General features: G+C 62.2%; 55 protein-coding genes, 1 tRNA gene, 16 pseudogenes and 1 riboswitch (2 of these 73 running past the window's edge). Of the genes and pseudogenes, 26 read left to right on the top strand and 46 right to left on the bottom strand.

All coding sequences use genetic code 11. The features are described from left to right. A protein-coding gene (locus L0A91_RS16220; RefSeq protein ID WP_235245336.1) for a 5-formyltetrahydrofolate cyclo-ligase crosses the window boundary here: on the top strand, positions 1-52 show its 3' end. Its footprint begins 191 nt before the window's first position; 52 of the gene's 243 nt are visible here — the last part of the coding sequence; the start codon falls outside the window, past its left edge; the stop codon is at positions 50-52. A 12-nt stretch (positions 53-64) separates the two neighbouring features. Here the strand turns inward: L0A91_RS16220 and L0A91_RS17800 are convergent, their stop codons facing one another. From L0A91_RS17800 to L0A91_RS16205, 4 genes and pseudogenes are all read right to left on the bottom strand, one after another. Further along, positions 65-865, bottom strand: coding sequence for a penicillin acylase family protein (locus tag L0A91_RS17800; protein WP_260115249.1), 801 nt, complete (start codon positions 863-865; stop codon positions 65-67). A gap of 11 nt (positions 866-876) precedes the next feature. Continuing rightward, a complete protein-coding gene (locus L0A91_RS17795; protein ID WP_260115248.1) occupies positions 877-1887 on the bottom strand; it encodes a penicillin acylase family protein in 1011 nt (336 codons plus the stop codon). After that, a pseudogene (locus L0A91_RS16210) lies at positions 1884-2551 on the bottom strand (penicillin acylase family protein). Before L0A91_RS16210 ends, L0A91_RS17795 begins: the two are co-directional and overlap by 4 nt. 17 nt (positions 2552-2568) lie before the next feature. Continuing rightward, positions 2569-2730 carry a hypothetical protein gene (locus L0A91_RS16205; protein ID WP_235245335.1) on the bottom strand — a complete coding sequence of 54 codons (162 nt, stop codon included), beginning with the start codon at positions 2728-2730 and terminating at the stop codon, positions 2569-2571. Positions 2731-2806: 76 nt separating this feature from the next. Here L0A91_RS16205 and L0A91_RS16200 point away from each other — a divergent pair, with 76 nt between their 5' ends. The 4 genes from L0A91_RS16200 (at position 2807) to mscL (ending at position 4490) form a co-directional block, all read left to right on the top strand. Then, positions 2807-3139 carry an FmdB family zinc ribbon protein gene (locus L0A91_RS16200; protein ID WP_235245334.1) on the top strand — a complete coding sequence of 111 codons (333 nt, stop codon included), beginning with the start codon at positions 2807-2809 and terminating at the stop codon, positions 3137-3139. Between the two features lie 103 nt (positions 3140-3242). Next, positions 3243-3566, top strand: coding sequence for an SAF domain-containing protein (locus L0A91_RS16195; RefSeq protein WP_235245333.1), 324 nt, complete (start codon positions 3243-3245; stop codon positions 3564-3566). Positions 3567-3622: 56 nt separating this feature from the next. Next, positions 3623-3871, top strand: a complete 249-nt coding sequence (locus tag L0A91_RS16190; protein ID WP_235245332.1) for a hypothetical protein — start codon at positions 3623-3625, stop codon at positions 3869-3871. A 217-nt stretch (positions 3872-4088) separates the two neighbouring features. Next, positions 4089-4490: a large conductance mechanosensitive channel protein MscL gene (mscL, locus tag L0A91_RS16185; protein WP_235245331.1), complete on the top strand. Its 402-nt coding sequence runs from the start codon at positions 4089-4091 to the stop codon at positions 4488-4490. Here mscL and L0A91_RS16180 read toward each other — a convergent pair. The 6 genes from L0A91_RS16180 to L0A91_RS16155 form a co-directional block, all read right to left on the bottom strand. After that, positions 4481-4723, bottom strand: a complete 243-nt coding sequence (locus tag L0A91_RS16180) for a hypothetical protein (protein ID WP_235245329.1) — start codon at positions 4721-4723, stop codon at positions 4481-4483. The two genes, mscL and L0A91_RS16180, sit on opposite strands and share 10 nt — an antisense overlap. A 162-nt stretch (positions 4724-4885) precedes the next feature. After that, positions 4886-7348, bottom strand: coding sequence for a hypothetical protein (locus L0A91_RS16175; RefSeq protein WP_235245328.1), 2463 nt, complete (start codon positions 7346-7348; stop codon positions 4886-4888). 86 nt (positions 7349-7434) lie between these two features. Then, positions 7435-8301, bottom strand: coding sequence for a DUF4011 domain-containing protein (locus L0A91_RS16170; RefSeq protein WP_235245327.1), 867 nt, complete (start codon positions 8299-8301; stop codon positions 7435-7437). Between the two features lie 118 nt (positions 8302-8419). Continuing rightward, positions 8420-8947, bottom strand: a complete 528-nt coding sequence (locus L0A91_RS16165) for an MFS transporter (protein WP_235246661.1) — start codon at positions 8945-8947, stop codon at positions 8420-8422. Next, on the bottom strand, positions 8947-9708 hold the full coding sequence (locus L0A91_RS16160) for an MFS transporter (protein ID WP_235245326.1): 762 nt from the start codon (positions 9706-9708) through the stop codon (positions 8947-8949). The genes L0A91_RS16165 and L0A91_RS16160 overlap by 1 nt, the downstream gene beginning before the upstream one ends. Next, positions 9705-10646: a LysR substrate-binding domain-containing protein gene (locus L0A91_RS16155; protein ID WP_235245325.1), complete on the bottom strand. Its 942-nt coding sequence runs from the start codon at positions 10644-10646 to the stop codon at positions 9705-9707. The genes L0A91_RS16160 and L0A91_RS16155 overlap by 4 nt, the downstream gene beginning before the upstream one ends. Before the next feature lie 140 nt (positions 10647-10786). On the opposite strand from L0A91_RS16155, the gene L0A91_RS16150 reads away from it, so the two are divergent. From L0A91_RS16150 to L0A91_RS16140, 3 genes are all read left to right on the top strand, one after another. Continuing rightward, a complete protein-coding gene (locus L0A91_RS16150; RefSeq protein WP_235245322.1) occupies positions 10787-10951 on the top strand; it encodes a hypothetical protein in 165 nt (54 codons plus the stop codon). A 134-nt stretch (positions 10952-11085) separates the two neighbouring features. Beyond that, a tRNA-Arg gene (locus L0A91_RS16145) sits at positions 11086-11161 on the top strand. Positions 11162-11269: 108 nt separating this feature from the next. Continuing rightward, positions 11270-11734 carry an SRPBCC family protein gene (locus tag L0A91_RS16140; protein ID WP_235245320.1) on the top strand — a complete coding sequence of 155 codons (465 nt, stop codon included), beginning with the start codon at positions 11270-11272 and terminating at the stop codon, positions 11732-11734. Positions 11735-11865: 131 nt separating this feature from the next. On the opposite strand, the pseudogene L0A91_RS20165 reads toward L0A91_RS16140, so the two are convergent. Further along, positions 11866-13216: pseudogene (locus L0A91_RS20165) on the bottom strand (rhodanese-like domain-containing protein). Between the two features lie 31 nt (positions 13217-13247). On the opposite strand from L0A91_RS20165, the pseudogene L0A91_RS16130 reads away from it, so the two are divergent. The 6 genes and pseudogenes from L0A91_RS16130 to arfB form a co-directional block, all read left to right on the top strand. Next, positions 13248-13571: pseudogene (locus L0A91_RS16130) on the top strand (rhodanese-like domain-containing protein); the annotation flags it as partial. 27 nt (positions 13572-13598) lie between these two features. Then, a pseudogene (locus L0A91_RS16125) lies at positions 13599-14752 on the top strand (TSUP family transporter). A gap of 129 nt (positions 14753-14881) precedes the next feature. Next, positions 14882-14926: pseudogene (locus L0A91_RS16120) on the top strand (hypothetical protein); the annotation flags it as partial. Between the two features lie 12 nt (positions 14927-14938). Continuing rightward, a complete protein-coding gene (locus L0A91_RS16115; RefSeq protein ID WP_235246658.1) occupies positions 14939-15529 on the top strand; it encodes a GntR family transcriptional regulator in 591 nt (196 codons plus the stop codon). Positions 15530-15648: 119 nt separating this feature from the next. Next, positions 15649-15804, top strand: a complete 156-nt coding sequence (locus tag L0A91_RS16110; protein ID WP_235245319.1) for an SHOCT domain-containing protein — start codon at positions 15649-15651, stop codon at positions 15802-15804. 4 nt (positions 15805-15808) lie between these two features. Continuing rightward, positions 15809-16249 (top strand): alternative ribosome rescue aminoacyl-tRNA hydrolase ArfB, encoded by a 441-nt coding sequence (gene arfB / locus L0A91_RS16105; RefSeq protein ID WP_235245318.1) that lies wholly within the window; start codon positions 15809-15811, stop codon positions 16247-16249. Between the two features lie 29 nt (positions 16250-16278). Here arfB and L0A91_RS16100 read toward each other — a convergent pair whose 3' ends face one another. The 3 genes from L0A91_RS16100 to L0A91_RS16090 all read right to left on the bottom strand — a co-directional run bounded on the left by L0A91_RS16100 (position 16279) and on the right by L0A91_RS16090 (position 17590). Then, positions 16279-16464 (bottom strand): hypothetical protein, encoded by a 186-nt coding sequence (locus L0A91_RS16100; RefSeq protein WP_235245316.1) that lies wholly within the window; start codon positions 16462-16464, stop codon positions 16279-16281. Positions 16465-16526: 62 nt separating this feature from the next. After that, entirely contained in the window at positions 16527-17270 is a 744-nt protein-coding gene (locus L0A91_RS16095; protein ID WP_235245314.1) for an aminotransferase class V-fold PLP-dependent enzyme, read from the bottom strand. Continuing rightward, positions 17153-17590 (bottom strand): hypothetical protein, encoded by a 438-nt coding sequence (locus L0A91_RS16090; RefSeq protein ID WP_235245313.1) that lies wholly within the window; start codon positions 17588-17590, stop codon positions 17153-17155. The genes L0A91_RS16095 and L0A91_RS16090 overlap by 118 nt, the downstream gene beginning before the upstream one ends. Positions 17591-17996: 406 nt before the next feature. On the opposite strand from L0A91_RS16090, the gene L0A91_RS16085 reads away from it, so the two are divergent. Further along, positions 17997-18140, top strand: a complete 144-nt coding sequence (locus L0A91_RS16085) for a GPGG-motif small membrane protein (RefSeq protein ID WP_235245311.1) — start codon at positions 17997-17999, stop codon at positions 18138-18140. A gap of 204 nt (positions 18141-18344) precedes the next feature. On the opposite strand, the gene L0A91_RS16080 is transcribed toward L0A91_RS16085, so the two are convergent. From L0A91_RS16080 to L0A91_RS16025, 13 genes and pseudogenes are all read right to left on the bottom strand, one after another. After that, the gene (locus L0A91_RS16080; RefSeq protein ID WP_235245309.1) at positions 18345-18752 is read right to left on the bottom strand and encodes a hypothetical protein; all 408 of its coding nucleotides are present in this window, start codon (positions 18750-18752) and stop codon (positions 18345-18347) included. A 90-nt stretch (positions 18753-18842) separates the two neighbouring features. Further along, positions 18843-19229: a hypothetical protein gene (locus L0A91_RS16075; RefSeq protein WP_235245306.1), complete on the bottom strand. Its 387-nt coding sequence runs from the start codon at positions 19227-19229 to the stop codon at positions 18843-18845. Positions 19230-19257: 28 nt separating this feature from the next. Further along, positions 19258-19452: a helix-turn-helix transcriptional regulator gene (locus L0A91_RS16070; protein WP_235245305.1), complete on the bottom strand. Its 195-nt coding sequence runs from the start codon at positions 19450-19452 to the stop codon at positions 19258-19260. A 254-nt stretch (positions 19453-19706) separates the two neighbouring features. Then, positions 19707-21402, bottom strand: a pseudogene (locus L0A91_RS16065) (AMP-binding protein). An 83-nt stretch (positions 21403-21485) separates the two neighbouring features. Next, positions 21486-21728: a hypothetical protein gene (locus tag L0A91_RS16060; RefSeq protein WP_235245304.1), complete on the bottom strand. Its 243-nt coding sequence runs from the start codon at positions 21726-21728 to the stop codon at positions 21486-21488. Next, complete coding sequence (locus L0A91_RS16055) at positions 21713-22687, bottom strand: serine/threonine-protein kinase (protein ID WP_235245302.1); 975 nt, start codon at positions 22685-22687, stop codon at positions 21713-21715. Before L0A91_RS16055 ends, L0A91_RS16060 begins: the two co-directional genes overlap by 16 nt. A 42-nt stretch (positions 22688-22729) precedes the next feature. Continuing rightward, entirely contained in the window at positions 22730-23380 is a 651-nt protein-coding gene (locus L0A91_RS16050) for an ATP-binding protein (RefSeq protein WP_235245301.1), read from the bottom strand. Between the two features lie 23 nt (positions 23381-23403). Continuing rightward, positions 23404-23904: a hypothetical protein gene (locus L0A91_RS16045; RefSeq protein ID WP_235245300.1), complete on the bottom strand. Its 501-nt coding sequence runs from the start codon at positions 23902-23904 to the stop codon at positions 23404-23406. After that, the gene (locus L0A91_RS16040; RefSeq protein WP_235245298.1) at positions 23901-25172 is read right to left on the bottom strand and encodes a hypothetical protein; all 1272 of its coding nucleotides are present in this window, start codon (positions 25170-25172) and stop codon (positions 23901-23903) included. The genes L0A91_RS16045 and L0A91_RS16040 overlap by 4 nt, the downstream gene beginning before the upstream one ends. Further along, entirely contained in the window at positions 25124-25360 is a 237-nt protein-coding gene (locus L0A91_RS20160; RefSeq protein ID WP_397333756.1) for an AAA family ATPase, read from the bottom strand. The genes L0A91_RS16040 and L0A91_RS20160 overlap by 49 nt, the downstream gene beginning before the upstream one ends. Further along, on the bottom strand, positions 25302-26573 hold the full coding sequence (locus L0A91_RS16035) for a metallophosphoesterase (protein WP_235245297.1): 1272 nt from the start codon (positions 26571-26573) through the stop codon (positions 25302-25304). Before L0A91_RS16035 ends, L0A91_RS20160 begins: the two co-directional genes overlap by 59 nt. 137 nt (positions 26574-26710) lie before the next feature. After that, the gene (locus L0A91_RS16030; protein WP_235245295.1) at positions 26711-27067 is read right to left on the bottom strand and encodes a CrcB family protein; all 357 of its coding nucleotides are present in this window, start codon (positions 27065-27067) and stop codon (positions 26711-26713) included. 1 nt (position 27068) lies between these two features. Next, positions 27069-27479 (bottom strand): CrcB family protein, encoded by a 411-nt coding sequence (locus L0A91_RS16025; RefSeq protein WP_235245293.1) that lies wholly within the window; start codon positions 27477-27479, stop codon positions 27069-27071. A gap of 115 nt (positions 27480-27594) precedes the next feature. Between L0A91_RS16025 and L0A91_RS16020 the strand changes: the two genes are divergently transcribed. Together L0A91_RS16020 and L0A91_RS16015 are read left to right on the top strand one after the other, a co-directional pair. Beyond that, complete coding sequence (locus tag L0A91_RS16020) at positions 27595-28968, top strand: hemolysin family protein (protein WP_235245292.1); 1374 nt, start codon at positions 27595-27597, stop codon at positions 28966-28968. A 45-nt stretch (positions 28969-29013) separates the two neighbouring features. After that, positions 29014-30069 (top strand): hemolysin family protein, encoded by a 1056-nt coding sequence (locus tag L0A91_RS16015; RefSeq protein ID WP_235245291.1) that lies wholly within the window; start codon positions 29014-29016, stop codon positions 30067-30069. 397 nt (positions 30070-30466) lie between these two features. Here the strand turns inward: L0A91_RS16015 and L0A91_RS16010 are convergent, their stop codons facing one another. Together L0A91_RS16010 and L0A91_RS16005 are read right to left on the bottom strand one after the other, a co-directional pair. Further along, entirely contained in the window at positions 30467-31450 is a 984-nt protein-coding gene (locus tag L0A91_RS16010) for a C40 family peptidase (RefSeq protein ID WP_235245288.1), read from the bottom strand. Between the two features lie 3 nt (positions 31451-31453). Continuing rightward, positions 31454-31641: riboswitch (cyclic di-AMP (ydaO/yuaA leader) on the bottom strand. Positions 31642-31869: 228 nt separating this feature from the next. Then, on the bottom strand, positions 31870-32553 hold the full coding sequence (locus L0A91_RS16005) for a metal-dependent transcriptional regulator (RefSeq protein ID WP_235245287.1): 684 nt from the start codon (positions 32551-32553) through the stop codon (positions 31870-31872). 100 nt (positions 32554-32653) lie between these two features. On the opposite strand from L0A91_RS16005, the gene L0A91_RS16000 reads away from it, so the two are divergent. Both L0A91_RS16000 and L0A91_RS15995 read left to right on the top strand, forming a co-directional pair. After that, positions 32654-33265 carry a DUF3105 domain-containing protein gene (locus L0A91_RS16000; RefSeq protein WP_235245285.1) on the top strand — a complete coding sequence of 204 codons (612 nt, stop codon included), beginning with the start codon at positions 32654-32656 and terminating at the stop codon, positions 33263-33265. 152 nt (positions 33266-33417) lie between these two features. Next, a pseudogene (locus L0A91_RS15995) lies at positions 33418-33888 on the top strand (DUF305 domain-containing protein); the annotation flags it as partial. 133 nt (positions 33889-34021) lie between these two features. Here L0A91_RS15995 and pdxH read toward each other — a convergent pair. Then, positions 34022-34702: a pyridoxamine 5'-phosphate oxidase gene (gene pdxH / locus L0A91_RS15990; RefSeq protein WP_235245283.1), complete on the bottom strand. Its 681-nt coding sequence runs from the start codon at positions 34700-34702 to the stop codon at positions 34022-34024. Positions 34703-34765: 63 nt separating this feature from the next. Between pdxH and L0A91_RS15985 the strand changes: the two genes are divergently transcribed. Then, complete coding sequence (locus tag L0A91_RS15985; protein WP_235245281.1) at positions 34766-35251, top strand: hypothetical protein; 486 nt, start codon at positions 34766-34768, stop codon at positions 35249-35251. Here the strand turns inward: L0A91_RS15985 and L0A91_RS15980 are convergent. Then, positions 35248-36988, bottom strand: a pseudogene (locus L0A91_RS15980) (gamma-glutamyltransferase family protein). The gene L0A91_RS15985 and the pseudogene L0A91_RS15980 overlap by 4 nt on opposite strands. A gap of 241 nt (positions 36989-37229) precedes the next feature. Here L0A91_RS15980 and L0A91_RS15975 point away from each other — a divergent pair. Continuing rightward, a pseudogene (locus L0A91_RS15975) lies at positions 37230-38595 on the top strand (DHA2 family efflux MFS transporter permease subunit). A gap of 234 nt (positions 38596-38829) precedes the next feature. Here the strand turns inward: L0A91_RS15975 and L0A91_RS15960 are convergent. From L0A91_RS15960 to L0A91_RS15940, 5 genes and pseudogenes are all read right to left on the bottom strand, one after another. Next, positions 38830-39951 carry an MFS transporter gene (locus L0A91_RS15960; protein ID WP_311198179.1) on the bottom strand — a complete coding sequence of 374 codons (1122 nt, stop codon included), beginning with the start codon at positions 39949-39951 and terminating at the stop codon, positions 38830-38832. A 5-nt stretch (positions 39952-39956) separates the two neighbouring features. Beyond that, a complete protein-coding gene (locus L0A91_RS15955; protein WP_235245275.1) occupies positions 39957-40298 on the bottom strand; it encodes a MarR family winged helix-turn-helix transcriptional regulator in 342 nt (113 codons plus the stop codon). 418 nt (positions 40299-40716) lie between these two features. After that, positions 40717-40920, bottom strand: coding sequence for a hypothetical protein (locus tag L0A91_RS15950; RefSeq protein WP_235245274.1), 204 nt, complete (start codon positions 40918-40920; stop codon positions 40717-40719). A gap of 252 nt (positions 40921-41172) precedes the next feature. Continuing rightward, positions 41173-42637 (bottom strand): annotated as a pseudogene (locus L0A91_RS15945) (NCS2 family permease). A gap of 129 nt (positions 42638-42766) precedes the next feature. Beyond that, positions 42767-43299, bottom strand: a pseudogene (locus L0A91_RS15940) (DUF3027 domain-containing protein). Between the two features lie 98 nt (positions 43300-43397). Between L0A91_RS15940 and L0A91_RS15935 the strand changes: the two are divergent. Continuing rightward, a complete protein-coding gene (locus L0A91_RS15935; RefSeq protein ID WP_235246694.1) occupies positions 43398-43577 on the top strand; it encodes a hypothetical protein in 180 nt (59 codons plus the stop codon). On the opposite strand, the pseudogene L0A91_RS15930 reads toward L0A91_RS15935, so the two are convergent. The 3 genes and pseudogenes from L0A91_RS15930 to L0A91_RS15920 all read right to left on the bottom strand — a co-directional run bounded on the left by L0A91_RS15930 (position 43499) and on the right by L0A91_RS15920 (position 46502). Continuing rightward, positions 43499-43898 (bottom strand): annotated as a pseudogene (locus L0A91_RS15930) (cold-shock protein). The gene L0A91_RS15935 and the pseudogene L0A91_RS15930 sit on opposite strands and share 79 nt — an antisense overlap. 152 nt (positions 43899-44050) lie before the next feature. Then, a complete protein-coding gene (locus L0A91_RS15925; protein ID WP_235245273.1) occupies positions 44051-45319 on the bottom strand; it encodes an ammonium transporter in 1269 nt (422 codons plus the stop codon). A 152-nt stretch (positions 45320-45471) separates the two neighbouring features. Beyond that, positions 45472-46502: pseudogene (locus L0A91_RS15920) on the bottom strand (o-succinylbenzoate synthase). An 18-nt stretch (positions 46503-46520) separates the two neighbouring features. Between L0A91_RS15920 and L0A91_RS15915 the strand changes: the two are divergent. The 4 genes and pseudogenes from L0A91_RS15915 to L0A91_RS15900 all read left to right on the top strand — a co-directional run bounded on the left by L0A91_RS15915 (position 46521) and on the right by L0A91_RS15900 (position 50567). Further along, positions 46521-47455 (top strand): annotated as a pseudogene (locus L0A91_RS15915) (1,4-dihydroxy-2-naphthoyl-CoA synthase). 115 nt (positions 47456-47570) lie between these two features. Next, the gene (locus L0A91_RS15910; protein WP_235245271.1) at positions 47571-48200 is read left to right on the top strand and encodes a hypothetical protein; all 630 of its coding nucleotides are present in this window, start codon (positions 47571-47573) and stop codon (positions 48198-48200) included. Positions 48201-48408: 208 nt separating this feature from the next. Continuing rightward, positions 48409-49410 carry an AMP-binding protein gene (locus L0A91_RS15905; RefSeq protein ID WP_235245270.1) on the top strand — a complete coding sequence of 334 codons (1002 nt, stop codon included), beginning with the start codon at positions 48409-48411 and terminating at the stop codon, positions 49408-49410. Between the two features lie 288 nt (positions 49411-49698). Then, positions 49699-50567, top strand: a pseudogene (locus tag L0A91_RS15900) (1,4-dihydroxy-2-naphthoate polyprenyltransferase). A gap of 71 nt (positions 50568-50638) precedes the next feature. On the opposite strand, the gene ccsA reads toward L0A91_RS15900, so the two are convergent. The 7 genes and pseudogenes from ccsA to L0A91_RS15860 form a co-directional block, all read right to left on the bottom strand. Continuing rightward, positions 50639-51856, bottom strand: coding sequence for a cytochrome c biogenesis protein CcsA (ccsA, locus tag L0A91_RS15890; protein ID WP_311197886.1), 1218 nt, complete (start codon positions 51854-51856; stop codon positions 50639-50641). Then, positions 51856-52089: a cytochrome c biogenesis protein ResB gene (locus L0A91_RS15885; RefSeq protein WP_235245267.1), complete on the bottom strand. Its 234-nt coding sequence runs from the start codon at positions 52087-52089 to the stop codon at positions 51856-51858. Before L0A91_RS15885 ends, ccsA begins: the two co-directional genes overlap by 1 nt. Beyond that, positions 52053-52244 carry a hypothetical protein gene (locus L0A91_RS15880; protein ID WP_235245265.1) on the bottom strand — a complete coding sequence of 64 codons (192 nt, stop codon included), beginning with the start codon at positions 52242-52244 and terminating at the stop codon, positions 52053-52055. Before L0A91_RS15880 ends, L0A91_RS15885 begins: the two co-directional genes overlap by 37 nt. 85 nt (positions 52245-52329) lie before the next feature. Next, positions 52330-53463 (bottom strand): cytochrome c biogenesis protein ResB, encoded by a 1134-nt coding sequence (locus L0A91_RS15875; RefSeq protein ID WP_235245264.1) that lies wholly within the window; start codon positions 53461-53463, stop codon positions 52330-52332. 30 nt (positions 53464-53493) lie between these two features. After that, complete coding sequence (locus L0A91_RS15870; protein ID WP_311197885.1) at positions 53494-54201, bottom strand: cytochrome c biogenesis protein CcdA; 708 nt, start codon at positions 54199-54201, stop codon at positions 53494-53496. Positions 54202-54219: 18 nt separating this feature from the next. Next, on the bottom strand, positions 54220-54786 hold the full coding sequence (locus L0A91_RS15865) for a TlpA disulfide reductase family protein (RefSeq protein WP_235245262.1): 567 nt from the start codon (positions 54784-54786) through the stop codon (positions 54220-54222). After that, a pseudogene (locus L0A91_RS15860) lies at positions 54783-55365 on the bottom strand (histidine phosphatase family protein); it runs 64 nt beyond the window's last position. The gene L0A91_RS15865 and the pseudogene L0A91_RS15860 overlap by 4 nt, the downstream one beginning before the upstream one ends.

The raw sequence follows: 55365 nt of genomic DNA, 5'->3' as shown, positions 1-55365 counted from the left end.
CATCGCCGTCGACTGGTTGATCGACCGCGAAGGCGTGATCCCAGCACACTGAGGCGGCAAGGCACTACGGCGTCAGGGTGAGCGTCTGCTCCCGGCTGTCCTCAACACTTTCGCGGCTAAACGACCACGGATACGTATCCCCGTCGATCCAGGCCTGGGTCTGGTCGTCGTAGTTGTCGTTGAAAACGTGACCGGAGTTGCCGGTTTGGTTGACCCACGTGGAGGCGTCGAGATCGCCCAGGTCGACGACCATGCGCATCGACGGCCCTGAGGTCACGTCGTACTCGTCGGTCCCCGCATCCCAGTTGTTGGCATTGACCAACGCCGAGCCGCCGGGCACGGCATAGGTGCCGCCATTGAAGATCGACTGCACGAGGCCAGGCACGCTGGGATCGCCGAGGACTTCGTGGGTCATGGTCACTTCGTGCAACCGACCCCACTGCCAGTCTTCGCTGTCTTTGCTTATGTCTTGGGTCAGTTGCAACCGGGCCTGCACCATGGCTTGCTCCAAGACTTGGTCGCGCGACTCGACCACGCCAGGCGTGCGGATGTCGTCCCACCACTTGTCGTCAGGACGCTCAAGCAAGTTAGAAATCGTCAACATGGAGCGCGAGTTGCCAGTCGCATACGCATCAAGCGGCAACTCGTCGTCCAGGGTGAGATCGAGCAACTGGGCCCAGACGGCGTAGAAATACATGGCACCGCTGCCCTGCACACCATCACCAACCGGAGCGCTGCGATCCCAGGACGCCAACAACTCGCGTGGCTCGGTGTAGAACTCGTCGCCGTCGAGGTTCACATCCATGAGGAATGGGATCAAGGTGTCAGCGAACGAGTTATACGAGTCGTACTGGATGTCGCCCATCGTCTCGACCGTTAAGGGCCCTCAGCCATATGCGTCGCTAGGAGGTCAGCGATGCGCTGAGCACGGTAACCAGAAGCCCACTCGGTCGTCAGGTAAGGCGTGCTGCTCTGCGAAACTGCTTGGTTGGCCGTGACGATCACACCGTCGTCTGGGTTGTAGGCCTTCGGCATCTGCTCAAACGGCACCCAGCCCTTCCAGTCATATGCGGAGTTCCAGCCGGGTGAGGGCAGGTAGCCAGGAGGCGCACCAGCCGTGGCCGACTCCCGCACCGGCACCAAACCGGGGGCCTGATAGCCGATGTTGCCTTCAATGTCGGCGTACACAAGGTTTTGCGAGGGTGCGTCAAACAACTCCGCGCCAGCTTGGAACTCTTCGAAGTTGGTCGCAGCGTTCAACTCAAAAATGGCTTCGGCGGTGCGGCCAGGCTCCAGCCCCGTCCAGGCCAGGGACACCTCATAGCGACCGCTGGACTCGACGCCTTGCAGCGGTGGGTCCTGGCCAGCCTGGGCAATCGTGTTGACCACATCAGACATCACTGGGCCGTGCTTGGTCGAGCGCACCAACAGCTCTTGGTCCTCGCCCCCGGCAACCTTGATGGTCTCAACCTTGGCGTCCACTTCGAGCCACTCACCATCGACCAAGTATTCGGTGCCCTGGATGTCCTCCAAGTAGAAGTCAGTGACATCGGGGTCCAGGTTGGTGAAGCCCCAGGCGATTTGCTGGTTGTGGCCGATCACGACGCCGGGGACGCCAGCCAGGCTGAATCCAGTGACGTCGAAGGCGCAATCCTCGCTAATTTCGCGGCAGTGCAAACCGGTCTGCAACCAAATGCCCGGTTGGCTGATGCCCAGGTGCGGATCATTGGCTAGCAACGGCATGCCGCTCTCGGTGTGTTCACCAGAGACGACCCATGAATTGGAGCCGACGCCTTCGCCGTTGGCCGCCATCGGCGGAATGGCGTCGAACGCGGCCAGGGTGCCTGCGTAGGCATCATCACCGGCGGCCAATTGCTGCTGAGTCAACGGAGATTGCGGAGGCTCGACGGCCTCGACTCCCCGTCACTTTGGCCAGCGTCATCGCCAACCGTGCCGCCTCGACCCGGCCCGCTTCCGGCACTCGTCTGCGGCGGCGACCATTCGCCAGCCGACAGGATCGGGGCATTCATGTCATAGGGGTAGTCGGGATAGAGAGCGTCGATCTGCCCAACCGACAGGTCGCCAGCCAAGCGTGCTCGCAACAATTCGTCGCTGTAGTTGCCGCGCAGATCCCAGGCCATTGCCTTGAGCCACACCAAGGAGTCCACTTCGTCCCAGGCCTCGATCTGATAGCCCGGAGCGCTCTGGTCGAGGACGACATATTCAAGAGACACCTGTGAGGGCGAAGAGTTCGCCTCTAGGTAGGCGTTGACGCCGGCTGTATAGGACTGCAGGTAGCGGCGAGCCGTCGGCTCCAGCAGCGCTAACTCTTCCTCGGCTACTGTGCGCCAGCCCATAGTCCGCACAGCGCGGTCAGCGTCCAACCCACCCGAACCGACGAGCTCGGAGAGCCGCCCCGAGGCGATGTGTCGTCGCAGATCCATCTGAAAAAGCGGTCTTGGGCAGCCACGTAGCCCTGCCCGCGGAAAAGGTCCTCGGACGTGTCGGCATAAATATGACTGACACCGAGGTCATCTCGAATGACCTCCACGGGGCCCGCCAGGCCAGTTAATGGACCTCGCCATCGACCTGCGGAAAGCTCCGCCGGGTCAGTCCGAGGCCCAAAACGGAGGCAGCAACAGCCACCACCAGCAACACGGCCAGCAGTGGCAGGAAAACGCGACGTAGCAATCGAGGCACGATCCCGAGGGTATGCCACTGGGCTGACACTCAACAGACTCCACGCCTATCTGCCCCAAGAAGAGTCAGGTCAGAGCACCCACAAATCCCCCTTAGAATGCTGGACGTGCCTACTTATTCGTATTCGTGCCGCAACTGCGAGCACAGTTTCGACATCCAGCAGGCGTTTTCTGATGACGCACTGACAACTTGCCCGGAATGCGAAGGCTCCCTTCGCAAGGTTTACGGCAACGTGGGCGTGGTGTTCAAGGGCTCCGGCTTTTACCGAACCGACTCTCGCTCCACCTCTACTTCGAGCATCAGTTCAGACTCCAATGGGTCTAAGGACTCGGGCGGCTCAAAGGACTCAGGCGACAAGAGCGCCAGCAAGCCCGCGAAGGATGCGCCGGCCAAGTCCACTGACAGCAAGTCGAGCAGCGCCTCCGCAACGTCGAAGTAGCCCACAGCGCCGGGCTATCCACAGCCCAGCGCGTTGACGCCCCGCCTGCACAGTGGCCACCTTCACGGTGGCCGTGCAACGCGGGGCTTCATACGTTTTCGGTATGTCAGAACGCGCCTTCCGCAGCACCCTCCCCCGAAGCAAGCCCCGCTTCTTTCATGCGCGGTTAGCGCGCCGCTGCCTGGCAGCCGCTTGCGTAGCCATTGCTGCCTGGCTGGCGTTTTCTACACTAGACAGCGCCGCTGTTGAGGGCGCGACCTCTGTCGTGGTGGTTGCCGCGAACGTCCCGGCTGGCACCGCGCTCTCCGAGGACGACCTCATCGTCGAGGCACGCCCTATCGATAATCAGCCCACCGGGGCAATGGTCGACCCGAACGACGCTATCGGATCAACTACCTCTCACCCCTCCAGGGCGGCGAAATTCTGACCACCTTAGACCTCAGCTATCGGGACTGGTTAGACAAGGATCAACTGGCCATCTCGGTGCCTGTCGCCGACCCGCTGATCCTGCGGGCTGCAGAGCCGGGCCAGCGCGTTGATGTCTGGACCGTCGGCCTGCCCGAGCCACTGGCTCAAGACGCTCTGGTGCTCGGCCAGTCCGCGCCGACGGAAGCGCCTGCCTTGCTCATTGCAGTGGATGTGGTTGCGGCGCAAAATCTCTCAACCCACGGTCTCTCCGCGACAACGGCAATCGTTGCTATCCGATCTGCTACCGCAATCCCCAGCGAATAGCCATGTGATCCCCAGCACAAACTCAGACAAACGGAACGCATTTCCCCAGGTCATGCGCTTCGTAGCCGACGGTGTTCCTCAGATCACATTGGTGACCCGCGAAATCAGTTGAGATCTCTACTATGTTACCGAGTGGTTCGCGACGCGCTCTGCGTTGGCGATAGACCATCACCCCCAACGTTGCGGGCACTCGTTTGCCCCACCGATAGGAATCATCATGCTCAAGGGCTTCAAAGAATTCATCATGCGCGGAAACATCGTTGACTTGGCTGTTGCCGTCGTCATCGGTTCCGCCTTCGCCGCAGTTGTTGACACCGTCATCAGCTCGATCATCACCCCGCTGCTGAACGCTGCTGGTGGCGCCGACTCGGAGGGCCTCGGCTTCGCGATCATCAGCGGCCAGGCCAACACCTTCATGGACTTCTCCGCGATCATCAACGCGCTGATCGTCTTCGTGATGACCGCCGCAGTTGTCTACTTCATCATCGTGGTTCCGATGAACAAGATCGCTGAGCGTCGCGCTGCTGGCCAGGAGCCGGAGCCCGAGGCCGTCGCAGAAGACGTCGCCGTCCTGCGCGAGATCCGCGACATGCTGGCCAAGAACAACGGTCAGATCTGATCTAGCAAGACCTGTGACTCACTCCCAGTGCGGCGGGCGTTGATCTTGCCACCACTGATCTGAGCCAGCGCTTCGGCCCGGCCCATCCTTCGTGGATGCGGCCGGGCTTTGCGTGCCGTTGGCAGGTCCGCAGGCTCGGCATCCACCAACTCCGATCGGTCTTGCTCGGCCACACCATCGGTCGCCGGAGCAACCACCTGGCGGTGGCGGCGCTTGCGCTCCGATGAAGTCACGACGGCCTCCGGTTCGAGGCCTCTCGCACCAACGCAACCAATCGGGCCACTTCGCGCGCCGGATCACGGAAAAGGTCACGGCTGCGAGCGCGGGTATGCACCCAGCCCAGCCGCATCAGTTGATCGTGGCGTAGTCGGAACTCGTCCCGACCTGGCGTTGCCTCAATGGCTCCAAATCGGTGTCCACAGCCACCAGCAGCCTGCCTGGTCTAGCCGGATCCTCGATGCCCAGCGGCACCGCATACCGGCCATCTCCCACTGCGTGACGCACCGCGAACCCTTCGGCGGCCAGACGCTTGCCCAGGTCAGCCAGCAAGGCTGGCACTTCAGCATCAGCATCGCCTGGCAACCGCGGCTGGAAGACCTCGCGCAGCAGGTCTGCTCCCGCGTTGCGCGGCCACGACGTGATTGGGTCGGTGGTGACAAAGTCGACGGTGCCTCGGGCTGCCGAAAGCATGGTGACAATGTCCTCGGAGTCGACGGTGTGCCCATCTCCAGAGTTCGCCCCAGGCATACCGACCCAGACGATGTGGTCGCGGACCTGGCCAGCCCATCGGCGAGCCTCCACCACAAAGAACTGCTCGTCGGCGTCCTCAGCCAGCGCGGGGTGGCTGACACCCTCGCGGACCAGACGCTCACGCAACGCCACGTGGAGCGCTGGCAGGAAACGAGGGCCATCGACCAGGATGCCGACCGAGTCCTGTGGCCTGCGGCCAGGTGGCGCAGCAGCGCCTCAACGGTCTCTTCGGGCAGGCCTGTTGGGCTATCGGAGACAACCACATTGGCTCGAGGGCTACGCAAGACCCCCGGGTGAGCCTCAAGAGTTTGTCCAGGCCGGGCCTTCTCTACGATCTTGGCCAACGGAGCAACCAGCCGCTGGTCCTTGGCCCGGTAATGCGTGCTGAAGGTGTAGGTCGGCAACAGGTCGGCGGCGTCATCGAGCAGCGACGTGAGCGGCTCATCGCCCGGCAAAATGTCCTCAACGATGGCATGGAAGGCCATGGGACGAGGGCGCAGACTGTCGCCAGCAATGATTGTTTGCTCACCGTGGCTAATGGCTGCAATGCAGTGTGCCGTGCGCGTGCGCCCGGCATGCTCCACGATCGTCACCTTCACCGAGAAGCGCTCAGGAATCGTCGCCGGAACGACCAGTGGGCTACCCACGAGAGCTGGCCGCAGCGCCTTCACGACGTCCGGGCTGCGCTCCAAGACAGCGCGCAAATCATGCTCGTGCGCGTCGGCAGCGGCATAGAGGGCCTTGACCTGTGAGGGGTTCTTGGCAACGACCCGTTGCAGCTTGCGGTGCAAAGACCTCAGCACCCGCGCCCGGTTGCGGCGCAACTGCTCACGGTCGGCTCGGCGCAACGCCTTAGCCGCATCAACTTGGTCTTCGCCGCTCAACGTCGAGCCATCATCAGCGCTCTCGAGGTAGTCAAGCAGTGAGGCATAAAAGATGAGGTCGACTTCGGCATTAACGTCCTCAGCGGTGATGCCACGTTTGGCCAAGTCGTCAATCAACGGGCCAAGTCCCTGTTCACGCAGCGGTTGCAACATGATGTATGCCGAGGCAGTGACCGGCAACCGATCAGCCCGGGCATCCAGGCGCAGCAAGCGCTCAAGGAGCAAATCAAGGTGTGTGGTCATGACGTCTTGGCCACTGGGGGTTGGCTTGAGCACCTTGGCCAGCCACACCAAGTCACGGTGGATCGGCATGAATTGCTCGCTGGCTTGCTCCCATTGAGCCGGGGTGTTGGGCGGGGCGGCCCTGCCCGCCAGCTCTTCCCACTCTGCTCGCTCATCGCGGGCTGCTTTCACCCGCACAGCGAGGTCGGCCGGCGGCACACCTGGGCGCAGGAGCCCACGCACTTGGCGCTTGAGGCGTGTCCGCAACAGCGCACCTGGACGGTCTGCGGCATTGTCACTGGTGGCGCGCACCAGGTCATCGAGCGGAGCTTCGTAAATCTCAGCGCGGAAGACATCCAGCGTCTCGTAGACGCGGCCCATCAGGTTGACTCGGGCCCGCCACTGATCGAGGTTGAGCGGCGCTGGCAAGCCCGCCTTCTTGCATACCTGATCAATCTCTTGCCTGGCCTGGATCAGGTCAGACATGACGAGGGACTTCACGATCGCGGCGGCACGCTCAGCATCCTCCGGAGACTGCAGTGCAGCCCCAAACCACGGGTCTTCCATCCGCCCGCGCTGCCAGACACCAATCTGGGCAGCCTCGGTCAGAGTTTCCCGCAACTGGGTCAGTCGGTCCGGGGTCAACGACTTCAGGACCGATGTTTCCAAACGAACATGAGACAGCGGCGGGTGCGGCAAACCGTTGAGGCCGGCCACGGCAGACTCCGTCTGAGCCAGCGACAAATCCCACGGCGCATGCTTGGTATGCATCTGCGACTCATGCTCGATCAAGCGAGCCTGTGCTTGGCGCCAGGTTGGCAGCGGGTCTTCGGGAAACTCCGGCTCGGGGGCGCCGGTGGAGCGTCTGAGTTGATCGGCCAACGACTGGATCGCGATCCGGGCACGCCGTGGGTCTTCGGGCAAATCAAGGACAACCTCGCCGAGGCCGACATAGGCCAGGCGGCGTTGCAAGGCATCTATAGCGGGGCGTTCTTCGCTCACGACCAGTGCAGTGTGGCTTTGAGCCAAGGCTCCAGCAACGATATTGGTGATTGTTTGAGTAGCACCCGTACCAGCGACCGTGTCGATCAGGATGCTGCCGCCGTGGAGGCAACATCGATTGCACGACGCTGCTCAGCGTCAGCATCGAGAACGATGAGTTCGTTGGCCAGATCGTTTGCTCGATTGTCGTCGGGGTCCACTGTCCGCTGCCGCTCATCCAGCCCGGCCAGGGACGCGATCATCGGGTGCTTTGCCAGGCCCTCTGGGCTCCCAAACAGGTTGGCGGCCAGCGACAACTTGGCCCATGGGAAGTTGCTGATGACCAAGTTTGGACCGATGCCAAAACCCGGGACCTCGGCACAGATATCTTCTAACTGCTCATAGACAGCGCGCGGGTCGAAGCCACCGTTAGCCGTGGCGAGCGCTGTGAGTGCGTGCGGGTCGAACTGCAACTTGTAGACGTCTTCAAGGCAGTGCAACAGAGCGGGGTTAAACACCACGTCTTGGTCGAGTTGAATGGTGTAGTCGCTGCCAGCCTGGTCGACCGGGTGGATCTTGCAGCGGCGCAACATCACGGGAGCGCGCGGGATCTTGAGGACCTGCTTAGGGATGCTCCACGTGGCCATGCCGACAGCAATAAAACTCGTCGTCATGCCGTGCTCGCGGCGCAACTCAATGGACTTACCGCGGATGGCTGCCAGCCGGTCGCGAGCTTCAGCGAAGGCGACGTGTTCACGGACTAGGCCGGAGAGGCGCGTCGGGCTGCCGGTCAGCAGTCGCGCCACTCCCCCTGGGTGGGCAACCGTCAGGTCGAAGGTGCCGAGCGGCAACTCACGGTGCCACAGCAGGGTGTTGCTGGGGCCTCCCATGGCCTTAACTTGCTGATACCAATCCTGCTGGGCAGCGTGGACGGCGGCGATCCGGTCATCGGTTTCGTCGGCAGGAGGAGTCACACCTTCGAGATTAACGACTCAACCTGCATGGCGGCCGTAGGGCGTGGCCGGATCAGGAGTGAAGTTCGTGAAATCTTGCGCCAAAGCCCGACAAGCACATGTGTGGCGTGCTGGACTCCTACTTGATGGGCAGGGAAGCAGCCTGATTTTCGGTATGGCTGGGGTGGCGCAGGGTGTATGCGCCCAGCAAGAGCGTCACCCCAGCCGCCAAAGCGGCGAGATAGCCAAAGCCGAGCACCGCAACAATCACCCCGGCGAGCGCGCCGCCACTGGCGCCAGCTAGCCCCATCACGACATCTGACGCGCCTTGGGCTGAGGCCCGCTCCCCCACTGGAACTGCAGCGGAGACTTGAGCAGAGCCAGCGACCATCGTGCAGGACCAGCCCAAACCCAACAGCACGAGGCCGGCGGTCAGGTTGATCGAGAAGCCGGTGGCTGACAGCCCCGCGAAGGCGCATGCAGCCAGCAGAATCGCGACGCCCAGCATGATGACCCGCCCTGAGCCGATGCGGTCGGTGAGATAGCCGACGACCGGGCTGAGGGCATACATGCCAATGATGTGCATCGAGATGACAAAGCCGATGACTTCGATTTGGGCGCCACCGTGAGCCATGTGAACCGGCGTCATCACCATGATCGAGATCATCACGATGTGCCCGGCAGCAATGGCGATTGCACCTGCTCGAGCGGGGCATTGCTGCGCAGGACGCGGATCCCCTCGGCGACTGAGCCCTTGGATGCCTTGGGGTCAGCGGGGACGTCCACTTCGGCGAGAGCCCGGGCCGTCAGCAACGGGTCAGGGCGCAGCGAGGCCATCAACAGCACCATGGCAAGCAAGAAGCCGACACCGCTGATCGCCCACGGTCCAGCCAATTTGGGCAGGTCAAAGCCGGTGGCTAGGCCCGCGCCGAAGCCAATCAGGTTGGGCCCGGTCGCCGAGCCGATCGTGGCCGCCCAGACCACGAGACTGAGTTGCAATCCGCGCTTACTCGGCGGAGCCAAATCCACGGCAGCAAACCGCGATTGGCTGTTGGCCGTTGTTGAGGCACCAAAGAGAAAAGTGCCGATCAGCAGCAGAGCGAAACTGCTGGTGGCGGTAGCGATCAACGCAAGGCCCGCACCGACAGTGCCGACCGCATACGAAATCACGAGGCCGATCCGGCGGCCACGACGAGCCATCAGCGACACGATCGGGATGGTCAGCAGCGCCCCGCCGAGCACTTGGCTGGTGTTGGCCAGGCCAGAAAGCGCGTCGTTGCCGCTGATCTCTGCGGCGATCACCGAAGCGACAGCAATGCCACTCGCGACACCAACGCCACCAAAGATTTGGGAGGCCATCAGGGTGCCAACAATGCGACGTTGGACGTCGGGAAGTTCGGCCTGAGTGGGCAGGGCGCGTGCGGTCACTGGCTCAGTGTCTCAGGCTTCGGACGCTCAATCGGATGGCCCTCGCGATCCCAGACCGAGCGAATCAAACCCAGCGCAGCGTGGATAGCTGGCCGGCGCTCACTGGAGTCACGGTGGACTGCAAAAATGCGCCGCGTTGGTGCTCCCACAACAGGCAGCGTGACCACGCCGGGCGGCAAGGTTCCACGTCCGAGTCGAGGCAACAGCGAGACCCCAAATCCTTCAGCGACCAGCATGACCCGGCCGTTGATGTCTTCGACCGTCGCGCCAATCCGGTAGGGGATGTTTCGTGAGTCAAGGGCATCGAGGAGCCAGTCACTAAAAACGCCTGGCGTGTCATCGATCCAGACTTGATCGTGCAGGTCAACCGGGTCGACTCCGTCCGGTCCGATGGGGACTTCGAGCGCAGACGAAGCCACCACGTCAACCGCGTCCAGCCCCACTGGCCACGCCTTCACTCCGTCTCGCATCGGCACATGCTTGTCTGTCCAGTCGTGGACGACGGCTAGATCGACGTCGCCACGCCTGACTGCCGCCACGGACTCCTCAGGGCTCATCTCTCGGAGCGTCAACTCAATCTCGGGGTATGCCTTGGCACAGGCTGCCGCGACCGGCACCAGGAGGCCGCGCATCGCCGAGGGAAAGCCCGACAAAACCAGCGAACCAGTCACTTTGCGCTGCAGTCCCTCCAACTCAGCCCGAGCGCTCTCCTCTAGTTGCTGCATCTGCTGGGCCAACCTGACCAGCACGTATGCAGCCTTGGTCGGCGCGTTGGCCCGTCCCCTGCGCGTCATGATCGGCTGGTGAACCTCACGCTGCAGACGTGCCAACTGCTGGCTCACCGCGGACGGTGTGTAGCCGAGCCGATCAGCTGCTGCCAGCACAGTTCCCTCTTCGACGACCGCCTGCAGAGTCGCGAGATGCTCAGGATTAAACATGTAGCAATTCTTACATTTTTAGTGAAGAAGCGGTGACTTGTGCTTAATTCATAGGCATAGCAATCTAGAGGCAGATCAACCGGTGGGTAACTCTCGGGAGATCATCCAAACATCCAAAGTTCTTCGAGGAGGTCCTCCACATGATCGCTACCTTCGCACTCATCGCCCTGTCCATTGCCGCGCTTTACGCCATCGGCCAGGTCAACGGGGCCACCGCTGCACTCGTTCCCAGCATTACCAACGGCGTCAAGAACGTCGTCACGGTTGGCGCTGGCTACCGCCCGGTCGAGCACATCCGCGGCTGATTAAGCGCCAGATATAAAGAGTGGGCTCACACCAATCGGTGTGAGCCCACTCTTCGTTCGCAGATCACATCCTGGGCATGACCATGCTGGAACGCGGGCAATCAGTTGTTAACCTGCTCTCTGAAGTCTTCCCCGCCCTCGTAGCTCAGGGGATAGAGCACCGCTCTCCTAAAGCGGGTGTCGCAGGTTCGAATCCTGCCGGGGGCACCAACGTTTTGCTCCTTCGCGGGATGCTTGACGTTTGGTCTGCGGCCGGTGCTGTTTCAACGCCCGCCCTTTCAGGTCGCGTGACGGTGACTATCTGCATACCCTCGCAATATGAGTGAAAACACCAGTATCACTGTCACACGCACGATCGACGCGCCGAATAAAGACGTGTTCGACGTGATCTCGCTGCCCGAAAACCATGTCGCTATCGACGGTTCTGGCTTCGTGGTCTCCGTGGATCAGGGCGACCGCATCACTGGGACCGGCCAGGTGTTCACGATGAACATGGCCGGAGACCACATGGGCGGTGACTACAAGACTGACAACCACGTCACCGGCTACGACGAGGGCAAGTTGCTCGCATGGCAGACCGCACCAGCTGGCACCCAGCCTCCCGGTTGGCAATGGGTGTGGGAGTTGACGCCGCATGGTCCCGACAGCACCGAAGTCCGGCATACCTATGACTGGAGCAACGTCACCGACCCCGACCTGTTGTCTAAGATAACTTTCCCCTTGGTGTCCGAAGACGACATGGAGACGGCCCTAAAGAACCTCGCGGCAGCAGTCGCTTCTTGACCTGTTTCTTCACGACGAAGCAGCACCGGGCCAGCTGGCCCGGTGCTGCTGTGTTTCTACCGGTGACGCCGAACACGCGGCAACAGACATAGGCACCGCGGCACCTAGCGTGTCGTTCTGGCGCTTTAGCCTCAGTACTGCAGAGTCACTCCGCTGTCGGCAGCCTCACCAAAGCTGGCATCTACATGGACCGGGTCCTTGCCAGAACGCTGGAGCAGGCTTGCAGCCACACCCGCGCGGTAGCCAGATCCGCAGTGCACCCAGATGCGGCACTGCGGCACTTCATCCATGCGGGTCACGATTTCGTGCAGCGGGATATTGGTGGCTCCCTCGATGTGCGAACCGGCAAACTCATCGGTGCGCCGCACATCAAGAATCGCTTCACCTTCGGGCGCTCCGCGAGCAAGCCAGCCCAGTCAACGCGCGGGTAGGCCGCAACGTCGGCGCTTGGGGCGATGTCTCTTGGGCCAGCACCCAAGGCTGCGTCAGGAGAGTCGATACCGATACGCGACAAGTCGCGGATTGCGGACTCAACGTCGTCGTGGGTTCCGGCGAGGGTAATGCGCTCACCCCAGGGAATGACCCACCCCAAGAAGGTGGTGAAACTGGACCCGTCGCCATACTCAAAGCTGACTGCGCCGTCGAGGTGCTCCTTTGAGAACGCGACACGGTCGCGCAGATCAACGACCCATTCGCCATCACGCAGTCGCTGAGTCAGCTCAACTCCAGAGAGCGGCTCAGGCACGCTGAGGTCGACCGGGCCAGGACCATTCTCGTTAGCCGGACCCATGTGTGCGTAGTACGTCGGGTAAGCGCTGAGGTTTGCGATCAATTCGCGCACAAAGTGGTCCTCGTCCTCGTCGGTGAGGGCGTGGTTCGCCTGCAGTTGTTCCTCAATCGTTGAGCTATTTGCACCGGTAGCCGGACCACTGGAGCAGAACGAACCGAAGCCGTGAGTCGGATACAGCTCAGCTTGCTCGTTCGCTTCCGATGTCAAGCGACGCACCGACACATACTGCGCGTGAGTCAGCTCAGTGGTCAGCGCGGGGTCAACCAAGTCGGTGCGGCCCACGGACCCAAAAGCAAACTCCCACCAGAGAAGACAGCCTGCTCTTCGGTGTGCGTGACGATGTAGGACAGGTGAGTTGCGGTATGACCGGGGGTGGCAATCGCCTGCATCCTCAGCGAGCCGACCTGGACCGTCTCGCCGTCCGAGATCGGAGTTCGCTCAAACTTCACCGGGTCGGCCTCATTCACCAGATACGAGGCGCCAGTGACTTGGGCCAACTCTAGGCCACCAGTGACGTAGTCGTTGTGCATGTGCGTCTCGGCGATGTGCGTGATCTCAACCCCGGCGTCACTAGCCGCAGCGGTGACGCGATCAATATCGCGCTGAGGGTCGATCACCAGCGCCTGCGTACCGTCGTGGATCAAGTAGGACCGATCCCCGAGCGATGTTGTGTCAATGACGATGACCTGCATGAAATCTCCTCAAGTTGTTTGCCTGAGTTAAATGTACGTACTATTGCCTGAGAACGCAAAAGTACGTACATCCGCCACGATCGTCACCGAGGAGAATCCCTTGAATATTTCTGCCACCGGATCAACCACTATCGATGCAGCCTGGCTCGCCGAGCGCCGCGCGAACGACAAAGACCTGCTGGTCCTTGATGTCCGCACTCCCGCGGAGTTTGAGACTGCCCACATCGAGAAGTCCTATAACGTCCCGCTGGACACTTTGAAGGAACACCGCGACCAGATTTCCTCCCACCTGGAACAGGACGTGGTCCTGGTCTGCCGCTCGGGTGCCCGCGCTCAGCAAGCCGACACGGCGCTGAGCGCCACTGGCCTCGACAACCTGCACGTGCTGCAGGGTGGAATCACCGCGTGGCAGTCCGCCGGCCACCCTGTCGTGGAAGGTGCCCAGCGTTGGGACCTGGAGCGTCAGGTGCGCCTGGTTGCTGGATCAGTCGTTCTCACCAGCGTGCTGACCAGTGCGCTCGTCCCCCAAACGAAGTGGCTGGCTGCAGGGATCGGTGGAGGCCTGACCTTCGCCGCCCTGAGCAACACTTGCGCGATGGGTTCCATGTTAATGAAGTTGCCCTACAACAAGGCCGGTCGCCAGACCCTCAGCAACTGCTCGACCAGCTCACCGGAGCCTGAGCACATGCTCCTCCTGACCCTCGTGCTGGCGGTCCTCGTCGGGATCACTCTTGGCCTCCTCGGGGGCGGCGGCTCGATTCTGACTGTCCCCCTGCTGGTATATGTGGCCGGCATGGAAACGAAGGAAGCGATCGCGACCTCCCTTCTTGTCGTGGGAGTCACCAGCGCCGTCGGCGCGATTTCGCATGCCCGCGCAGGACGGGTCCAGTGGCGAACTGGCTTGATCTTCGGTGTTGCGGCCATGGCCGGTGCGTATGTCGGTGGTCGGGGGCAGAATTCGTCCCCGGCCAATGGCTGCTGATCGGTTTTGCCGTCATGATGCTGGCGACAGCTATCGCTATGCTGCGCGGCCGTAAGAAGATCGACCCAGACAAGGTTCACACTGGTATGCCTCTGGGCCGGATCATCGTGGACGGCGTCGTGGTCGGCCTGATGACTGGCCTCGTTGGGGCCGGTGGCGGATTCTTGGTTGTGCCCGCGCTCGCGCTTCTTGGTGGGCTTCCCATGCCTATCGCGATCGGCACTTCACTCGTCGTCATTGCCATGAAGTCCATGGCTGGCCTTGGTGGCTACCTGGCCTCAGTGCAGATCGATTGGGCGATGGCGGCAGCGGTGACGGGTGCCGCAGTGCTTGGTGCGCTCATTGGCGGACCTTTGGCCGGGCGCATTCGACCGGACTCACTACGCCGCATCTTTGGCTGGTTCGTGTTGGTAATGGCGATCGCGATTGGAGCCCAAGAAGCTCCGACTTTGGGCTGGTCCGCTGTGGTCGTGGCAGCCGGAGCCATCGTCATCGCGATCACCTGGCTCACCACTGGTCGGCGTAGTAGCACTTCCGAGGTTTCGACAGCCTAGGCCACGGACCCTAGGTATATTGATCAGCATGGGCGCCCTTGATCGGTCCCGGAGGAACCCCTCTGGGCGCAACTCCACGCCGACCTCCTCCGCCGCCTCGCGGCGGGGGACTTCGCGGCCGGGTTCCCCGGAGAAGCACAGTTGCGCGACGAATACGAGGTTTCGCGTCACACCGTCCGAGAGGCGATGCGCCGCATTCGCGAGGCTGGCCTTGTCGAGTCCGGGAGGGGCCGGCAGAGCCAAGTCCTCTCGCAGAGAATCGAACAACCCCTCGGCAGCCTCTACTCCCTCTTCCGAGAGATCGAGTCGCGCGGCATTGTCCAAGAATCCGTCGTGTTGTCGTGCGGCCTCAAGAGTCATCCCGAGGCCGCTGCTCAACTCGGTCTACCTCCTGAATCAGACCTCTTCGCCCTGGAGCGCATTCGTCTGGCAGGTGGCGAACCCCTCGCACACGACTGTGTGTGGCTACCAGCCCAGATTGGTAAGCCGCTGCTCGACACCGACTTCACCAGAACCGCTTTGTACGACGAGCTCGCCAAGCACCACATTGCCGTCCCTGATTCAGGTCGCGAGCGCATCACTGCGACGCTAATCAGCCCGAAGATGGCCAGCCGCCTTAATACCCCAGTGCCTGCGGCAGGCCTCACGATTGAGCGAACCGGGCTGCGCAAGGGCAAGCCGATGGAATGCCGCCGGACGACGGTGCGCGCTGATCGGTATGAGTTACTCATGGCCTGGAATGAGCGGGGCTATGAGGTGGGCGGGCAAACGTCCTGAAGGGTCCAGCCAAGCAACTTTCCCTGCGCACATCCCCCACTGCGCAGGCATACCAAGCCCAACAGTGGGCACACCCCGCACCAACGCAGCCGCCCCCTGCTGCTGCGCCAGCAGACGACATGTTGAATGCGCTAGAGAGGCTCGCTGCCCTCCGGGCGCAAGGCATCCTGACTGACGTAGAGTTCGCCCAGCAAAAGGCTCAGATCCTCGGGGTTAATGGCGGCGCCTCCATCTGCCTGCTGAATCGTTGTGTCGTGACCCGTGGTGCATCCTGAAGGCATGGACGACTTGCACGTGACCCCAGGGCCAGGGGCGCCCCGGGGTCTGCACATCCCGGCCAGCGAACTGGTTGAGCAGTTCTCGCGTTCCTCGGGTCCTGGCGGCCAAGGAGTCAACACTGCTGACTCGCGCGTGCAACTGAGCCTTGACCTCGGTGCGACGTCCGCGCTAAACGACGTGCAGCGCGCCCGCGCCCTCAATCAACTCTCCGGACGACTGACCGGCACGGTGCTCACCATCGCTGCGAGCGAGCATCGGTCGCAACGTAAGAACCGAGTCGCGGCCCGCGAGCGCCTGAGCGTGCTGTTACGAGACGCAATGAAGCCAGCGATCCCGCGTCGGCCCACGCGCCCAACAATGGGCTCGAGGCGCCGTCGACTGGATGCCAAGCACCGACGCTCCGAAATCAAGCGCCGCCGTGGGCGTCCAGGACCGGAATGACGGACAGCTAGGCCCGCATCAGCGGCAATCTATTGCGTGGTCACCTCAAGAATCTTCAACACTTCTGCTGAAGACGTATCCGGGTTGACGAAGACAACACGCAGCACTATTCGGCCACGCCAGCGGGTCGGCACACAGAGCATGGTCCCTTCACGCGCTAGGCGGTCGCACCAGGTGTTGTAGTCATCCTCATCCCAGCCGGGTCGGTCAAACATGACAACCGACAACTCGGGGGCTACCAGTAGATCCAGATGTTCAATGCGCGCAATCCCAGCCGCTACTTCACGCGCCGTGAGGAGAGTCTGCTCGATTGCTTCGCGGTAACGCTCGGTGCCATGCGTTGCCAGCCCGAACCACAGCGGTAAGCCTCGGACTCGGCGCGATAGGTGCAGCGCCAGGTCGGAGGGTTGGGCTGTTCTCGGTCAATGTGGTCAAGATAGCTGGCATGCTGCGAGTGGGCATCTCGAGCAGCATCTGGCTCGCGATACAGCAAGGCGCAGCAGTCGTATGGCGCAAACAGCCACTTATGCGGATCCACGATGAAACTGTCGGCGCGCTCGATGCCGTTGAACTGCTCACGCACCGAGGGCGCCAATAGACCGGCCCCGCCATACGCGCCATCCACGTGCATCCATACACCGTGCTCGGCGCAGGCATCAGCGACATCGGCGAGATCGTCGATGACTCCAGTGTTCGTGGTGCCAGCAGACGTCACGACCGCGAACGCTGACGGCGTTCGCTCAAGCACCTCGCGCAGAGCCGCACCCGTCATGTGCCCACGTTCATCGATCGGGACTTGCGCCGTCGTTACATCGAGAACTTCAGCCGCAGTGGCAATCGATGAGTGCGCACCGCTGGTGTAAACCAGAGTCCATCCTCCCTCGGGCTTTGAGCCACGGCGGGTCAGTGCGCGTTTGCGCGCCGCGAAGAGGGCAGAGAGGTTGCCAATTGTGCCGCCAGAAACGAAACACCCAACGGCTGTCTCGGGCCACTGCAGCAGACTCGCCAGCCACGCAAGCACCTCGTTTTCAGCGTGAATAGCGCCAGCGCCGGCCTCCCAGAGGCCACCAAAATGTTGGCGCTGCCCGTCACCGCGTCAAAGGCAACAGCCGAGCGATTTGGTGCGCCCGGGATATAGGCGAGGTTCAGTTCGTGCCCCTGGCTACGGGTCGCCGGCTCCAGGACATCCTTGAAAATCCGCATCGCTTCTGCCGATCCGATGCCGCCGGAAGTCACCGTCTCACCTGCAGCGGCTACGATCTCCGATTCGGGGTGTGCCGTAGACCGCGGGTCAGATGACCTGGCCATCCTGGCCACAGCCCACTGCAGTGCGTCACGCACAGCGGACGATTCGTCCCCCAGAATTCGTTAGACCCCGCTAGGTCGGTGCCGTGTACGTGCGAGCCGTTGCTTTGCTGACGAGATTCGTCGTCACTCATCGTGTTTCTCCCCTATTCGAGGTGGCTTCATTGCCATTTCTAGCGGGTCGCAACAATCGTAAGGCTGCGAACGATCTCTATCTACCCCGGCCCCCGCAGTCGATGATCTCGCTACCAACATCCGTTGAGACACACAGACTTTCACCCCGCGCGTTCGGCAATGCTCGCGCTTCACGAACGACCAGATCGCCTCTCAACTGCAGAAATCTGCGACTCGCCGAAGTCTTGCAAGTTGCGAACGGTGAAAGAACGGCCATACTTCGGGAACACGCCGCTCTTGCGGTTACTGCACCTATCTAGGAGTTCTCATGGGATTCATCCTCTGGATCATCGCCGTCATCTTGGTCGTTTCGGGCATTTTTGCCATCATCCGAAAGCAGATGCTGTGGGGCATCGTCCTCATCGTTGTCGGCCTGCTGGTTGGCCCCGGAGGCACCAGCATCTTCGGATGATTGCCTGGCCTCCCCGAGTGGCTGGTGGCACACCATCATCCGCAAGGTTGCCCGGCGAGGCCGACAGAACGCGAAATGGTCCTGGACCCCTTAGGGGAGCCAGGACCATTTCTTGTCGCGCTTGTCGCTACTGCTCTTCAGTCACGATGTGCATCGCGGATTCCTCGCCGGTGCCGCCGTCTGGCTCTTCGGTCTCTCGCGCAATCATCTGTGCATCGGTGTCGCTCTCAGCGCCATCGTCACTGGCGGCCAACTGGTGAACGTCACCGCTTGAACCAACGAAGTTCTGATCGGCTGGGATCGCATCGACATCGTCGCCCCCCACCATCGGGGGTCCGTCCAGCCCACTTTCGTTCTCAGGGCCCCGTATGCGCTGTCCGGGTCGGGGACCTCCTGGGAGATGCGCTCATCGATGGTTTCTTCGTGCGACTCCCCGTCTTCGTCCTCGTTATAGAACGTGGCGCTCTTGAGCCGGTTTGAGGTTTCATATCCCTGCTCAACCGGGTCACCGCCGGGGACCAGCGTGTCCTCAGGTTGCAATTGGTTTTCATCATCCACGCTGTATGCCGTTAGTCCGTCACTGACGTTTTCGCCGCCGGTCTGTTCACTCATTCGTGTCTCCTCGACTCGGGCCAGCCCGCTATTCGCGGACGAGTTGTGCTGCTGCCGTGAGTCTCGCATACCGGAGAAATTCCGCCTCGGTCACCCCCGCCGGGCGTTGACCACAAAAGCAACCGCAAACACCATGACCTGTGCGACGAGGAGGAAGAACAGGACCATCGGGACCTCAGCCCCCAAACCCATCGCGACAGCAGCCACCCCCGTAAGCGGGATGGCAACGAGGCCAAGGGTCGCGAACGCGTGAGTGAGCAAAGCATCTTCACGCTCGTCTCCAGTCTGAGAAAAAGCGCGCTCGAACGTTGTGGCCCGCTCCGGGTGCCGAGTGATCCGCCAAAGCACAACCAAACTCGCCAACAGACCGACACCAGCGCCCTGCAGGAATCCCGTCCCCATGTTCCCGGGCCCTCGCGCCTGAAGCAGCAACCCGAGGCCCAGAATCAAGATGGTGATGCCCATCAGAAACAGCACGACGAGCACCTTCCGGCGTGCAGTGTATTTAGTCGTCGACATGGAAAATCTCCTCAACTCCTGAGCGGAAGTGTCGCGCGATCGCGATTGCTAACGAGAGGGAGGGGTCATATCGGCCGGTTTCGATTGAGTTGACCGTCTGCCGAGACACTGAAAGCGCCTCGCCCAAGGCTCGCTGCGAAAGACCCGCAGCCAACCTAAGCTCTCGGACATCGTTGCGCACGCTCACTCCCACTCTGCGATCTTGCGGGGCTTCTTGGTGTAAAGCACCCTTGCCACATCAAGGTAGACGCGACGAACCAAAGATGTCAAGCGAACTTGTCATTTGCTGCTGTCTTTAGGTGCCGCGGGAACCAAACCAGGCCAAGTCACGCAAGAGGTGGGTGTCTTCGGTGAGCCACCTCTGCAGAGTGGGTGCCTGCCCTGCCGCAATGGCTCTGCGTAGAACTTGCGGCAACACTCCATCGAGCTCGACACTTAGCCCTTCACCCCCGGGAAATCGTCATCCCGGTACTCACCTGTTGGCCGATCATTCGCCACCTCGACCTCCCTGTTACGGAGTTCAACGCGTCGGATCTTGCCTGAGATAGTCTTCGGCAACTCACCGAACTCCAATCGGCGAATCCGCAGGTAGGGCGGGAGGTGCTCACGCACATACGCAAGGATTGAGCTCGCGGTCTCAGGCGTGGGCTCGTGCCCAGGCGACAAGACGACGTATGCCTTAGGGATGGCCAGTCGCAACTGATCCGGCGCTGGGACGACGGCTGCCTCGGCAACGGCCGGATGCTCGATCAGGACTGATTCCAACTCAAACGGCGAGACCTTGTAGTCGGAAGCCTTGAACTCATCATCCGTGCGTCCAACGTAGGTGATGTAGCCCTGCTCGTCTCGGCTCGCTATGTCACCCGAGTGGTAACGCCGGCCACGCATCGCCTCAGCATTGCGCACCGGGTCCCCTTGGTAGCCGGTCATCAGCGCGACCGGGTGAGCCGCCAAGTCGAGGCAGATTTCGCCCTCGCCGGAGCTATCGATGACCTCATCTGTAGCTGGATCAATGAGAACGACGTGCACACCGGGCAGCGGGCGGCCCATCGAGCCCGCTTTCACCGGTTGGTTCGCAGTGTTGGCAATCATCGCAGTCGCCTCGGTTTGCCCGAAGCCGTCGCGGATCGTCAGGCCCCAGTGCTCTTGAACCTGGTTGATGACCTCTGCATTAAGCGGTTCACCTGCACCAATGGCCTCGCGCTGGGAGACAGGGCCCCCGCTGAGGTCAGCGTTGATGAGCATCCGCCACACCGTCGGTGGGGCGCAGAACGTCGTCGCCCTTTCATCGCGAAAGGCGTTCAGCAACGTTGCGGGGTCAAAGCGGCGGTAGTTCAGGACGAGGACTGTTGCCTCTGCAAGCCACGGGGCGAAGAAGTTTGACCAAGCGTGCTTAGCCCACCCAGGGCTCGAAATGTTGAGGTGTATGTCGCCGGGTCGCAGCCCCAGCCAATACAGGGTGGTGAGGTGGCCCACTGGGTATGAACGGTGGGTATGCTCCACCAACTTTGGCCGGCTTGTGGTGCCACTGGTGAAGTAGAGCAAGAGCCGGTCATCCGTGCTATTGCCGGGGTGGGTGACCGGCTGCGGCTTGAGCTGATAAGCGGCCCGGTGGTCGATCCATCCTTCAACCTCACCGACAGCAACGCGTAGATAGTCACCCGGCACATCTTCAAATTGGCTGCGTCTTCGGGGTTGCAGACAACTGCGCGGGCGTTGCCGCGAGCCAAGCGATCAAGGAGATCCGCAGAGGTGACCGCTGTCGTGGTGGGCATGATGACAGAGCCCAGTTTGGTCAGCGCCAGCATCGTTTCCACAACTCAACTTGGTTGCCAAGCATGACGATGACCGAGTCGCCTCGACCGATCCCGTGTCCCGCCAGAGCGGCCGCGATTTGGTCGGAGCGATCAACCAACTCCGCAAAGCTGTAGGAAGCCCGGCTCCCATCTTCCTCGAGGATCACCAAGCCGGGCGCATCATTTCCGCGCGCGAACTCGTCAAACCAGTCCAGTGCGAAGTTGAAATGGTCACCGACATCCGGCCAGGCGAACTCAGCGACCGCGTCGCCATACTACGTTCGCTGGTCGATCAGTCTGTCTCGGACGATTCGCAGTTCCCCGGTGCCAGTCATGTCCGCATCCTGCCAGGAAGATGAGCCGGATCACACCCCATTTTTGGTGTGTCACGGTGCGAACGGCACAGGCTGCGCCCTGGCTACTGAGTGGATTGTTCCTGGTCGGCAGGCGGCTCTGGATCGACGGTCTCTATCGGATCGGCTGGTTCGACTGGTTGCACCGGCTCATCGGGCTCGGTGGGCTCAGCCGGATCAGTTGTTTCGGCCGGCTCGCTGGTTTCAGTCTCGGATGGCTCGCTGTCGCCTGCATCGATCGCGTCAAGAAGCGCAGGAATCGCGAACCAGCCACCCACCACGAGGAGGGCAATCACCGCCAGTCCCACCACCCATCCCACCCAGGAGTCGTTTGACTTGGCCACCGGTGGTGGTGCCGTGCGCACAGTCCTGGTGTGCACAGCCTGGGTGCGCGCTGGGCCGGTGGACTGACGAATCGGAATGGGCGGCAGCGGAGTCTGCAACATAGGGGCGGGCGGTATCCTTGGAGCTCTCCGACCATTCCAGCGAGCACCTGAGCAACTGAGCCAACGGTGTTTCGCTGGCTGGGTCGTTTGCCCCAGAGAGAACCTATCGCACGCCATAGCGGGTCGGGGATGCCCTCAGGCCGGGCTGCCAGCGACGCCGAATGGCGCTGCATCACGGCCATTGGCCCGCCGCCTTCGAAGGGGGTCACTCCGCAGCACATTTCGTAAAGGACGATGCCCAGCGCATAGGCATCCGCGGCTGGCGTTGGCGCCCGGCCTTGCCCGATCTCAGGAGCCATGTAGTTAGCCGTCCCCGACATCGTCTTGGACCGGGGCGACGCAGCAAGATGAGCAATGGCGAAGTCTGAAACGAAGGGGACCGGTGCGCCCGAAGACATGTCGAGCAAGATGTTCTCTGGCTTCACGTCCCCATGTGCCAACCCAGTCCGGTGGATGCCTTCGAGCCCTTGGGCGATTTGGGAACCCACCCTGGCCACCTCGCTGGGAGGTAGCGTTCCGGCGTGGTTGAGCCACGCACGCAAATCGCCGCCCTCAACGAGGTCCATCACGATTGCGAGATTGCTGTCCTGCGTCACCACGTCGTGAGTACGAGTGATGAACGGCCCGTCGGCAGCCACGAGTTCCGCGTGAGCCCGGCCAAATTGCTCGACCACACCAGGGTCCTCGGCCAGATCTGAGCGCAGGACTTTGATGGCGGACTCATAGCCCTCAAGGTCGCGTCCGCGATAGACGGTGCCTAACGCACCGCTGCCCAACTTGTCGGTCAGAACGTAGTTGCTGCCTAAAGGTTGCTCAGTCATGTGCGGTCCTCTGGGTGGCTGCTAGTCCTGACTAACTCATCGTCAGGAGGCTAGATGGACTCGATGGGCGTTTTCGATTGAAACGTAGCGCTCAGGGCTACACGTCAGCACAATAACCTGGCCGGCACTGCTTGGGTCGGACAGCACGCGCCCCATCTGCGCCAGGCGGTCGGGGTCCGAGTAGCCCAGAGCGTCATCAACAATCACCGGCGCGCCCTCATCGGCATCAACGAGTGAGGCGACCGCAAGGCGGCTGAGCAGACCTAACTGCTCTTGAGCACCGCCAGACAAACTCTCGAACGGCACCGAGACCCCGTCGAGTTCACGGTGGGTGATCACCAGGTCCTTGTCGACGGCCACATCGAAGCTCTCGCCGTGCATCCGTCGGCCAAGGGCTCGGAGCGCCGCCGCGTACGGCTCAACATACTGATCATGGGCTTCATCCCGGCAGCCGGTCAGTGTGAGGTGAAGCTGCTTTGCTGCCCGGGCACGACGATCGACCGCCACGAGGTGCCCCTTGGCTTGCCGGAAGGCCTGCACGGCAAGGTCGTAGTTTTCGCGGCGGCCCTCGCTGGCAGCCTGCTCAACGCGGCCGTTCAGTTGATCTGCGAGAGTCTGGGCGGCGCTAACCGACTTCTGCTGGGCAGCAAGCGCCTGCTCTGCCTGTGCCAGCGCTCGCTCGGCGGCTACCAAATCCTGTTCGGCCTGATCAGTGGCTATCTCCGCAAGGGCCGCACGCGCCTCTCGACGTTGGCCTCCGCCACTGCGACAGCCTCATTGAGTGCCTCATCAGGTGATTCGGTGCAGACCTCGCGCAGAGCCGCAGTGACCCTGTCCAGCTCGCGTTTCGCCGTTTGGCGGCGTTCTCCAGAGCGCTCGAGTTTGCTGACGACAGCAGCCAGCCTGCCCCCCACCAACTCGTGCATTTTGCTGGCATCGGAATGGCTTCGCTTCCGGTCAGCAAGTGTCTCCTTCGCTTCCGCAATGACTTTGCGCAACCCGTCTGTCTCGCGGGGCTTCACTTCATCCGGGGAGCCAAGTCGATCGTCCAGTTCAGCCAACTGGTCTGTCCAAGCCTGCGCACTTTTCCCCGACAGTGCCGTCTTTAGCTCGGCATCCGCGACCCGCAGCGTCCCGTGGCTCTCCCGATACTCAGACCCCGCACGCTGCGCATCGTCCACGCTGCTCGCGCCCGCCACACTCAGCAGGTGGCTCAACTTGGCAGACTTAGCCTCAAGGTCTGCGCGCAGGGTTGCCGCGTCGCCACCAGGGCGCACTCGGACCCTGGCCACTCCGGCCACGGAGATCTCTGTCTCGGCAGTGACCAGGACGTCCTCCGGGAACCCGCCGGGCGCCATTGCCGTGGCCTGACCATCAATCGTGATCTCAGCACCCTCGCCGATTCGCTCCACGGACACCAAGTTGCGATGGCTTCAACGGCTGCCTGCGCCGCAACAACCTTCGCGCTGGCACCGGCAATCTCATCAGCCATTGCTGGCGTCACGGCAGCGCTATCAGCTGCGCGCTGAGCTGCATCGTGTGCCTTCGTCAGATCACCGATCCGAGCGCAAGCCTCTCGCAACTGCGCTAGCCGCTCTAGGTCTTGGGCTTGCGCGTACTCATCGTGCAGATCGGCCAGGGTCTGCGTGGCAGTCTCAGCCTCGGTGGTGGCTCGGCCAAGCATGTGCTTCGCCTCATCAACGGCGTCGCCAAGCTCGCGCCTCTGTCTCGTGAGGGCTTCGGCATCGGAGTCCACCACAACGACCGCATCCTGTCGCGCTTGGACCTCAGCTCGCAGTTTTTCGCGCTGGACGACCGCGGATTTGCATCGACGCAGCTCAGCCTCGGCCAAGTCGATGCGCTCCCGGGCCTGGCGCCTGAGTTGCTCTGCCTCACGGGCAGCCTTTGTGGACACCCGTGCTGCCGATAGCGCCTCTTGCAGCTCAGGCAGCCCGTCTTTCGCGGCGTGCCACTGTTGCACGGCAGCGTCTCGCTGACCCATCAAAGTGAGTGATTCCTGCCAGGAGCCATGAGCGAACACAGCTTTGTCGTGCGAATCATTGGCAGAGGTCAATGCTTGCTTGAGCTCGCCACTAGGCCGCCCTGCCGCGGGCGTGAAGTAACGCAAATATTCGCGCTCCACATCGCTGAGCAGGTCGTCGCCACCGGCCACGTGCATATCTGCACCAGCGGCTTGATCCAGGGCGCTTTGAAGCACTGAGCTCTCGGAAAGCGCGTTGGTGGCCGCTCCCCCGCCTTGGGCGAACCGCAAAGATTCAAACAGCGTGCGGTCTAGGTCGCGATCGATCAGCCGCTCCAGCTCTCGCTGCGCGTTGTCTCCCGTAAAGGACTGTTTCGTCGGGCTAAGCACCTCAACGACGATCTTCGTTGAGCGCAGCCACTGTTTGGCAATCCGCAGGCGGCGGCCGCCAATGGTCACTTCAGCTTCGACGTAGGGCCCGAGGTCCTGACCAACCGGCTGCATGGCCTGAATGTCCTTGGACCTGCTTGTCGACTTCTTTTGGGGTCCAGCAAGAGATCAAGCGCTTCGATGACGGTGCTCTTGCCAACTTCGTTTGGCCCATCCACGATCACCACACCAGAGTCAGGAAACTCAACCGTGCGAGATGCGACCCCCTTGACGTTGGCCAAGATAACGGAGTGAATCTTCATCGCGATCCCTCTTTCTTAAGCCGGTAGAGCAGGGCAAGAGCATCGCGAGCGCTCGTCGAGTCATCGTCAGCGTCACTTCGGTACGTCCATTCGAGCAACTCAGAGTCGTCAACCTCGAATCCCGGCTCAGGGGTGTCTTGCCCCCCGGGTCCTGGTCGGTCTGACTCAAGATCTCGCTGGCAGCACGCGCCACGAAGCCACTAAGGCCCAGGGCTGCCAGGTCTTCGTCGCTACTCAGCACGGCCAGCGACGAACGGCTCTGCCAGTCGGGGATGGCCGCGAACATCTGCTCATAGCGCTCCATGCTCACCAGCAATTCGTGGTGATCGCTCAGGGCCAACGTGCCCTGAAGCGTCAGTTTGAGGACGGTCCGGTCTTTCGACGGCATCGCTGACAGTCCACGCTCAACAGCTGCGACATCGGCCGCCGTCGACACGTCAAACGCACGCTCGGCAAAGGTCCAGGTGCCCACATGATGTTGCGTCACCGCAGGAGCCTCGCCAGGCTTGAGATCCACCACCAACACATTTCCAGGCGCCTCTTCACGCAAAGCCGTGACTTCACTTGCCCCCGAGTACCAAATCGCGCCAGAGGTGCCGATGCTCGTCGTCGAGTGCCGGTCGCCGAGCGCCACGAAGTGGATCTGCCCAGCGGCCAAGGCCGACTCCAATGGCTCGGCAGCAATGTTGAACCGTTCGCCCGCCCCTCGGTCGAGAGCATCAATGGAGCCGTGGCCCACGACGATCCGAGTTGTGCCGTCAGCAGGACCCATTTTGCCGAGCGCTTCAGACACCAGGTCACGGTCTGGGTGTTTGCCATGCCACGGAGCAGCCACTAACTCGACACCCTCACGGATGCTGATCGGACCTGGCTCCGCCAAGATGTGCACGTGGTCGGGCAGGTGAGCGACAAAGTCGTCCTGCTCATACAGCGTCCCGCGCTCCAAAGAGTCGTGATTGCCAGGCAAGAGATAAATCGGCACAGCAACATCGCGCATGACTTCAAGCGCCCGCTGCACGGTTTGCGTGTTCAATTGGTTGTTTTCAAAGACATCGCCAGCAACAACGATGAACTCGCAGCCTTGAGCAACAGCCACGTTGCCCAGACTGCGGATCGACTCCAACCTAGCGTCGGCAAAACGCGCTTGGGCCTCTGCGCTGAGGAAGGCGCGGGTCATCCCGATTTGCCAGTCCGCCGTGTGGAGAAATCGCATGATCTTGCCCTCCTTCGCTCATGGAGTCGCTTCTGCGACGCCCTTGATGTGGTGTGGTTACACGTTAAGAGAGAGCACTGACATACCTGCCGAGGACTGGCCGAGGGTCGTCACAGATCTGCGGCAGACATCAATCCCTAGCTGCTCAACAGCAACAACGGCAACATCGCCCCCATTAGCCCCAAGATCGTCGTCAGACCTAGGTAGCGCAGTGCGGCGACCCGATCCCGCTGCCACACCTCATAGGTCTGAACAGCCAACGTGCTGTAGGTCGTCAGCGCCCCGCACAGCCCTGCACCCAGGACCAACGTTAGCCCCGGCGCAATCCGGTCAGACAGCGCGACGACAACCCCCAGCGCGACCGAACCCAACACATTGACCAGCATGATTCCGCGAAACGGCCCCCATCCTGCAATTGCGCTCAGGTGTCGAAGCACGGCCCCCAGCGCGCCACCGAGCGCGACGAACATCAGCCCGAGCGTAGAGAACCCCATCTCAAGCCATCCTTGGCGTTAGCCGACGAGCGATAGACATCCCGGACCCAGCCACAAGAACACACAGCACCGGCGTCACGAGCAAGTAACTAAGGCCAATGGCTAGGTCGCTAGTGCCAGCAACCCCTGCGCCGCCAAGCACCGCCACCTGCACGGCATACGTCGAGAAGGTGGTGAACCCACCTAAGAGGCCGGTGCCCACGAAAAGCTTGCCGTTCGCTGTGACCTTGTCTCGCGTTGCCAACTCCGCAACAATCCCCAAGACAAAGCAACCCACGACATTCGTCAGCAGCGTCGCGAGTGGAAATGTACCCGCACCGGAGGGATACAGTAGCTCGACCGACCAGCGCAGCACGGCCCCAATCGCCCCACCAGCGGCAACAAGTGTGAGTTGTGCCCTATCTACGTGCATGGCTTCGACCCTATGTCAGTGCATCCGATAAACTGAGTGTTATGTCGACTTCTATAGAAGCCGTCTCTGGTAGTACCAAGCCGGGCTCAGCCCGGCTCCTCACCAAGGCGCACCAATGTTAATCGCCAGCGGTCTCTTCATCATTCTTGGGCTCACCGCCCTGACGGGTTACTTCGTCGCCCAAGAATTTGCTTACGTTTCCGTTGACCGCGGCAAACTAAAACAACTCGCCGACGAGGGTGACGCCGCCGCAGAGCGTGCGCTCAAGATCACCTCTCGGCTCTCCTTCACTCTGTCGGGAGCGCAGTTCGGCATCACACTGACTGCGCTCCTCGTGGGATTCGCTGGTGAACCACTGCTTGGCCAAGGCCTGGCTAATGCGTTTGGCTTCACCGGACTATCCTCCGCTGCGCTGCTCTCGATCTCCGTGATCTTCGTGTTGGTCTTCTCCACCTTCGTGCAGATGGTTCTAGGCGAATTGGGGCCAAAGAACTTGGCGATCGCTAAGACCGTTCCGTTGGCTCGAGCGCTGTCGCGTTCCACGTTGATCTACCTCAAGCTCGCTGGCCCGATCATCACTATCTTCGACAAAGCTTCTAACAAGCTGCTGCGGTCAGTGGGCATCGAGCCAGTCGAGGAGCTGCCGCAGGGCGCAACCCCAGAAGACCTTCACCGCATCATCGAAGAATCTGCCCTGGGCGGCCTGCTCGACGATGACCTCAGCCGCTTGCTGGGGCGCGGTTTGGCTTTCCGTGGCCACGCGGCTGAAGAGGTGATGACGCCTCGGATCGACGTTGAAATCGTCCAGGCAGATGAGCCAGCAGCCCGAGTGCTGGAGCTGTTGGAGACGGGGCACTCCCGCTTCCCCGTGGTTGGCCGTGATGTCGACGACATCGTTGGCGTGGTTGGTCTGCATGAACTGCTGCAGATCAGCCCCGAAGAGCGCGCCCACACTCCCGTTCGTGACATTGTCGACGAAGCAGTGATCCTGCCCGAGTCGCTGCCGCTCCCACGTGTGCTGGAACGCCTTCGCGAGTCCCACCGCCAGATCGCGGTTGTTGTCGACGAGTATGGCGGCTTCGCCGGCGTCATCACGTTCGAAGATGTTGCCGAGGAAGTTGTCGGTGAGATCTGGGACGAAGACGATCTGCACGAAGATCAGCCAGAGGCACGCGCCGACGGCTCCTGGGAACTACCGGCTCGCCTGCGGATGGACGAAGTCGAAGACATCACCAACATTGAGCTGCCCGAGGACGAGGACTATGACACGTTGTCTGGCCTCGTCATGGACACACTGGACGAATGGCTGAGGTGGGCGACGAGCTCGACGTTGTGTGGAAACCCGCAACGACGATGGAGAGCCGCAAACCAGCAGCGTCCATATCGAAGTGAAGTCCTTGACCAGGCACGTGCCCGACACGGTGGTGATCCACGAAGCGGTCATCACCGACGAGGACGGCAACGTGGTCGAGGCCGCCAACGACGATAGCGACGATGCGGCCGATAAGGATCACGGCACTAAGAAGGTGGATTCATGAGCACCGGAACAGCTCTGCTGATCTCTGTTGTCCTACTGGCCCTCAACGGCTTCTTTGTTGCGGCCGAGTTCGCTGTCGTTGCCGCTAAGCGCCACCGCCTCGAAGAGAAGGCTGCTGAAGGTAGCCGCGCTGCCAAGGCAGCTGTCAACGCGAACAAGGAACTGAGCCTGATGCTGGCGGGTGCCCAATTGGGAATCACGCTGTGCACCCTGGGCTTGGGGGCTCTTTCGGAGCCGGCAATTGCCGCACTCTTGGAGCCCTTGCTGCACGCCATTCACGTGCCCGAGTCGTTGATGCACCTCATTTCGGTCATCATCGCCGTGGCCATCGTGGTCTTCTTGCACATGGTTGTCGGTGAGATGGCTCCGAAGTCGTGGGCGATTTCGCACCCCGAGTCTTCGGCTCTCATCCTGGCGATGCCCTTCAGGGCCTTCACCTGGGTTTTCCGTCCGGTGATCTTCGTGCTGGACGAAATCGCCAACGCCTTGCTCAAGCTCTTCAAAGTCGAGCCCGTCGATTCAGGCGAGAGTGGCCGTCGCGGCCCAGCTGACCTGCAACTCTTGCTGTCGACCTCACACGAGCACGGCGTCCTGCCCGACCAGGAGCACGCCATGCTCACCGGTGCATTGCGCTTGGAGAACGAGACCATCGCAGCTGTGATGTTCCCGCTGAGCGAGGCAGTCACTATCGCCTCGGATGGCACCGCGCTCGACGTCGAGGCACTGTCACGTGACAGCGGTCGCAGCCGACTCTTCGTCACACAGAATCGCCAGGTCACTGGTTTGGTTCACGTGCGCGACGCGATGCGAGCAACCGCTGGCGGCCAGCAAGACCGCCCGTTGACAGACTTCATCCAAGAGACGGTCGCACTGCCCGCGTCGATGCATCTCATTGACGCAGTGAGTGCATTGCGGCAGCAGCGCGCACAGTTGGCATTAGTTCAGGACGGCAACGGCCAGACAGTCGGTTTGGCTTCACTCGAAGACATCCTCGAGCAGATCCTCGGCGAGTTTGACGACGAGACTGACCTGCCCGAACCAGCAAACGTCTAGTCGGTATGCGGTGAGCTAGTCAGCGCGCCGCATACCGACAGCAAAGACCCGGCTCCCCGTGAACACACATCACGAGGGGCCGGGTCTTTCTATGCCGTCTCAGGCCCATCCTGCGAGGAAAGTGCAGTCGAAGACGCTGGCCTACGCGCGGCACCGTCGGATCGTAGTGAAGCGCTCGCCGTCCTCCGGCTGCTGCCAATAGCGGCGCTCCCCCGAACTTAGCACCCCGTCACAGAAACGACAGTTGCTAGACCCCAAAGGGTCGAGCCTGCTCAAAGAGTCTCGCTCAAGCAGCGACATACAACAGTGAAGCCCCACACCAGATGGTGTGGGGCTTCACCAGACGTCTTCGATGAGTGTCGCGTCATCGTTGACGCAGAATCAAACTCAGTGGCTATTAACCAACGCGGCCGTAGCCCGATACGCCAGAGAACATGTTGCGCTTCTGGGTGGGGATGCCTGCACGACCCGAGTCGTAGATCATGCCATCGCCGGCGTAGATGCCAACGTGGTAAGCCGGGTAGCCCCAGAAGACCAAGTCGCCGGGAACAGGGTTGCTGACCGGGGTAGCCATCGACTGCTGAGCAGCGGCGGTGCGGGGCAACGAGATGCCGTTCTGGGCGTACACGTAGCTGGTGTAACCCGAGCAGTCGAAGCCTGCAGGAGTGGTGCCACCGAAGACATACATGATGCCGGTGTAAGCAGCAGCGGTGCCGATGATGCCGGAACCGGAAGCAGCAGGTGCCGGGGCAGGAGCAGCAGCCGTGGTGGTCTGCGAGCGGCTGGCGCTGCTGGAGGTGGAACGCTGCGAGGTCGAAGCAGACGTAGTGGCCGGAGCCGACTCGTTGCTTGTGGTGGACGTCTGCGCTGGAGCGGAGGTCTCGGCCGGGGCAGCAGTCGTCTCAGCAGCAGGAGCGGCGGTGGCCGTGGTCTCAGCAGCAGGAGCGGCGGTGGCCGTGGTCTCAGCAGCAGGAGCGGCGGTGGCCGTGGTCTCAGCAGGAGCTGCCTCAACGACGGGCTCCGGCTCGGGCTCGGGCTCCGGCTCAACGCCGACGAAGCCGGCGGTGCCGAAGGTCTCAACTGCGACGACGGCGGGGGCCTGCGGCGCAACAGCGGCCTCAACCGGACGGTCCGCCCTTTCGATGACGCTGTTCAAGTCAACTGAGAGCAGGTTAACGGCGGAAGAGTTGGAGCCAGCGGACACGGCGGCGACATCGTCAACGACACCGCGGGGGGCAGCGTTGGCGGGAACGGCGATCGTGGCCAGCAGTCCACCTGAGGTGGCTGCAATGGCAGTGGCCTTGGCAGTACGCGAGAACGCGATGCTCTTGGCCGAAAGGGCGTGCGGCGCGCGGTGGCGGCCATTCAAGATTTGCGACACAGGTATACCTCTCCATGAACCTACGGGGTGAGCTGTCGGGCTCGGGCTGGAGTTGCCCGGACAAGCTCCGTAATCGGAGGCTGTCTTAGCCCCTAGGGATCCTTGCTCGATCCCAGACTTGGGTCCCCCGCTCCTGTCAAGCGGATATTGCAGGACTCAACCGCAGTGACAGGATTCGGCTTCACGGTGAGTGTCTCGCTGTTCTAGCGCGACAAGAAGAACACTACAGTGCCGACTCCGGGAATGTCACGTTTAGGTAAAGGCAAAAACCGATCTTTTTCAACAGTCTTTAGTTGAACCCCTCTGACCTGCATAAATACGCGTAGGCAACTTAGGCTGCAAGCGTTTTCGTGACGGAGTTCACATCACGAAACGATATCGAGAGCGCCGCAAGGCGGAACTTTTAGTAAACCCGCAGGTCACACGGCGGTGACGAAGAGGTGGAGCGCCACATCGTGCGGAAGTGAGATCCGCTCGCCCTCAGGCCCGGTGAGCAACACACGATCGCCCTCTTGTTGCAGGTCAACACTAGCGCCTGGAACAACGCCAGCGTGCAGCAGCAGGTCCAAAACCTCGGGATCAACCTGGGCCGGCTCACCGAGACGAATCAGCCGCCACGACTTTACTTCTTCTTTAACAACTGAAGTGACCGGCGATCCGCCCGCGGGCACTGCCGGCTGGTCGATCCCCAACTCAGACAACCCAGGGATGGGGTTGCCATAGGGCGAGCGCTCTCGGTCTTGGATCAAGGTGAGGATGTGCTTCTCCACGCGATCGCTCATCACGTGCTCCCAGCGGCAAGCCTCGTCGTGCACATAGGCCGGGTCTAGGCCGATGACATCAATCAAGAGACGCTCGGCCAGCCGGTGCTTGCGCATCACTCGCATCGCGGTGACCTCGCCGAGGTCGGTCAGGTGCAAGCGACGATCCTGCTCAAGGTGCAACAAACCATCGCGTTCCATCCGCGCAACGGTTTGACTCACGGTCGGGCCGGAATGGCCCAGACGCTCGGCAATGCGCGCACGCATCGGGGTGACACCGTCCTCAACCAACTCATAAATGGTCTTGAGATACATCTCAGTGGTGTCAATCAGATCAGTCATCTGCGCTGCCTCCTTGTGGCCTGCCTTGATTCTACGGTTGCTCACAGACAATCCTCGTACCATTGCGTCTTCTTGAGCTGTCAACGAGGAGTAACCAACCATGGCACGTCCGCAGTCGTCCGATCGCAATGCCAAAGTGGCCGCTATTCAGAAAGAGGCCAAGCGCAAGGACCGCAGTCGTCTCTTCACTATCTGGGGCGCCTTGGGACTCGTGCTTCTCCTTATTGTCGGCGCCGTCGGCTTCGCGATTGCCAACCGCCCGACGCTTGACGCAGTGCAAGAGTATGAGGACTTGGGCCGAGACCACCTTGTTGAGGCAGTGGAGTACGACCAGTCACCGCCTCCGGGCGGCGACCACCACCCGGCATGGCTGAACTGTGGCGTCTACACCGAAGAGGTTCCGCAGCACCACGCAGTGCACTCGCTCGAGCATGGTGCCGTCTGGCTCTCCTACCAGCCTGATCTGCCCGCAGCGGAACTCGAGACGCTGCAAGGCCTGGCCGACCAGCCCTACATGATCCTCTCCCCCGTTGCCGACCAGACAGCGCCCGTCGTGGCCACCGCTTGGGGCTTGCAACTGGAGGCAGACTCCGCCGACGACCCCCGCTTGTCGACCTTCATCGGTGAATACCGTCAAGGCCCGCAGACCCCTGAGCCAGGCGCCGCTTGCACTGGTGGCACAGCCGTCGACTTGGTTGAAGCAGGCAAGTGACACGCGGGAACACGTCACCCAACGTGCGGTCTCGGTTTGCCCCGCTAGCCCTTGCTGGGGCTTTGGCCATCGCGGTCCTGCTCTTTGCCGCGTGGTTGTTAAACCCGTCGACCCCGGACAACGACTCTGTTGAAGCCGGCTTCGCTCGGGACATGGCCGAGCACCACGCCCAGGCAGTCGACATGTCGCTCATCACGCTCAGCGAGTCGGACAGCGACGACATCGGGTTTTTGACCTACGACATCGCCACGACCCAGAGCAACCAAATCGGGCGGATGCAATCGTGGCTCATTGAGTGGGACCTGCCACTCGCTGGCGACGGCACTCGCATGGAGTGGATGGTGCAAGACGACGGATCAATGGCCGGCCACCACGACATGTCAGCGCTGGAGAGCACTGAGCGTGGATATAGCGGTATGTCGATGGCTAGCGAAGGCACTCCCGGAGAGTCGGACTATCGCGCCATGCCTGGGATGGCGACCTTGGGCGAAATGGATCAATTGCGCAGCGCTGAAGGTGAAGACGCCGAGATCCTTTATTTGCAATTGATGATCACCCACCATTTGGCCGGCGTCGACATGGCACAGGCAGCGCTCGACACAGCCGCCGACCAACAAGTGACCGACCTCGCTCAAGCGATGGTCAACGGCCAGGAGTCCGAGATCTATTTGATGTGGGACTACCTGGATGCGCGGATGCAGAGCCGCGTGAGGACTTGGCCGCGTTGGGTTACACCGACCGCTAGGCCCACGACGGCTAGGGCTGTAGCCGCTCCATCGTCCATGCCGTCAGGTCTGAAAGGTCACCTGACCCGGTCCGCGTCAACCGCAGGCGATCGTGCAAGCGGCTGCGACGTCCGGCCCAAAACTCCACGCTGGTCGGCTCGATCCACCAGCCGCCCCAGTGCTCCGGCAGCGGCACATCATCAACGTTTCCATGGTCTGGGAAGCGCTCTTCCAACTCCCGGTATGCCGTGTGCACGACTTCGCGCGTGGCAGCCACCTGAGATTGCGCGGAGGCCCAGGCCCCAATGCGGGATCCATACGGGCGGCTTTGGTGATACTCCAGCACGTCCTCGCGGGACACGGGGACGGCAACGCCCCGGAACCGAATCGCCCGGAACATTGAGGGCCACACCAGGGCGGCAGCAACATGGTCCTGCGCCCGAATCTGTTGGCCCTTGGCTGAATCGATGTTGGTAAAGAAGGCCAGACCGCGGCCCTCAAGCAACCGCATGAGCACAGTGCGGACGTCCGGAAACCCGTCGGCATCCACTGTGGCTAAGTGGATAGCCATCGGCTCGGGCACATTGCCTTTGGCCTCCTGCTGCTGTAGTGCGGCATCGACCCACTCCTGGATCTGCGCCAGCGGAGACGAAGCAAACGTGTCTTCATCGAGACCGTCAGAGTTGTAATCTGTGCGCGCTTGGATGCCCATGCAGCCATTGTCGCAGGCACGATCTAGGCTAGGACCACAGGCATTGATATAGGAGGCGATCACATGCCAGGCAAGAGCAAGGCTGTCGGAGCCGCACTCAAATACGGTCCGCTGGTCTACACAGCGGCACAAAAGTACGGCCCACAGGTCGTTGAACAACTCAAGGGTCAACGTGAGCCAGCCGAGAAGTTCGTCCAGGACAAGGTAGCTAAGGGCAACCAGCGCAAAAAGGCGTTGCAGCACGCTGGCACGGTGGTGAACGGCAGCATCCTGCAGGTTTTCTACAAGAACAAGGCGCATTGGATCGTGTTCTCCGGCGATGAACCTATCGCCGTGCACCCGCCGACGTCAGCCTCCTACAACGACTTGCTGCAGCATGCTGACCTCAGCAAGCGGGTCTTGCCCGGCCAGCGCACTAGCGGGCCGGCCAGTTTCAAGCGCCGCAAGCCCGCTAACCGCCGTGGCGGCACCAAGCCGGCCGCGTCGACTTATCGGCTGAAGGATGAGGGCGAGGGCGATACGCCTCCCACTCCCCCGACTCTGGGCTAGCGGCCCACCGCATACCCCTGCATTCCGCGTGGGTTGGCCCCGGCCGAAATGATTCCGGTATGCGGGTCGCGGGCCACCGCGCACATCCGCCCGAGGGTCCAAGCACCACTGAGTTGCAGCAGGTGCCCTTGGGCCTCGAGGCCAGCCAGCACCTGATCGTCGATCCGGTCTTCGGCCACGACGACACCTGGCTCGATCGCCCGCGGATAGAACGAACCGGGGAAGCTGGTCGTGTGCGACATCGGGGCATCGATCGCCTCCTGCAGCGTGGCGCCACCCACGAGGTGACGCAGCAAGAACAGCGATTGCCACTGGTCCTGCTGGTCTCCACCGGGTGAGCCACAGGCCAGCACTGGCTGACCGTCGCGCAAGACCATGGTCGGGGTCAGCGTCGTGCGGGGCCGCTTGCCCGGCACCAATGAGGACACCAATCCCTGCTCAAGCCACATCATCTGCAGCCTGCTGCCCAGCGGGAAGCCCAACTCCGGGATTATTGGCGACGACTGCAACCAGCCACCGCTGGGCGTCGCCGAGATCATGTTGCCCCATCGATCGACGACGTCGACGTTGCAGGTGTCTCCGCGAGTCACGCCATCGCGACGAACCGTGGGCTCACCCACCGTCGCGTCGACCGGGTGCTCAACCTCCGCGAGCGCCAACTCAGCCATCCGAGGCGTGGCGCCCCGGGTTGGCCCGGCCGCACGCCCAGGTCGGCCCGGTCACCAATCAGCCCGGCCCGCTGAGCCAAGTAGTCACGGTCAAGCAGGGCCTCGAGCGGCACTTCGGCACTGTCACCCAACCAAGCCTCACGATCGGCCATCGCCAGTTTCCATGCCTCGTTAGTGGCATGCAGCCCAACAGCCGAGTCCGGGTCGAGCACCGCCGGGTCCTGATCGCTCAGCGAATCGAGCATGCCAAGCACCTGCAGCAGCGCTGGGCCTGACCCCAACCGCCAGTTTTGGCGATGGTGTGCCTCGCAAACTCCAGCGTTGCTGGCTCCTCCCAGGTCGCTTCATAGGAAGCGAGATCATCGGCGGTGATTACGCCGGGGGCCACTTCGCCCCCGTTATGCCGAAAGGGACGCGTGGCAAAGTCCGCTATCGCCTGAGCCACAAACCCGCTCGACCATTCAGCTCGGAAGCCATCAATCTGCTCCTCGCGGCCGCCTTCGACAGCTTCCGAGGCCACGATTAGCCGTTCCAACGTGGCCGCCCACGCTTCATTGCGCCACAGCTGCCCGGCGACCGGCCCTTGCCCATCGGCTAGCCACGCTTGGGCTGAGGTCGGCCAGTGCGTGGCAAACAGGTCGCTGACTCGCTCCACGGTGACCGCGACCGCACCCAGCAGCGGATGCCCGTCCCGCGCATACCCAAGAGCAGGTTCCAAAACCTGTCGCGGCGTCATCGTGCCGTAGTCCCTCAAGAGCAGCATCCATGCCTCTACCGCACCGGGCACAGCCGCAGCGAGCGGGCCGGAGCCGGGGACCATGGACATACCCAGGTCTGCGAAGTGTTCGGGTGTTGCGTTGGCCGGGGCTGGGCCTTGACCGCAAAGCACCAATGGCGAGCGCCCGGGTCCGGCGATGATGGCTGGCAGGTCACCGCCGGGGCCATTCAGATGCGGCTCGACGACCTGCAAGACAAACCCTGCGGCCACCCCGGCGTCGTAGGCGTTGCCCCCCAACTCCAGTATCCGCATCGCCGAGGATGACGCCAGCCAATGCGTGCTGGAAACCATGCCAAACGTGCCGGTCAGGGTGGGGCGGGTCGTGAAGGTCACAATGCTCCTCGGGTGGACGCCATCGTCGCGGAATATTGGCTGCCAATTTTCCGTTGCGATCCCATTGAACATCCCCGGCGTGAGGAATCTCGATCCGGCTCCCTAGAAAGACCGATCTGTGACTGAACGCCTTGCCCCTGCGGGCCCTGTTGACGAAGCGCCGACCCCCAAGGCTCCGCGTGAGTTGACCACCCGAGAGATGGGTGTCATTTGGCTGCTGCTGGCGGCCGCGTTCGTCGTCATCCTGAATGAGACGCTGCTCGCTGTCGCGCTCCCTGTCTTGCAGGTGGAGCTGGGTGTCAGCGAGTCCGCTATCCAGTGGCTGACCAGCGGCTTCATGCTCACCATGGCCGTCGTCATCCCAATCACTGGGTTCCTGATCCAGCGCCTGAGCACTCGCACCCTGTTTGCGACGGCCCTCGGGCTCTTTAGCACCGGCACGCTGGTTGCGGCAACCGCACCTGGCTTTGAGTTCCTGTTGGTGGGTCGCATCGTGCAAGCGACCGGCACCGCCGTCATGATGCCGCTGCTGATGACAACAGTCATGACGCTCGTCCCGCCAAAGGATCGTGGGCGGATCATGGGCCGCGTTTCCATCGTGATCTCGGTTGCCCCGGCCATGGGACCAACGATCTCGGGCGTCCTGCTCAACACCTTGGGCTGGCGTTCGCTGTTCTTGATGATGTTGCCGATTGCCCTCGTGATGCTGCTGATTGGCATGCGGTACATCTCCAACATCAGCGAGCCTCGGGCGCTCTCCGTTGACCTACTCTCGGTGGTGCTGAGCGGCTTTGGCTTCGGTGGCTTGGTGTATGCGTTGACTCAGATCGGTGAGAGCGTTGGCGGCGACATCGCGGGCCTGTTGATCCCGCTAGGCATCGGCCTGGTGTCCCTGGCCCTCTTCGTTTGGCGCCAAATTCGCCTCGGCGATGACGCACTGCTCAACTTGTCGACCTTCGCCAGCCTGAACTTCTCGCTTTCGATCTTGTTGATGATGACCAGCATGATGGCCCTCTTTGGCACCATCGTTTTGCTGCCGTTCTATCTGCAGGGCGTGCTGGGGCTGGAACCGTTGGCGGTCGGACTGTTGTTGCTCCCCGGCGGTCTGATGATGGGTTTGATGGGGCCACCCATCGGTCGCGCCTTGACCGGGTTGGCCCTCGCCCATTGCTGATCCCCGGCACCGTGATCGTGAGCTCAGTTCTCTGGCTGCTGACCCTGACCGGCAGTGGCACCCCACCGTGGGCCATCTTGGCCGGCCACGTCGTGCTCAGCATTGGCCTCGGGATGCTCTTCACCCCGCTCTTCACCACGGCTCTCGGCTCGGTGCAACCGCACCTGTATCCACATGGCAGCGCGATTGTCGGCACGGTGCAGCAGGTCGCGGGCGCAGCCGGGACAGCGCTTTTGTCACCATCATGAGCGCCGTTCAGATCGGTCAGAGCGATCTCGGCGAGATCGAGTCACTGTCAGCCGGCATCAGCGCCGCCTTCTTGACCGGGGCCGTCATTTCCACCCTCGGCGTGACGCTGACCTTCTTTATCAAGCGACCTGCAGAGAGCTAATTCAGGGCGCTGGCCACTGCCGCTGCCGCCAGCATTAACGCGAGGGCAGCCAGCACCAGGAAACGTCGAGTGCGCGCATCCATCAGCGGGCCTGCTCGGGCATAGTCTCGACCGGTCCACGGACAAGTTGGATCGGGTGTCGAAGTCGATTGCCTCGACGAATCGAAAGATGGTCAGCGCGCATGAGATATATCGTCGCAGCCGTTGCTGCTAAACCGGTCATGACGGTGGCAATCAGGATGGTCCAGCGAGCGCCATAGGCGTCACCGATCCAGCCAACCAGTGGCGCACCGAGCGGTGTCCCACCAAAAACACGGCCATGTAGAGCGACATCACTCGGCTGCGCACCGCTGAGTCGACGGACAGTTGCACCATCGAGTTGGCTGTCACCATGACGGTGAGGGCAAAGAAGCCGGTCGGGATCAACAACACGACGAAGATCGGCCAGGTCGGGGCCAAGCCGACTGCCAGAGTTGCTGCCGTGAATCCAAACATCGCCCCGAGCAATCGGCGCCAGCGCGGTCGACTCTGTCGGGCTGCGAGCAACGCACCGGCTAGCGAGCCAATGGCCATTACCGAGCCGACCAGTCCATAGTCTTCGACGCCACGGTCAAAGACCGAGGTGGCCATCAACGCGTTAGTGATCTGGAAGTTCATCCCAAACGTGCCATGCACAAAAGCCAGGGCCATGATGAGCATGATGTCGGGACGGTGCCGCACATAGCGCAAGCCTTCGGCGATCCGACCACGCCCCTTGCTTTGGGGTGCCAGATCTAGGTCATCGACCCGCAACGAAAGCAGCGCCAGCAGCACGGCGACGAAGGTTGCCGCGTTTATCAGCAGAGTTGGACCGGTGCCGATGGCGGCGATGAGCAGACCAGCGACGGCTGGGCCAACCAACCGGCCGCTGTGGAAGGACGCGCTGTTCAGGCCGACGGCGTTGGTCAACAGCTTGGGCGGGACCATCTCAGAGACGAAGGCTTGGCGTGCTGGCGCATCGATTGCGGCAGCACAACCCTGCAAGAAGGCGAGCACATACATGTGCCACAACTCCATGTGGCCGCCGATGACCATGACACCCATCAGGACGGCTGTCAGCGCCATCACCGACTGGGTGACCAACATGACGTCCCGCTTGCGGAAGCGGTCACCGATCGCTCCACCGATGGGCGCAAGCAGCAGCATCGGCAGGAACTGCAGGCCGGTCACGATGCCCAAGGCCTGGGCTGAGTTGTTAGTCAACTCAGTGAGGACAACCCAGTCTTGGGCCACTCGCCCCATCCAGGTCCCGGTGTTGGAGACAATGCCACCAGCGGCATACACCCGGTAGTTGCGGACCTTCAGGGCCGCGAACATCGTGCTCACTTGGTGGCCACCTGCCCCAACAAAACGGCGGCTTGCGCCAACACGTCTCGCTCGTGCTCCGACATACCCTCAAGACGGGCAGCCATCCACCCGTCGCGGCGCGCCTTCTCCTTCACGACAAAGTCACGCCCCTGCTGCGTCGGTGCCAACAGCGTCACGCGGCCATCGCTGGCGTCTGGCTGCCGCACGACGAGGCCTTGCTCGACGAGAGCGGCGATCGTTCGAGTCATGCTTGGCGCGCTGACCCGCTCGCGTTCGGCCAAATCTCCCGCTGCCCCCGGCGCCTCTGTCAGCCGCGCCAGCGCACCAGTGGTGGGCTGGCAAGTCACCGGCACCATCCAGCCGCACCTGGCGGGCTACCCGCATACACGCCATTCGTATGTCGTGTGCCAAGGCTGCAGGATCGCTGGCCTCGGGACGCTGGCTCGAGCTGGGACTGGGATTGCGATTGGGAGCGGTGGCAGATTCGTGACTCATTAGTCACGACAACTAGTTAGCCTTGCTAACTATTCCCTGCGGCTAAATGCCGAGGAGCCCAAAGCCTCGCCACTACTGTTCAGCGGCACCCAGGTGGCTTTGCGGCGTCTCCGCGCGGATCGCCACCGCAAAATCGACATCCTCTTGCACTATGCCCTTGGCTGCTTCGAGGACCTCGCGCACCGCATCGGCGGGGATGATGCAGACGCCAAAGTCATCGCCAAAGACATAGTCCCCAGGAAAACCGTCACCCCGGCAACAACGACGGGCCGGTTGGCCTCATAGGGGGCCAATCAGGCCACCCCCGGCCGCCGTCGTTTCACCTCGGCAGAAAGTCGTGAAGTCGTGGTCTTTCAACTCAGTGAAATCCCGCAACCGGCCATCAGCCAACAGCCCGGCAAGCCCCTGCACGCCTACGCGCAGCATCTTGGTGCCACCGCCCGGCGAAGCGTCCGGATGCCCGTTGCCAGCTAGCACCAACACCTTGCCGTCGCCGTCATCTCCGATGGCCTCATAAAACAGGTTCGCGAAGTTGTATTTTTGGACGGCATCCGCTCCGGCTGAGCCGGCATATAGCTGATGGTGACAGCAGGCCCAAAGAGGGTCCGGCCATCTCGATTGGGGCTAACGAAATCAAGCATGTGGGTGCGGTGTGAATACATCCGCCTCAGCGCGTCAACCACGTCAGCCGTGCGGACTCCTTGAGCGAGTGCGCGCAGCTCATCGTGCGTCGTATCAGGCCCCAAGCCACCCACGGATCGGGTCAATGGCGAAGTAGATGACGAAGAGTCCAGCAACCAGCCACATCAGTGGGTGAATTGCCCGAACCTTACCGCGCACCACCTTCAGCAACACGTATGCCACGAAGCCAGCACCAATACCTGCGGTGATCGAGTAGGTGAAGGGCATGAACACGATGGTCAGGAAGGCCGGGAAAGCGATCTCGATGTCATCCCAGTCAATCCCCTTGACCTGCTGCATCATCAAGAAGCCGACGACGACCAGCGCCGGCGTGGCGGCCTCGTACGGCACGATGGCGACCAGCGGCGACAGGAAAGTGGCCAGCAAGAACATGATGCCGACGACGACCGAAGAAAAACCGGTGCGCGCACCTTCGCCCACACCAGAGGCGGACTCGATGTATGCGGTGTTGCTGCTCACGCTGCCAGCACCACCGGCGACGGCGGCGAGCGAGTCGACGACCAGGATCCGACGGGTGTTGGGCGGGTTGCCCTCTTCGTCGAGCAGGCCAGCCTCGGAGCCGACGGCAACCATGGTGCCCATCGTGTCGAAGAAGTCAGCCAGCATCAGGGTGAAGACCAACAAAAAGACCGAAACGCCGCCGAGGGCGGAGAACGACCCCAGCAGGTTGAACTGGCCAAGCAGGCCAAAGTCGGGGGTCTGCACGATGCTTTCCGGCAAGGTTGGTGAGGTCAGGCCCACCCGGTTGGGTTCACGACTTCACCGGTGGCATCGGTCTGGGTGCCGATGTTGAGCCAGGCTTCGAGCACGATGGCCAGCACGGTCGAGCCGACAATTCCGTAAAGGATCGCGCCTTGGACCCGCAGCGCCATCAACGAAATGATGGTCAGCAGGCCGATCACGAAGACCAAAGTAGGCCACCCAGCGAGGAAGCCACCGACGCCCAATTCCAGCGGCACCGGGCCCGCAGGCTTGCGAATAATGCCTGCGTCAACCAAGCCGATAATGGTGATGAAGAGGCCAATACCAACGCTGATCGCTGTCTTGAGTTGGCTGGGGATCGCGCGGAAAACAGCCTCGCGGAAGCCGGTCAGCACCAAGATCAAGATGATTAGGCCTTCAAGGACAACGAGTCCCATCGCGTCAGCCCAGGTGACGCCATCAAGGTTGGCGATGCCGTACGCAACGAAGGCGTTGAGGCCCAATCCGGTGGCCAGAGCCAAGGGATAGTTAGCGACGACACCCATCACGATCGTCATGATGCCCGCGACCAGCGCAGTGGCTGCCGCGATCTTGCTGAGATCGCCATCGGCCAAAACTCGCCGGTGCCATCGGGGACGGTGCCGATGATGAGCGGGTTCAGCACCACGATATAGGCCATCGTGAAGAAGGTGGCGATGCCACCTCGGACCTCGCGACTGAGCGTCGATCCGCGCTGAGAGATCTGGAAGTAGCGGTCTAGGCCCTTGGCCTGAGAGTCCGTGGTCACAGTGGACATGCAGAGGTACCTCGGAGAACGTGAAGGTGAGGTTGGTAAGACGCACCGATGCGCCAAGAACGCTCGCCATGCTAGCCGAACTTCACCCCTGGCTGATGCCCGAGAACTGCAGTTATTCGGTGCCTTGCGTCACTTCAACGGAAGAGTCGTCCAGCACGAGGGGCCCACGTGATCCGGCTTGCGTTGCTCGACATCAACTTCGCTGTGCGCGCCGCAGCCGTGATCCAGGCTGACGACCGTGCCATCGCTGGGCGACCACTCGTTGGCGCATACCCCAAAACGGATCGGAGCGCTCCGGCCATCGGGACAAAAAAGCCACAACTGGTGCAGTTTGCCGAGGCCTTGCGAGCCACTTCGGCGCTTGGCCCGTGCGACCCGTCATACCAACGCTGGGCCGCTCGGTCCCGACCTTGAGCGGACAAGACCCGCTTGCGACCTAGACCGAGCTCAAAGAAACCCACCTGGTCGACGTCCTCGTCTCCGGTGGCTTCAAAGCCGCCTTCCAGAGACGCGTCATCTTCGACGTATGGCGTGCTGTCACCAGCACCGATGTCACCAGGCTGCAGGCGCTCCACGTAGGGCAACCAATCCGGCGGCAACAATGCTTCGTCGCCCGGCACCAGGTGCGTCTCACTGACCGTGGCCTTGCGGCCGCGCGGCACACGGGAAAGCGTGATGGCCCAGCGCCACCCCGGTACGCCCGGGAAGTGCAGGCGAAGTAGTGCGTCACAAGACGCTCCGCTTCACCTAGGACGCCGAGATGCTCACCGACCGTGCCAGGCTCAGCGACGTCGAGCGCAGCCAGTCGAGCAACCTCGACGGCTCCGCTCAACATCGTGTCGACCTTGCGGGCGGCCATGCTCAGGCTCCAGCCTCAAACTGGTCTGCGACCCCGCGCAGCGCCTTAGCCAGTGCCAATGACACGTTCTTGTCGGGGTAGCGCCCTTGCGCAGCGAGTCCGACGATGAGTCCAACAGCGTGATCAGGTCTTCAACCACGGGGACTAGCTCATCGGCCGGCTTGCGCTGACGCAGCGCCTTTGACCTGGCAACCGAAGGGGCTTCGTCGAGCAGGCGGACGTGCAGGGCCTGATCGCCACGGCGACCTTGAGCCACGTCGAATTCGACTCGGGCACCGCGGCCAACGCGGTGGCACCCGAGGGCAGCGCGCTGGAGTGGACATAAACATCGGCGCCTTCGTCACTTGAAACGAAGCCGAAGCCCTTGTCCTCGTTGTAGAACCTGACCTTGCCCGTAGGCACGTGAACACCTCATCGTTGCGTTAGTTGGGCAGATTTGGCGCACGCGAAAATGCGCAGCCAGTCTGCGTTGTTTTCCTAGGCTATCCCCTTAACCCAAAAGCAGCCCCGGCCCTGCGGCCGAGACTGCTTCTTGACGCTATCGAGCAGGGGACTTAGGCGTCGACCTTCTCTTCGCTGTCCTCAACTCCGGCGAACAAACCGCCGAACTCGTAGGCGCTTTCGCCGTGCGAGCGCTTGTCGACGCCCTCTTCTTCGACATCGGCTGCCACTCGGAAGCCAATGGTCTTGGCAATCGCCATTCCGATAGCGAAGGTCAAGACACCGGTGAAGGCGATCGTGAAGACTGCCGCGACAAGTTGGGCGACCAGCTGGTCGACGCCGCCGCCGTAGAACAAGCCGCCACCAACGCCATCCACTGGGATCATCAGGAAACCGATACCGACGGTGCCGATCAGTCCAGCGACCAGGTGCACGCCGACAACGTCGAGGGCGTCGTCATAACCGAATTTGTACTTCAGGCCAATGGCGTAGGCCGACGCTGCGCCAGCGATCAGGCCCAGGGCGATGGAACCTACGGGGCTGAGATTTGCACACGCCGGGGTGATGGCGACCAGGCCTGCAACAACACCCGAGGCTGCACCCACCGAGGTGTAGCGCTTATCGCGGATGCGCTCCACCGCCAACCAGCCGAGCATCGCTGCGGCCGGAGCAACCATGGTGTTGACCATGATCAGGCCACCCTCTTCAGCCGTGGTTGCCGCGCCAGCGTTGAAGCCGAACCAGCCAAACCACAGCAGGGCTGCGCCGATCATCACCAGTGGGATGTTGTGCGGCTTGTGGAAGCCGATCTTGCCGAAGTCAGAGCGCTGACCAATGATGTAAACCAGGATGAGCGCTGCTACACCTGCGTTGATGTGCACGACGGTGCCACCGGCGTAGTCGATGGCCTCACCGAAGGCCTCGCCGATGTAGCCATCTGCGCTTAGCAAGCCACCACCCCAGACCATGAAGGCCAGCGGGCAGTAGACCAAGGTGACCCATACGGCCGTGAAGACGGTCCAGGCACCGAACTTGGTGCGGTCTGCCACGGCGCCGCTAATCAGGGCGACGGTGATGATGGCAAACGTGGCCCCGAAGGCTGCGCCGATGAGGTCAGTGGTTCCGACAAGGTTGGACAGGCCGAAGTTGGTGAACGGGCTGCCAAACAGACCGAACACCTCCGACTCGCCGCCACTCATCGAGTAGCCCCAAAGGACCCAGATAACGCCCACCATGCCGATGGAGACAAAGCTCATCATCATCATGTTGAGTGCGGCCTTGGTGCGGGTCAGCCCGCCGTAGAAGAATGCGAGTCCCGGCGTCATCAGCAGCACTAAGGCGGCCGACATCATCACCCAAACGTCGCCTGCAGTTAGCTCCATGAGGTTCTCCAGAGTGGTTTCAGGGGGCACCGCCAGGGTTGCGGCGCCTCTGGAGAGAAATATGCGCCGCTGTTGTTAAGAAAAGCGGCGCAGTCTTGTAACAGGCGTGCTCCTAATGTTTCCCCGACGTAAATTGCGTGCTGAGCCAATCCCTATGTGATCAGCGCCACACAACGTTCCAGCCGCGACTTCCACCAGTCCTCACGAGCCGGCTCGGCCCGCCATTGCTCCACGTCACCCTGCGACACATTGTGTATGGCGTGGGTCGCGCGCTCGAGGGTCAGGCTCCCCTCTGTCGGCAACAGCGAGTTGGCCACCACGTCACCATCCAGCAGCGCGGCTGTGCCGAGCCCGCACGCGTAGGGCAAATCGGGCAATGCAGCCGCGAGCGCCACACCGGCGGCTAAGCCAACTGAGGTGTCGATCGCGCTGGAGACAACGGCCGGCAAGCCAACCTGAGCCACGATGTCGAGCGCCGAACGCACCCCACCCAGCGGAGCCACTTTGACGACCATCAGGTCCGCAGCTTCCAACTTGGCCACCAGGAACGGGTCTTCGGCCTTGCGAATCGACTCATCGGCAGCAATCGGCACGCTGATCCCCGGTGAGCCAGCAAGACCCGCAACTGCGCAAGGTTGGCGACTTCCGGCACTGGCTGCTCGGCATACCCAAGTCCCACTGGTGCAGTTTCGCGATGGCCACCAGCGCGGCGCCAACGTCCCAACCTCCGTTGGCATCCACCCGGATCTTGCCTGCGGACCCCAGGTAGTCGCGGGCAGCAGCCACCCTTTCGATGTCATCGCGCAGCGATTGGCCCGGCTCAGCCACCTTGATCTTGACGGTGCGACAGCCAGGAAGCGGTCCAAGATGCCCGGCACCTGGTCGACGCTGACGGCTGGCAACGTGGCGTTGACCGGGACGACGTCTCGCACTGCAGGTGGCCATCCGCCCCAAGCTGACTCCACCGCGGAGCGCAGCCAACGCGAAGACTCGACGTCCGCATACTCCGGGAAGGAGAAAACTCAGCCCACCCCTGTGGCCCCCGGATCAAGGTGGCCTCACGGTGGGTTAAGCCTCGAAATCGGACCCGCATCGGGATCTGCACCACCACTGCTGAGTCAATGACGTCGGCTGGGGCAATGCCCAACTCGGCCAGCGACCGGGTGCGCAGTGATTGGCTCATCGCCCTATTGTCGTATCCGTGACTGCAGCAAACAACGATGCCCCCATTTCGCCGATCTTCGATGCCGATGAGTGGGAGGTGGTGCCTGGGTTCGATTTCACCGACATCACCTATCACCGTGCGCGCTCGACGGGTTGTGTCCGGATCGCCTTTGATCGGCCGGAGGTGCGCAACGCTTTTCGCCCGCACACTGTGGATGAGTTGTATCGCGCGCTGGATCACGCCCGGATGACTCCCGACGTCGGCGTCATCTTGCTCACCGGAAATGGCCCCAGCGCCAAGGACGGCGGGTGGGCCTTTGCTCCGGCGGCGATCAGCGCATCCGCGGCCGCTCTGGCTATCAGTACGCCGAAGGTGAGACGGCAGACACCGTTGATGAAGCGCGGGTTAAGGCTGCGGGCGGACGACTGCACATCTTGGAGGTGCAGCGCCTGATCCGCACGATGCCCAAGGTAGTGATCGCGGTGGTCAACGGTTGGGCCGCTGGCGGTGGGCACTCACTGCACGTTGTTTGTGACCTGACAATCGCTTCTCGTGAGCACGCCAAGTTCAAGCAAACCGATGCCGATGTCGGATCCTTCGATGCAGGCTACGGGTCGGCCTACCTGGCCAAGATGGTTGGCCAAAAGAACGCCCGCGAGATCTTTTTCTTGGGTCGAACCTATTCAGCCGAAGACATGCAGCGGATGGGCGCGGTCAACATCGTCGCTGATCATGCCGAGCTGGAAGTTGAGTCGCTTAAGGCAGCCACCGAGATTATGGGCAAGTCCCCGACTGCTCAGCGGATGCTCAAGTTTGCCTTCAACGCCGTCGATGATGGTCTCAATGGGCAGCAAGTTTTCGCTGGTGAAGCGACTCGATTGGCCTACATGAACGACGAGGCCGTGGAGGGTCGAGACGCCTTCCTGCAGAAGCGAGCCCCGGACTGGTCTGCCTACCCCTGGTACTTCTAGGGAACCCGTTCCATTACGGTTTCACCACAGTCCAGCCACTTCGGGTGCCAATCGTGGAATACTCACCCAACATCATGTTTATCTCCCTTGCTTTGACACACGAACGGATCGAAAGATGCGACGCACCCTGGCTAGCGCATTCGCTGCCCCTCTGATTCTGCTCGCGGCATGTGGCGGCAGCGACGACGGCCCATCCGTCGCCGAAGCGACCACTCCTGAGGCTGCCTCGGTGACCGAGGAGCCGACGACCGAGGAGCCCACCACGGAGGAGGCGACCATCGAGGAAGAGACCTCTGAGGAGCCCACCACGGAGGAGCCCACCACGGAGGAGGCGACCACCGAGGAAGAGACTGGTGCCGCTGGTGGCAACGGCGGGGCTGATGGCGAAGCCGCAGCGACGGTGACCGAAGACTTCATGACCGCGTTGTCGACGGCCGACCCCGAGTTGTGCCAGTTGATTCTCAACTTCAACAACGACGGCCCCATGACCGACAGCCCGGACGAAGTTGAATTGTGCGAATCCCTCGTGGTCCCCACCCTCGAAGGCTTGATGACCGAAGAAGAGATCGCGATCATTGACTTGATCGAGATCGACGGTGCTCAGATTGATGGCGACAAGGCCACCGTCACCGGCGACAACATGAACGAACTGTTTGCTGAGGGCTTCGGCGAAGACTCCATCGTCTTGTACAAGCACGACGGCGACTGGTTCGTCAGCCTTGACGAGAGCTTCAGCGGCAGCTGAGCAACCTCATTGTGATTGGTCTACCTCACAGGGTATGAACACCACGTGGAGTTAGTCCTTGACACCCTCCCCCGGAGCAGGCGTGGAATGTGGTCGCAGCCGCGTTAAGCGGAGCCGATCCCGTCTTAATAGCCCCCGGGGGAGTAGTGTTTCTGCACCAGATTCCTCCAGCAGCGATGCTGGGCTCCTCAACGGCGCTGCGATCGCGATGGCTACCAGCGGCTCGACGGGCCTGCCGAAATGGGTGGTGCTGGACGGGGACGCGCTCCGAGCCTCCGCAGAGGCCACGTTGGAGCACCTCGGCGGCCCCGGCCAGTGGTTGCAGCCGTTGCGGCTGGGCCACATCGCCGGCTGGCAAGTGTGGACCAGGTCCGTTCTCGCTGGCATTCCTCCTGTGCTGCTGCCCACTGGAGGCGGTCACTTCTCGATCGCTGCCTTTGCCGAAGCAAGCGCCCGGATGAACCTGGCTCAGCGGCGCTACACCGCCCTTGTCCCCACACAGGTCCACCGCCTGCTGTCCGACCCAGTCGGGATAGCTGCACTCCAGTCCTTCCACACCGTCCTGGTCGGCGGCGCGGCGCTACCTCCTGCGATGAAAGCCCAACTCGACGCGCACGACATTTCCACCATCACCACCTACGGCATGACCGAAACCGGCGGCGGCTGCCTCTACAACGGCACCCCACTGCCGGGGTATGCGGTGCGCACCACAGACGATGGACGACTGCAGTTGAGTGGGCCCAGCCTGGCCCGTGGCTACCTCGGCGATGACGAACTCACCACGGCTTCCTTTCGTCACGACCAAGGACGCCGCTGGTTTACCACCGGAGATCTAGGCGAACAGCGAGATGGAGTCTGGCAGGTGCTGGGCCGCGCCGATGACGTCATCAACACGGGCGCCAAGAAGGTGCTGCCCGCTCGGGTTGAGGCATCCCTGCAGGAGGTCTCGCACATTGAGCAAGCCTGTGTGTTGGGAATCGCTGACCCCGAATGGGGCCAACGACTGGTGGCGGCCGTGGTGCTGGATGACCCCGCCGCCGCGCCTGCGAATGCCACCGCCTGGCTACGAGGCGCCTTGCGCGACTCCCTAGATGCTCACGAGATCCCCCGGGACATCATGGTGCTGGACCAGTTGCCGCTCTTACCAAGCGGCAAGGTCGACAAAGCCACCCTTCGCAGGTTGCTCACTGACTCAGGTGGCACAATATGAGGTAGTTCCGCTCCCCTCTTAGCTAGGTCACTCATGCTTCGTGTTGTCCTCGCCGTGGCGTTCTTCGCTTTCACGGTTTATTGCGTCGTCGACGCGGTGAAATCCGACAAAGACGAGGTCCGCCGACTGCCCAAATGGCTGTGGGTCACCCTGACGATCATCACGACTCCCTCGGTGGCATTGCCTGGCTGTTGTTGGGACGACCCCGCCCCGAGGGCGGCAAGGGCGGACGCCGGGGGCCATTGGGGCCGGATGACGATCCAGACTTCCTACGGGGGATTTAGCAGCATGGCAACAATTCAACAGTGGGTTGCTGGGGCACGTCCCCGCACCCTTCCCGCGGCCTTTGCGCCCGTGGCAGTCGGCACCGGAGCGGCCGCAGCCCAGGGAGAAGCAGAGCTCGGCTGGGCCATCCTCGCCCTGCTGGTTGCCGTGTCTCTCCAGTTGGCGTGAACTATGCCAACGACTACTCCGATGGCATCCGCGGCACCGACAACAGCCGCGTTGGGCCAGTGCGCTTGGTGGGGCAAAGTTAGCTGACCCGCTAGCTGTCAAAACTGCCGCGTATGCCTCCTTTGGCTTTGCCGCACTGGCTGGCATGGCGCTGGTGGCTGTCTCTGGCGCGTGGCTGTTGCTTTTATGGGCGCGGCCGCCATCGTGGCGGCTTGGCGTTACACCGGGGGCGACAAGCCATACGGCTATCGCGGACTGGGCGAAGTCGCCGTTTTCGTCTTCTTTGGCTTGGTCGCAGTGCTGGGCACCCAGTGGACCCAGTCGCACGCGTTGAGCCTGCAGGGCCTCGCCGGTGCGATTGCCATCGGCTGCTTTGCCTGCGCTCTCTTGGTTGTTAACAACCTGCGCGACATTCCGGGAGACCGCCAGTTGGCAAGCGCACGTTGGCCGTTCGGCTCGGCCCGGTAGCCACTCGGACGTTCTATGCGGGCCTGATCGGTGTCGCATACTTCATGGTCCCGCTGGCCTCAATTGGCTCACCGTGGGTGCTCATCACTTTGGTGGCCGCACCCGTTGCTGCCGTGCCGCTACGTCTGGTGATGTCGAGTGCCACCGGCGCTGCGCTCATCCCCGCGCTCGCGTGGACTGGCATTGCGCAGTTGGCCTTTGCCGTCCTCTTCGCGGTCGGCTTGGCCGTCTCTTAAGCCAAGCGCTCTTCACCTCAGATGAGCGGCTGCGTCTTTAGACGTAGCCGCTCTCGTCGTCTTCGTCATCCTCATCGGTGCGCTGCTCGGCGGCCTGCGCGCGGCGACGCTCCATCCGCGATTGCACGGCAGTGTCGACCTGTTCGGCCACTGCGTTGCGCTGGTGCTGTAGCAAAAGAAAGACAGCACCATCGAGACCAAGCACCCCACACCAGCGCCCAAATCGTGGGGCCCAGGATCCAGATGAAAAGCAAAAACGAGACCGCAAAGATCAGCAACCGCATCGCGCTGTAGCGAACGATCATCGACATATCAGACCCCCGAGTACGAGTGCAGACCAACAAAGACCAGGTTGACCACGGTGTAGTTGATGATGATGCAGGCAAAGCCAGCCAGCGCGATGTACGTCGCCTTGCGGCGAGTAACCCCGCGGTGGCCCGTGCGTGCAGGTATGCCGCGTAAACAGCCCAGATCACGAAGGTCCACACCTCTTTGGCGTCCCAGCCCCAGTAGCGTCCCCAGGCCTGCTCAGCCCAGATCGCACCAGCAATCAACGTAAACGACCACAGCGGGAAGCCGACGATGTGGATGCCATAGGTCAACCGCTCCAAGGCAGCCGACTTTGGCAGTCGGGACAGCCATCCGGTGACTCCCTCGACACCAGACTTGTCCTCAGCGCGCTCTTTAATCAGATAGAGGGCCGCAGTGGCAAAGCCGATGGTGAAGACACCCACGCTCAAGGTCGCTACGGTCACGTGGATGATCAGCCACACGCTATTCAGCGAGGGCAACAACTGCAGCGCTTCGGCATGCCAAGCAAGTCGGGCGGCGCCCAAGATCAGCAGCGTCGGAGCGGTCGCAAACAGGCCTAACCACAGCAGATCACGCCTAAGCGCCCAGCCCGAATAGATCACCAACGCGAACGTCCCGGCTGCCAGCGCAAACTCATACATATTGCCTAGCGGGGGCCGAGAGACCGAGAGCCCTCGCAGCGCGACTGATGCGACGAGCAAGAAGGTGGCCAGCAGTGTGAGTTGCAGGCCGATCACTCCCCAACGCCGCCCCTTCTCTGGGGAGGTGGCCGGTGGTGCGACGATCGTTGTCACGCTGCCGGTGTCGCCAGTGCCGCTGCGCCCAGCAGCCACGGCCTGCTTCTCTTGGCTCTTCGGCCTGTCGGCCGACGCCGAGAACGCGAGGTACATGGTGAACGACACCATCGCAAGCGCCAGAACGGCCATGGTCGCCCAGATGCCAATGTCAGAGGCAGCGGCCAAAGTCTCGTTTCTCATCAGTTGTCCTTCTGTGCCAGTGGTGCGCCAGCCTTGTCGGCAATCTCGGCGGCGATCCGTTCGGTGAACTCAGTCAGTGTCGGATCGGTGCCCTTCACCAACCCTGCAACAGTCATTCCAGTATGCGCCTGGTCTGTTTCGTCCTCGGGGGCGAGTCTGACGTAGATGCGCCGCCGCCGGATCGACAGCATGGCGATCAGCCCCAGCATCGTGGTGATGGAAAAGGCCAGCACCCAGATCCGGCCCGGTCGTGGCGAGCCACGACGCCGCCCCAACGCGCGACACCTTCAAAGGCAATACTGCCCAACTCGTCCGGCAGGTCAACCTGTTCGCCGGGGCTCATCAGGAACTGGACTTGATTGCCGTCGCCATCTTGCACCGCGTCCATTCCGGAGATGTCGAGGGCGTAGACCGACTGTGGCTCGCCTGCCGGAAACAGCTCTCCCTGATAGACACCAAGGGCTAGCGCGGGGTCAACCAGGCCGGGAAGGTGCTCGTGGGGCCAAACTCGGGGTCGATCTCCACGGTTGGCAAGAAAGCGCCGTAGAGGCCAAGCTCGGGGTCGGCGCCGGAGACTTTGACTGCCCCGGTGGAGGTGTAGTTGTCGTCCTGAGTGAGGAACGGACCGCGTCGGAATAGGTCACATTGCCCTCGGCATCGCGCACCGTGATGATCGGCGCGTAGCCATTGCCCAACAGGTAGACCGAAGCTCCGTCCAGAGAGACCGGGTTGTTGACCGACAGGCTCTCCTTCGTCGGCTCATCATCTGGGGACGACGCGATGCTGACTTGGGCGTCAAAGAGGCGCGGGGCACCAAACTGGACGCCGGTGGCTTCGGTTTCAAACTCGACGTCGAGGTCGTCCAACGTCAACGTCCAGTTGCCCGAACCATCCACGTCGGCCCACGGGCCGGGCTGGAGGGTGTCATAGGCGCCAACGCTGCTGGTGAATCGTTGCCCCTCGACAATGATGGCCTCGCCGCGCCAGCCAAAGAGGTGGCCTACTGCGACGGCGACGATGATGCCCAACAGCGAGAAGTGGAAGACGATGTTGCCAGTCTCTTTCAGGAAGCCACCCTCAGCAGCGACATCACGCACGACGCCATCTGCATCGGGCTCCTCTGCGCGCAGCCGATATCCACGGCGCTTCAATACCGACCGGGCTGCGGCCAGCACGTCCTCACGCGGCGCTGCCACGACCACCTCGTGATGGGCAGCTAGGCGGCCCAACCGCTGAGGCGCTTTGGGAGGTTGTTCTTTCAGGGCCCCGAAGTGCACTTTGATCCGCGGGATCAGACAACCGACGAGCGAGATCATCAGCAACAGGTAGATGGCCGCGAACCAGGGCGAGGCATACACATCGAAGATGCCGAGGCGATCCAGCCAGGGCCCCAGGGTCGGGTTTTCACGCAAGTAGTTGCGCACTAGCTCTGGGCTGACAGGGCGCTGTGGCCAGACGGACCCAGGGATGGCAGCGACGGCGAGCAGCAAAAGCAGCATGAGCGCGACGCGCATACTGGTCAGTTGACGCCAGATCCAGCGGGCCCAGCCGACAATGCCGAGCGAGGGCTGCGCTGCCTGTTTGTCGCCCTGAGCCTTCTTACTCATCACACCACCGTGCTAAAAGAACTGGTCAAGTTAGTTTGGATCCATGCGGTGAGCTCGCCCCACACCGAAGACCATTAGGAGGCCCAGGGCAATCAGCAGAACCCCCGAGAGCGTTTGGATCCCCTGGTGCCGATCGCGCAGCCACCGTGAGGCGGAGGTCGCCCACCCTGCTCCAGCAGCGACCAGCAGGAAGGGCAAGCCAAGACCGATGCAATAGGCAACGGCCAAAATGACCGCACGCGCAACGACCCCGTCCCCAGGGTTAAGCGATGAGCCGAGGGTCTGGATCGCCGCCAGCGTGGGGCCGGTGCAGGCGCTAAATCCAAGGCCAAAGACGACGCCAAGCAACGGCGCTCCTGCCAAGCCGGCCGAAGGCCGCCACCGCGGCTGCCACCCCGAAAAGTTGGGCAAGAGCATGACCACGCCAAAAGCGATGACAGCTACTCCCCCGCTCTGTAGCAGCAAGGTCTGGTTTTCCGCTAACAGCAGCCCAAAGGACGACAGCACGACGCTGAGCAGGATAAAGACAACGCTGAAGCCAGCGACGAAAAGCGCCGCCCCGGCCACGAGCCTGCCCTTGCCCGCGCTCTCGTCGCCATTCACCGACATACCGGTGATGTAGCCCAAGTAGCCAGGCACCAGGGGAAGCACGCACGGCGACGCGAACGACACCAGACCCGCTAGTGCAGCGATAGCCAGTGCCGCCAAGAGCGAACCGCTGAGGACCAGATCAGTCACGATTCCGCGAGCACGTCCTCAACGAGGCCGCGCAGCGTGGCGGCATCGATCTGACCGAGCACGCGGGCCGCGACCTGCCCTCTTGGTCAAGGACCAGGGTGCTGGGTCGAGCGTTGGCAAGGCCTTCCAAGTCCAGCAGGGTTGCCCCGCCGTCGTCTTCCAGCGAGGGATAGGAAATATTCTTGGCTTCTTGAAGGCTAGGGCGCTCGGCACGCTGTCCCGGGCATTAACCCCAATAAAGTCGACCGGTTCGCCAGCTTCGGTGAACTCGGTGTAGACCTGCTCCAAATCTGGGGCTTCGTCAATGCAGGGGCCACACCAAGAACCCCACACATTGACGACCAAAACATCACCACGGGCATCCACCGAACTCCACGGCTCGCCCTCAAGGGTCATGCCATCGATCTCGAGGACAGTCTCGCGGTCAGCGGCGGCGACAAACTCGACGGCACCGTCCCCGGCGATATAGCCCTTGTTGTCACCAGACTGCGCCTGTTCCGCGATGGTGTTGCCGTCCGAGCAAGCCGTCAGCAGGAGGGCTGCAGTAGCTAGCCCAGCAGCTTTTCGAAGGGCCTGCCTTTTCATGCCCCTGCCCCGGGCTGGGCCATCGGCAGCAATGCTCCGGCTGGCTCGGCATAGGTCAGGTCGACGATTTCGTCACCGCGGTAGCGAACCGAGGTGACAGAGGCCAGGGTGCATTCGCGCTGTCTCGGGTCGTGCCACAGTCGCTTGCCTTCAAGGTGTCGGCGCAACGTCCACACGGGCAGTTGGTGCGAGACCATGACCGCTTCGTGACCAGCGGCCAGCAGCCGCGCCGAGTCCAGAGCCGCCATCATTCGCGTGGCGATCTCCGAATACGGCTCACCCCAACTCGGGCGCATGGGATTGACCAGCAGGCGCCAGTTCTTCGGCGAGCGAATAGCGCCTTCCTTACCCCCGACCCGGACGCCCTCAAACTGATTCTCTGACTCGATGATGCGGCGGTCGATCCGCAGCGGCAGACCGTGACGGGCAGCGATCGGCATCGCTGTCTCCTGAGCCCGCTCAAGGGCGAACTGATGACCGCCGCAACATCGCGATCGGCCAAGTAGTCCGCGGTCAACTCGGCCATCTCGCGGCCCAACTCGGACAGGTGGAAGTCAGGCAGGCGGCCATACAAGACCC

Origin of the sequence: Ornithinimicrobium sp. INDO-MA30-4 (assembly GCF_021535045.1) — a bacterium.
Classification (GTDB): domain Bacteria; phylum Actinomycetota; class Actinomycetes; order Actinomycetales; family Dermatophilaceae; genus Ornithinicoccus.
This window is presented reverse-complemented; position numbering and strand designations above follow the sequence as displayed.

Coding starts and splice junctions, on each gene's coding strand:
- L0A91_RS16025 (WP_235245293.1), bottom strand. CDS start 27,479: ATGCACGTAGATAGGGCACAACTCACACTTGTTGCCGCTGGTGGGGCG.
- L0A91_RS16140 (WP_235245320.1), top strand. CDS start 11,270: ATGAGTGAAAACACCAGTATCACTGTCACACGCACGATCGACGCGCCG.
- L0A91_RS15955 (WP_235245275.1), bottom strand. CDS start 40,298: ATGGTGCCGGTGACTTGCCAGCCCACCACTGGTGCGCTGGCGCGGCTG.
- L0A91_RS17800 (WP_260115249.1), bottom strand. CDS start 865: ATGGGCGACATCCAGTACGACTCGTATAACTCGTTCGCTGACACCTTG.
- L0A91_RS16015 (WP_235245291.1), top strand. CDS start 29,014: ATGAGCACCGGAACAGCTCTGCTGATCTCTGTTGTCCTACTGGCCCTC.
- L0A91_RS15985 (WP_235245281.1), top strand. CDS start 34,766: ATGCCAGGCAAGAGCAAGGCTGTCGGAGCCGCACTCAAATACGGTCCG.
- L0A91_RS15960 (WP_311198179.1), bottom strand. CDS start 39,951: ATGTTCGCGGCCCTGAAGGTCCGCAACTACCGGGTGTATGCCGCTGGT.
- L0A91_RS16150 (WP_235245322.1), top strand. CDS start 10,787: ATGATCGCTACCTTCGCACTCATCGCCCTGTCCATTGCCGCGCTTTAC.
- L0A91_RS15910 (WP_235245271.1), top strand. CDS start 47,571: ATGCGACGCACCCTGGCTAGCGCATTCGCTGCCCCTCTGATTCTGCTC.
- ccsA (WP_311197886.1), bottom strand. CDS start 51,856: ATGAGAAACGAGACTTTGGCCGCTGCCTCTGACATTGGCATCTGGGCG.
- L0A91_RS16115 (WP_235246658.1), top strand. CDS start 14,939: ATGCGCCGCATTCGCGAGGCTGGCCTTGTCGAGTCCGGGAGGGGCCGG.
- L0A91_RS15880 (WP_235245265.1), bottom strand. CDS start 52,244: ATGGACGCGGTGCAAGATGGCGACGGCAATCAAGTCCAGTTCCTGATG.
- L0A91_RS15865 (WP_235245262.1), bottom strand. CDS start 54,786: ATGAAAAGGCAGGCCCTTCGAAAAGCTGCTGGGCTAGCTACTGCAGCC.
- L0A91_RS16195 (WP_235245333.1), top strand. CDS start 3,243: ATGTCAGAACGCGCCTTCCGCAGCACCCTCCCCCGAAGCAAGCCCCGC.
- L0A91_RS20160 (WP_397333756.1), bottom strand. CDS start 25,360: ATGAAGATTCACTCCGTTATCTTGGCCAACGTCAAGGGGGTCGCATCT.
- pdxH (WP_235245283.1), bottom strand. CDS start 34,702: ATGGGCATCCAAGCGCGCACAGATTACAACTCTGACGGTCTCGATGAA.
- L0A91_RS16055 (WP_235245302.1), bottom strand. CDS start 22,687: ATGACTGAGCAACCTTTAGGCAGCAACTACGTTCTGACCGACAAGTTG.
- L0A91_RS16110 (WP_235245319.1), top strand. CDS start 15,649: ATGTTGAATGCGCTAGAGAGGCTCGCTGCCCTCCGGGCGCAAGGCATC.
- L0A91_RS16165 (WP_235246661.1), bottom strand. CDS start 8,947: ATGATCTCGATCATGGTGATGACGCCGGTTCACATGGCTCACGGTGGC.
- L0A91_RS16020 (WP_235245292.1), top strand. CDS start 27,595: ATGTTAATCGCCAGCGGTCTCTTCATCATTCTTGGGCTCACCGCCCTG.
- L0A91_RS16040 (WP_235245298.1), bottom strand. CDS start 25,172: ATGCAGCCGGTTGGTCAGGACCTCGGGCCCTACGTCGAAGCTGAAGTG.
- L0A91_RS16030 (WP_235245295.1), bottom strand. CDS start 27,067: ATGGGGTTCTCTACGCTCGGGCTGATGTTCGTCGCGCTCGGTGGCGCG.
- L0A91_RS15925 (WP_235245273.1), bottom strand. CDS start 45,319: ATGGAGCTAACTGCAGGCGACGTTTGGGTGATGATGTCGGCCGCCTTA.
- L0A91_RS16100 (WP_235245316.1), bottom strand. CDS start 16,464: ATGTTTGACCGACCCGGCTGGGATGAGGATGACTACAACACCTGGTGC.
- L0A91_RS16080 (WP_235245309.1), bottom strand. CDS start 18,752: ATGAGTGAACAGACCGGCGGCGAAAACGTCAGTGACGGACTAACGGCA.
- arfB (WP_235245318.1), top strand. CDS start 15,809: ATGGACGACTTGCACGTGACCCCAGGGCCAGGGGCGCCCCGGGGTCTG.
- L0A91_RS15905 (WP_235245270.1), top strand. CDS start 48,409: ATGGCTACCAGCGGCTCGACGGGCCTGCCGAAATGGGTGGTGCTGGAC.
- L0A91_RS15875 (WP_235245264.1), bottom strand. CDS start 53,463: ATGAGTAAGAAGGCTCAGGGCGACAAACAGGCAGCGCAGCCCTCGCTC.
- L0A91_RS16000 (WP_235245285.1), top strand. CDS start 32,654: ATGGCACGTCCGCAGTCGTCCGATCGCAATGCCAAAGTGGCCGCTATT.
- L0A91_RS15935 (WP_235246694.1), top strand. CDS start 43,398: ATGCTCACCGACCGTGCCAGGCTCAGCGACGTCGAGCGCAGCCAGTCG.
- mscL (WP_235245331.1), top strand. CDS start 4,089: ATGCTCAAGGGCTTCAAAGAATTCATCATGCGCGGAAACATCGTTGAC.
- L0A91_RS16085 (WP_235245311.1), top strand. CDS start 17,997: ATGGGATTCATCCTCTGGATCATCGCCGTCATCTTGGTCGTTTCGGGC.
- L0A91_RS16155 (WP_235245325.1), bottom strand. CDS start 10,646: ATGTTTAATCCTGAGCATCTCGCGACTCTGCAGGCGGTCGTCGAAGAG.
- L0A91_RS16005 (WP_235245287.1), bottom strand. CDS start 32,553: ATGACTGATCTGATTGACACCACTGAGATGTATCTCAAGACCATTTAT.
- L0A91_RS16035 (WP_235245297.1), bottom strand. CDS start 26,573: ATGCGATTTCTCCACACGGCGGACTGGCAAATCGGGATGACCCGCGCC.